Source organism: Dehalococcoidia bacterium, assembly GCA_035310145.1.
In the GTDB taxonomy this organism is placed as follows: domain Bacteria; phylum Chloroflexota; class Dehalococcoidia; order CAUJGQ01; family CAUJGQ01; genus CALFMN01.
Window position 1 is genome coordinate 56,234 of the sequence record DATGEL010000093.1, and the last position, 52,253, is coordinate 108,486.

Here is a 52,253-nt window from a genome sequence, read left to right on the forward strand (position 1 = left end):
CGTCTCGGGCACACGGCCGCTGACGGCGGCGACGAGGTTGCGGCCGGCCAGCTCGGCCATCGCCTGCCGTGTCTCGATCGTGCCGCTCGCCATGTGCGGCGCCACCAGCAGGTTGGGCGCGGTCAGCAGCGGATCGTCCGCGGGCAGCGGCTCGACCTCGAAGACGTCCAATGCCGCGCCGGCGATCTGCCCCTCGTGCAGGGCGGCGGCGAGGTCCGCCTGGTTCACCACCGGCCCGCGCGAGGTGTTGATGAAGAAGGCGCTCGGCTTCATCAGCTCGAACTCGCGGCGGCCGATGTGGCGGCGGGTTGTCTCGTCCAGGAAGACGTGGACCGAAAGGAAGTCCGCCTCGCGCAGCACCTCGTCGCGCTCGGCGTAGCTGGCGAGCCCTTCGTCCTCGGCCTTCGGGTCACGGATCGGGTCGTAGTAGACCACGCGCAGGCCGAAGCCGCTGGCACGCCGCGCCACGGCGTGGCCGATGCGCCCAAAGCCGAGGATGCCGAGCGTCTTGTGCTTCATATCGGTGCCGATCGTCATCGGCTGGCCGCCGGCCCAGCGGCCCTCGCGCACGTGCGCCTGGCCCTCGATCAGGCGCCGCGCCAGGGAGAGCATCAGCAGATAGGTCTCGTCGGCCACCGCGTCGCTGAGCACTCCGGGCGTATTGCAGACCAGCAACCCGTGCGCCGTCGCGAAGGGAATGTCCACGTTGTCGTAGCCAACGCCGAAGTTGCTCACGACCCTGAGCTGCGGGTTGGCGAGGATCAGCTCGTGGTCGAGCTTCACCTGGTTCGACGTGAGCAGACCGACGACGCCGGGCAGCACCCGCGCCAGCTCCTCGCGCGGCACACGCCCTTTGCCCGTCCAGCGCTGCACATTGCAGGCCGCCTCGACCGCCGCGAGAACGTGATCGTGAATCGGCGTGGCGACGTAGACCGCGGGGCGCGCCGCCGGGTCGCCTTGCTGATCTGCACTCATGGCCGCTCCTTCGCACGACTGCATCGCGCTTCTCTTCGGCGCCGAGCATGGCACAGCGCCGCGCAACATGCACCGGGCCGGCGCGGCTGGCGCAAGCGACGGTGCGCCCCTAGCATAACGGTGAAGGCAACGCCGCGGCGCCCGGGCGTCGGGCCTCGCGGCAGATACGGAGTCAGCCCGATGGGACGTGAGCAGCTCGAAGCGCTCGTCACGGTCTTGCAGCAGCAACTAGCCGCCGGCACGCAGACGGTCGCGACCGGCACCTGGGATATCCGTTACGACAAAGACCGCAAGGCCTTCTACTTCGACAAGTGCGAGTTCGGCGGCTACTGCGAGGAACGTCCGGCCGTGATCAGCGTCACGGGTGAGGTGCTTGACCCGGGTGGCCCGTTGCTCGGCTGACCAAGACGACGGTGAATCGTCATAAGACGCGAACGCGAGCATTTACGAGCCAGCGGGCGGACGGACGAGATTTCCTACGGCCCTGGCGGCCGGTATCGCTGAGACGGCGCTGACACACCCCCTGGCACGGCTTGACGTTCTGTTAGGGAATAACAGTACGATGCGGGCGTCATAACACCGTCCCGTCAGCTTCCTGACGCGCGGGTTCATCACGTCGGCTCCGCAGATCGGGCTCGCGGTGAGGCAGGGCCATGCCCGCGTTGATCGTGCTCTTTGCCCTGGCGGGATTCGCACCCTTCAGCATCTTGATCGTGAGCACGGCGCGCGGCGCGATACGACGGCTGCGCGAACCCCGCGGCGCCGGGGGCTCTGCTGCCATCTCGCAGTTGATGCTCGCGCTGCTTTCGGCGATCGACACCGGCTTCGTCGCGCTGGCGCTGCGCTCCGCTGTCCTCCCGCTGCATCCACCGGGCTGATCGGCGGCCACGCTGCGCGGCGTGGCCGGCTCGCGGCGCGCTTCCACGAGACACGCGGGGGTACGAAGGTGAGCTACAGCGTCGTGCGTCGCCAGGGAATCACCGAGACGATCACCTGCCAGCTCGAAGCCGAGTCCGCGGTGCAACTGCTCAAGGACTGGGCGCGGGTCTACCCTCAGCAATTCCTGCTGATCCGCGACGACGCCGGCCTCGCCGTCGCCTTCCGCCGGCCGGGCGCGCAGCCCGCGCTGGCGGGCTGAGGCGTGCGCATCTGCTCATTGCTGCCCTCGGCCACCGAGATTGTCTGCGCACTCGGCCTCGAAGGCTCGCTGGTCGGCGTCACGCACGAGTGCGACTTTCCGGCTGCGGTCCGCTCCTTGCCCCGCGTCACCCGCAGCGCGATCGAGAGCGACGGGCTCAGCAGCAGCCGCATCGACGCGCTCGTCGCCGCGCGCGTGCACGACCATCGCGGACTCTATGCACTCGACCGCGATCTGCTCGAACGGCTGAACCCGGACCTGATCCTCACCCAGGAACTGTGCGACGTCTGCGCCGTCTCCTACGCCGAGGTGCAGGAGGCCGTGCGCGCCCTGTTCGGCGAGCGCAGCGTGCTCTCTTTGGAGCCGACCCGCCTGGACGAAGTCTTCGCGAGCATCGAGCGCGTCGGCACCGTAACGGGACGCGAGCGCGACGCCGCACACCTGACGGGGTGGCTGCGTGCGGAGCGAGATCGGATCGCCGGCTTGCTCACCGGGATCGCAGAGCGGCCGCGCGTCGCCTGCATCGAATGGCTGGACCCGCCCTGGGTCGGCGGCCACTGGGTGCCGGAGATGGTGGCGCTGGCCGGCGGCACCGACGCGCTGGGCGAGGCCGGTTCGCCATCCGTGCGTACGAGCTGGGAGCAGGTCGCCGCCGCGCGGCCCAATGTGATCGTAGTCATGCCCTGCGGCTTCGGCGTAGAGCGGATCCTGCGTGAGATCGCCACGCTTGACCTGCCGCCGACGTGGCACGATCTGCCGGCGGTGCGCGCCGGGCGCGTCTACGCCGTGGACGCCAACAGCTACTTCAGCCGGCCAGGTCCGCGCCTGGTCGATGGCCTGCGCCTGCTAGCTGGCCTGCTGCATGCGGAGCGCCTGCCGCTCTCCGCCGATCCGAATCGCTGGCGGGCCGTTGAGGCCGGCTGAGCGGCGGCGTGGCGCGGTGCGCCCGGTTTAGTCTGGCCCCGCCAGATCCGAGTCCGACGCATCGCCGGCGACGCGCCGCAGTCCGGACCACGAGAGACCGGGCAACGACCAGTAGACGGCGATCGCGATCATGAACACCACGCTCGCCACGGCATTGACGACCGCGACCGCGACCGCTGCGGCGTAGACGGGCGGCCCGACGGCGTTTCGTCGGCTCAAGCGCGCCACGGCGGCCTCGTCCAGGTCCGAGTGCAGCAGGCGGTGACGCCAGGCCGCGTACCGCCAGACGAGATTCCAGAAGAGCGAGATCAGCACAAAGGTGCCGCAGTAGAGCACGGCAGCCAGTCGTTCCTCTCGGTGGCCAATGTATTCGGAGAGCAGCGAGGTCGTGAACGGCACCACGGTCACCGCCATCAGCAGCAGGCCGTTGAAGAAGAGCAGGCCGTGATCGACGCGGGCGATGCGGCGGAACATCTGGTGGTGGTTCACCCACATGATCAGGATGGAGAGAAAGCTGCCGGCATAGCCCAGGTACGCCGGCCACTGATCCAGCAGGGCCGGCCCCAATCGCCTGGCGCCCTCGCCCGCGGGCGGCACCTTCAGATCGAGCACCAGCAGTGTGATCGCGACCGCGAAGACGCCGTCGCTGAACGCCTCCAGCCGCCCCGTCTCGCGTTCGCCCTCGCTTGCCGAACCGCCGCTCGACACGGCTTGCTCGCCCAATCTCAGCGCCCGTGGAACACCGGTTGGCGCTTCTCCATAAAGGCGCGTACCGATTCCCGGTGATCCTCGGTGCGGCCCGCCACGAGCACGGTGCTCGCCACCACTTCGTTCGCGGCTTCCAGGTCCAGCGTCTCCGTCACGCGCCAGCTCATCTTGGCGACCTTGTTGCTGATCGGCGCCGCCGCCGCGATCTCCTCGGCAAGCGCCAGCGTCTTCGCTTCCAGCTCCTCGGCCGGATGGACCGCGTTCAGCCCGCCGGCCCGCAGCAACTCCTGGGCAGAGACGAAGCGAGCGGTGTACAGCATCTCTGCTGTCAGCCGGCGGCCGATCATGCGCGGAATCAACCACATGCCGCCCAGATCGGGGATCAGCGCCCGGCGCATGTAGGCGATCATGAAGCGGGCTTCGCTGGAGGCGAGTGCCAGGTCGGTGGCGCAGACCAGGTCGAAGCCGGCGCCGACGGCCACGCCGTTCACCATGGCGATCGTCGGGATCTCCAGGCGGTAAATGGCGTGCATCATCGCCTGGCCGTGACGGCGCAGGCTCTGGCGGCTCGCTTCGAGGCTTTGGGCGCGCGGCTCGCCGCCGGCCGCATCGCCCTGGCGCGCCGCCATGTTGCCGACGTCCGCGCCCGCGCAGAAGGCGCGTCCGGCGCCGGTGACGATCAGGCAGCGCGCCTCCGTGTCGGCATCGATCGCGCGGCAGGCGTCGAGCACCTCGAGTTGCAGCTCGGGCGTCATGGCGTTGAGCCGCTCCGGGCGGTTCAGGGTGATGCGATGGATGTGACTGCCGATCCGTTCGTGCAGTATCGTGTTGTAGGCCATCTTCCCGCTCCGGCGACCCGCGCAGGCGGCGCGGCAGGCGCCGGGTGGAGTGTAGCACGCAATGCCCGAGCCCTCGCCAGCCAAACGGGCGGAGCCCGCACCCGACCGTTGTGCCGAGTGCGGCGCCGACGTGGCGCTGGCCGCGGCGCTCGTCTATCACGGCCTGGTCTACCACCCAGCCTGCGCCAGCGGCGTGCGCCCACGCGCGGCGGCGCCCGAGCGCTGGCCGTTCGGCGTACCCGAGTTCAACTGCACGGGAGACCTCTGATGCCCGCCACCACCGCGACCACCGAGATCCGCCCGGCCACGCCCGACGAGATGCCGCGCCTCGCCCAGGTCGTCAGCCTCTCGCTCGCCTTGCCGGCGCAGCAGTTCGCCGCGCTGCGCCCCGAGTGGACGCTGTGCGCCTTCGAGAACGATCAACTCGCCACGGCCTACGCCGCCTGGCCGTTCACGATGCGCATGAACGGCAAACCGATGAAGGTCGCCGGCGTCACCACCGTGAGCACGCACCCGACCCATCGCCGGCGCGGCAACCTGCGCGCGATCATGGAGACGGACTTCCGCCGCCGCCATGAGCAGGGCGAGCCGGTCGCGGCACTCTACGCTTCGCTGGCCGCGATCTACCAGCGCTACGGCTACGCGATCGTGACCACGCACCACAGCTACGCGATTGAACCGCGCTACCTGCAGTTCACCCGGCCGAGTGAGATTCCTGGCGAGCTGCGCGAGTCATCGCCTGCCGAGCTGCCCACGCTGATTGACGTGTACCGCCGCTTCCGCGAACAGCGCACGGCCTACCTGCACCGCGGCGCGGCGATGTGGCAGGTCAGCGCCCTCGGCCCGCCCGCCGAGGGAGAAACCGTCTCCGTCGTGCTGTACGAGGAGCGCGGCGTACCGCAAGGCTACGTCGTCTACGCCACGGCACAGGGCCCGGCGGACGGCAACCGGCCGAGCCAGCGCCTGCAACTGCGCGACCTGTGCTGGCTCAACCCGGCCGCCTACCGCGCCTGCTGGGAGCATCTCTCGCGCTTCGACCTGGTGCGCCAGATCAGCTGGCCGAATGTACCCGCCGACGATCCGTTGCCGCACCTGCTGCTGGAGCCGCGCATGCTGCACGCCGCCTCGCGCGACGGCATCCTCGCCCGCATCATCGACATCGACCGCGCCTTTGCGGGCCGCGGCTATCAGCACAGCGGCCGCTTGAGCTTCGCCGCCACCGACTCGCTCTGCCCCTGGAACGAGGGCACCTGGACGCTCGAAGTTGACGGCGCGGACGCGAGCGTGCGCCGCGGCGGCGGGACGGCACTGTTCAGCGCGCCGATCGACACGCTCTCCATGCTGCTCTTCGGCCAGCTCAGCGCGACCGAGGCCTGGCGCATGGGCCGGCTCGACTGCCCGGACCCGGACGCGCTGGCGGGCGCCGATCGCCTGCTCAGCACAGCCTATCGCCCGTTCTGTGCCGATCACTTCTGAGCACGGCCGAGGCACGGCTGCCCGCGGGGAAGGCGAGCCGCTGGTGCTCGCCATCGACCTGGGCACCACCGCGGTGAAGACGGCGCTGGTTACCGCGGATGGTCGCGTGATCTCCGGGACGCGGCGTCTGCTGAAGGGCGCGCAGGCAGCAGGTTGGTGGCGAACTTCGCTTGCGGCCGCACGAAGGACGCTGAACGGCGTGCAGCCGGAGCGTGTGGCCGCGCTTGCGCTTTCCGGCCGCGGCGGCGCCACCGTGCTCTGCGATGCAGCCGGCCGCGCGCTCACACCCATGCTTACCGGTATGCCGCCGGCAGCGTACGCGCCGGCGGCGCCGGCGCGCCTGCGGCCGATAGCCTGGCGCAGCGAGTGTGCGATCGCCGACACCCCGTCACTGCGGCGGCGGGTGCGCTGGACGTTGGCGGCGAAGGACTTCATGCTGCTCAAGCTCAGCGGCACGGCGGCGACCGATCCAGCGTCCGGCCCCGACGCCCTCGCGTGGCCGGCGATCGACGGAGCGTGCGCCTTCATGTCTGACTGGTTGCCGGCGGTACGGCTGCCGTGGGAAACGGCAGGTGTACTGCGCGCAGAGCCGGCGGCCGCATTGGGGTTGCCGGCGGGCCTGCCCGTGGCGATCGGGCTGCACGACGGCGTCGCGGCGCAGGCGGGCGCCGGCGCCCTGCGTCCGGAAGAAGGCGCGTTGACGCTGGGTACGCACCTCGTGTTGCGCGTGGTGCGCGATCACGCGCCGCCGGCGGCCCGGCGCTACCGCTTCTACGACCTGTGGGGTGAGCGGGACGGCCGCGGCGTCTACGGCGGCAACGCCCGCCTGGGCGGGGCCGCCGTGAGCTGGGCCGCGCGCCTGCTTGGCAGCGGCGAACGCTCGCTGCCAGCGCTCGAAGGCGCCGCCGTCGCCGTGCCGCCAGGCAGCGCCGGCCCGCTCTTCCTGCCCTTCCTCGCCGGCATGGCGTATCCTCAGCGCCGGCCGGAGCTGCGCGCCGCCTGGCTGGGCCTGGAGACCACGCACAGCCGCGCCCAGCTCTTCCGCGCGGTGCTCGAAGGCACCGCCTGTGCCGTGCGGCAGATCGCCGAAGCGCTGGCCGAGAGCGGAGTTGCGCCGGTGCGCCTGACGCTGACCGGCGCCGGGGCCGGCAGTGCCCTCTGGCGACAAATCCTGGCGGATGCGCTGGTCCGGCCGCTGCACACGGGCGAGGCGCCCGGTTTTGAGGAGTGCGTAGGCGCCGCACGCTGCGCCTGGGTAGCGCTCGGTCGCTTCGCGTCGTTGGATGAGGCGGTCTCCTCGGCCCTGACGCCGGCCACAGCCACTGAACCGAGCGCCTCGGGCAGCGCGGCGATGAGCGAGGTCTACCGGCGTTACCTTTGGGCAATCCAGCATGGTGGGACAGTCTCGTGACCGGGGGCGGCGCTATGCCCGGTCACCGAGCGTTGGCATCCCCGACTGCGTGCCGGCGTTTGCCGGCAGCCGGATTTTGCGCCCCTCACTTCCGGAGGGTTGAACTGACGCCGCAAGTGCTGGCCAGCGCGCGCGCCGTAGGCCCGTTCACACACCCTGTTCGAGCGCGGGCGCGGCTTCGCTCCGCCTTCCATGGTGAAAAACGGCGGAGACGGTGCGTTCATATCTTTGGACGAGCTGCGGACCGGACGGACGCCGCAGCCACGCGATCCGGCCACGTACAGATGGTTTCAAGACCCGCTGGTAGGTGAACGGCGTGAGTGGGCGCCGTGGGCCGAGCGCGGGTTTTGAAACCATGCCATCCAGCACTTATGTTAAGCATGAATCCTCTGACGCGTTCCGTAACGAAGCGGTGACAGCGCGCGTTGTGTGAAACGCTTTACACTTTCGCTGTGATCTTCGACCTATAAGCTGGGCGGATTGCGCTACACACTGAGGCAAGTACGCAGCAGGGCGACTATGCCGTCGGGTACGTACTCGCCGGCGCACAGGGAGGAACCATTCGATGAGGATCTCGCTGGGGAAACTGGCGATCGTGGCCGCGGCGCTGAGCCTTGCGGTCGCCGGGCTGGGGCTACGCGTCGGCGGCGTGCAGGCGGCACAGACCGTCAACCTGGTGCCCACGCCCGGCACGGACCGCGGGGAGTCCGGCTTTGCGATCCACGATGGCTACGCCGTGCAGATCATGGAGAGCGGCGGCGTGCCCGGCGCTCAGGTCCTGTTCGCCCCCTGCACGAGCACCGGCGCCCACTATACCTGCAGCCCCGGCGCCGGCACCGTCGTTACGCTGGATTCTTCGGGCGCGGCCAACGTGGCCCTCAATTTCAACGCCTACTCGCAGCCACTCGATGCCGTGATCGGCACGAACCAGGCTGATTCCAGCGATCAGGTGATCGCGATCTTCACCACGACCAACATTCCCAGCGCCTACACCGTCCCCGCACCGCTGCCCTACTCGGCGGTGACCACACTGCCGAGCGTCGCGACGACCACCGCGGTGACGCAAAATTGCTTCTTCTTGCCGCTTTCCGGTTTTGCGCCGAGTTGCTTCTTCGGCGCGATTCCCGGCATCGGCACCGGGTTCGTCTCCCCGGTCAATCTTGGCTTCATCCCTGGCTTCAGCTCGGGCTTCCTGCCGGGCTTCGGCTTCTTCTTTGTGCCGTTCGGCACCGTGACGACGGCCGCGCCGGGGGGAGTGATCTTCCTGCAGCCGACGGTGCAGCTCAGCGCCGCGGCGGTGTGCCCCGCCGGTTTCCACGGCCCGCTCACCGTCGTGCTGGGCGGCTTTGGCTTCCCCTTTGGCACCTTCTTTGGCTTCGGTGTGGCGCTGCCGGCCGGCGCCCAAACCGTCACCGTCTTCTGCCCCTAGCTTGCGCTTCGCCGCTCACAATGGCAGCTGCCATTGTGGGCGGCGTGCCTCGTTAGCGAGGCTGCTGTCCCACCTCGTCCGCGCCGAGCTTCGCCGAACGCAGCGCCCCGCGGCCGCCGGCGTCTTCGTCGCCGACGGGGTCCGGGGTCTCGCGCCCCTTCTGAAACATCACGACCACGTGCGGAATCGGCGGGAAGAGGAACGGCAGCCGGAAGCGCAGGCGATCGATATGCCGGAAGCCGACCTCGACCGCGTAGGGCGCCAGCGCGGCGAAGCCGCGCAGGTGCAGGGGCGCGCGGTGTGGCAGCAGCAGTCGCCCGTTCAGGCGATTGAGCTTCTCCGAGCTGGTCGGCGCAAACTCCCAGCCGAGCACGATGCCGCGCGGCTTCAGGACGCGCTGCGCCTCCAGCAGCACCCGGTAGAGCGTGTCGTCCTCCAGGTGCCGGAAGAGGTGCGCGGCCAGCACCAGGTGGAAACTCTCATCGGCAAACGGCAGGCGGCTGGCGCCCGCAGCGACCAACTGCACGCGCCGGCCGCGGCCAAGCTCGCGCGCCGCGAGCCGTACCATCTCGCGCGACACGTCGATGCCGACTGGATCGTGTCGCAGGCCGGCGCGCGCCGCCAGTGTCTGTGCCAGGCCGCCAGCACCGCAGCCCAGGTCCAGCACGCGGTGGCCGGGCCGCAGCGCGACCTCGTGCGGCAGATCGAGCACGGGCGTGTTGAACAGGTAGGTGCTCAGCGGCGCTCTGAGCGCCCGCATCAGCACGCGCCCCGGCGAGCCACCACGCAGCCAGCGGTCGTAGGCGGCGGCCGTGCGCCGCTCTTCGGGTCGGATGCTCATCCGACGCTCACAGGCCGCGTACGGAGCGGCCTAGACGTTGAAGAGGATGTTGAGCACATCACCGTCCTTGACGACGTAGGTTTTGCCTTCCATGCGCACGTGGCCGTGCCGCTTCGCCTCGGCCATGCTGCCGGCAGCCGCCAGATCCTCGAAGCGCACGACTTCGGCGCGGATGAAGCCGCGCTCCAGATCGCTGTGGATCTTGCCCGCGGCCTGCGGCGCCGTGCTGCCGTCGCGCACCGTCCAGGCCCGGCACTCATCTTCGCCCGCGGTCAGGAACGAGATCAGCCCCATCAGGTGATACGAGAGGCGGATCGCGCGCTCGAGGCCGGCCTCTTCGCCCAGGCCGAGCTCGGAGCGGTACTCCTTCGCCTCCTCCGGCTCCATCTCGGCCAGCTCCATTTCCAGCTTGCCGCAGAAGCAGGTGACCTCGATCCCCGGCGCGGCGAGCTTCGCACGGTACTCGGCCTCGATCTCGGCGGCGCGCCCCAGGGCGTCTTCGCCGATGTTGAGCAGCACCAGCATCGGCAGCTGCGTGAGGAAACGGTAGCCGGCGATCAACCGCTCGTCATCGTCGTCGAGTCCCTGCGCCCGGATCGGCTGGTCGCGTTCCAGGCCCGTCCGCAGGCGGCTGAGCAGCGCCTGCTCGCGCTCGCCCGCGGTGCGCTCGCCGGGCTTCATGGAGCGCAGCTCGGTGTGCAGTCGCTCCAGGCGCCGTTCGATCAGCGCCTGGTCGGCGAAAGAAAGCTCGAGCTCGAGCGTGCCGATGTCGCGGATGGCGTCGATACTGCCCTCCGGATGTGGCACTTCGGCGTTTTCGAACAGGCGCACCACATGGATCAACGCGTCGTTCTTGCGCACCTCGGCAAGAAACTGGCCACCCGGCCCTTCGCCGCGTCCGAACGCCGCGCCCGCCGCGGGAAAGTCGGCATAGCGGATATCGGCGGGCGTTACTTTCTTCGGGTGGTACATCTCCGCGAGCACGTCAAGCCGGCGATCGGGCACCTTGACCACGCCGATGTTCGGGCCATGGGCGCCGCCGTAGCCGGTGTGCGCATTGCCGCGCGTCACGGCATTGAACACCGTCGTCTTGCCCGACTGCGCCAGTCCGAGAATGCCGACATCCGGCATGGAAGCCTCCGCCACGCCTCGCGGGCCGGCGCTCGGCGCCCGCGCCTCGCGGGGACACGGCCGAGGCGCCGGTGTAGCTGTACCGACGCCTCGCGCTGCGGCCATTGTATGCCGTTTCACCGCGAACCCGCCGCGCACGGCGGCGGGCCGGTCATTGAACGACTAACGTGCCGGTCATCTCGGTGGGGTGCACATCGCAGTGGAAGTGATAGGTGCCCGCCTTGCTGATCGTGAAGGTCAGCGTGGCAGACTTCCCCGCCTGCACCAGGTCCGTCTTGATGTCCTTGCCGCTGTCGTCCTTTACGTCCAGGACATCGACGTTGTGAACCGCGGTGCCCTGGTTCTGCACGGTCAGCGTCACCTGCTTGCCGGCCGGCACCGTCACCTGCGTATCGGAGAACTTGTTGTCGGTCGTCGTTTCCTTCCAGTCCGTCGTCGGCGCAGACGCGGCGGCTGGCGTCGGGCTGGCGGCACCGGTTTCGCCGTTCGGCCCGACGATATACAGCTGCCCGGTCATCTCCGTGGGGTGCACCTGGCAATGGAACTTGTAGACGCCGGGGGTGGCAATCGTGAAGGTTAGCGTGGTGGACTGCCCGCCGGGAATCGGCTGGAAGGTGATGTCCTTGCCGCTGCTGTCCTTCAGTACCTTGCCGGAGGCGTCGAGCACCTCGAAGTTGTGGATGGCATTGCCCTTGTTGCTGAAGTTGACCGTAATGCTCGAGCCGGCGGTCTGCTCCATGTCGGTGACCGAGAACTTATTGTCGGTCGCATCCTCAGTCCAGGTACCGGCAGGCTTCAAACCGGCAGGCGGGCCGGCGGCCGGCGTGGCCGTGGCCGGCGCGAGCTGACCGCAGACCTTCGCCGTGGCGCCGGTAATCGAGGCCGCCGCCAGCGTCTCGTCGATCGGCGCCAGGGTCGCGGGGACGTTTGTGTTGGGGTTCACGGCCCGTGCGGCCGCCAGGTTCTCTTCCTTGCTGAACTCGGCCGCCTTATCCCAGAAGTTCTTGGGCTGCAGCGTCGTGGCCCCGGGCGGCACGCCGGTGATCAGGCTGACAAGGTCGCGGATCTGCTCGTCGGTCAGCGATCCGCCCTCGCGGATCGCCCACGGCGGCATCACTTTGCCGATACGGCCGCAGGTGATCGTGTCCGTCACCCACTGCTGCGTCTCCACCAACGTGTTGGGGTTGCGCAGCTCGTCGCGGCTGAGCTGGGGACCGATGCGGCCCTCGCCGGCGTTACCGTGGCACTGGCGGCAGTAGCGGGCGAAGATGCGCGCCCCGCGCTCGGCGAGCGTGGACTGCTGCGCCGCCGCCGAAGCGTTCTCGCGTGGCTGGTCGTACACCGTGTACGCGGCGCAGCCGCCCAGCATAAGCAGGACGAGCGCCACCATCAGCGTGATCTGTTTCTGGGTGTTCATGCACCTGCCTCAGCGCCGCGCCCGCCCCGTGCGGAGCGGCGCCCGCGAGATCAAGCGGGGGGAAGCTTGCCCCGCTGCGGGTCGTCGAGGTCGCCGCGCGTGATCTTGCCCGTGTTGATCGAGACGGAGCCGTCGCCGTTGATCGTCAGGTCGAACGTGTCCAGCGAGCGCGGCGCCGGGCCGAAGACGCGGGCGCCGCCCTTGGTATAGGTCGAGCCGTGGCAGGGGCAGCGGAACCAGCCGCGCTCCCCGCCGAACTCGAAGTCGGCACGCCAGGGCACCGTGCAACCCAGGTGTACGCACTTCTGGTAGAGCGCGATCAGGCCGCCGTTCTTGCTGCCGGGGATGCTCTGGAAGCCGCCTTCGCCCGGCTTCAGGTTCACCAGCCAGGTCTTGGCGTCGAAGATTTTGACCGGGTCCTTGCCCTGCTCGGGAATCGTGGACTTCGGCACCTTGACGATGCCGCCGAAGCCGGTGATGTGGCGCGGGTTGAAGAAGTTCACGAAGCTGCCGAGCGAGAGGATGATGAAGCCGAGCAGCGAGGCCATGACGCCGCCGCGCAGCACCTGCCGGCGCTTCATCGTGACCTGCACCTGGCGGTCGGTCTGCTCGACGGCCGTGACCTGGCGCGCGTCGGGCCGCGCCACGGCGACGCTCTGGCCGCCGGCTGCCGGAATACGCCAGACGGCGCCGTTGGCGGCGGTTGCCGCCTCGGCCGGCGCGGCGACGGCCACGGCGGTGCCGGCCGCCGCGGCCTTGGCCGCGTCGCGCTCCGCCTTAAGGCGCAGCGCCTTCTCCTGCGCCGCCTTGATCGCCGCCGCCCGCTCCTCCGGCGTCATGTCCTTCTTGGACTTCGGCGCCGCGGGCGCCGCGGCCGCAGGAGGCGCGGGCTGTTCCGCGGGAGGCGTGGCCGCGGCTTGCGGCTGCTCCGGCTGGTTGTTCTCGCTTACCATCTCGCCACTCGCCTCTTCCAGACTGACTCCAGGTCGTCGTGGCCGCGCTCCCGGGGTGGCGCCCGCGCGCGGACCTCTCTCTTCGGCCCGGGCTAGGCGATGCCCAGCCCCTCAGGCGGATGCAACTGCCACGGCCACAGCAGCTCCTGGCCCTCGCCGCGGAACGCCGTCCCGGAAATGGTGAGCACCACGTACACCGTCATGAAGCCGGTGAACAGGGCATACATCGTGCCGCGCATGCCCAGCGGCCCGTAGCGCCAGCGCAGCAGCAACACCAGCAGGATCGGGAAGCCGATCATGAAGGCCAGCGGGATCGCCTGCTCCACGATCCAGGCGGGGAAATTGAGGTTGAGGAAGTTCGAATCCAGCAGCTTCAACTGGTGGAACGGCACATAGGGGATGTGGGTCGTCCACTTCGGCCAAACGATGCCGGTTTGGATGCCGCGCACATTGCGCAGCCAGGCGGGCAGGTGGTGCGCGTCGCCCGGCGTACCGCCCTCCTTCAGGCAACTCCACAGCTTGTCGGGCTGGCTGACACAGTTATAGAGGATGTCCTGCGTGCCGTTGTCGTAGAGGATCAGCAGCCAGGTGACGATAAACGAGAAGATCGCGGCGAAGATGACGATGTTCACCGCCTTGGGATGGCCGCCCCACCACACCCCTTGACCCTCGTTGCTGCGATCCAGGTAAGGAATGGCCGCAAGCAGGATCAGTGCCACGGTCGGCACGATCACGCCGGCGAGGGCGGGGTGCATATGCAGCAGCAACTCCTGCAGGTTGAGGAAATACCATGGCGCCTTCGACGGGTTGGGCGTGATGTCCGAATTCGCCTGGTCCAGCTTCGGCGGGTTGATCAGCGTGGCCAGCGCCATCATCACGATCGTGAACCACACCGCCGAGATGAATTCGACGAAGACAAGGTCCGGCCAGACGAGAACCTCTTCGTCTCGCTCGCGGCGTGCCCGCGGGTTGGCCATCGGGCGCGTCGGAACCGTTGCCTTGACGACCGGTGCGCTGGCCATCGATAGCGCCTCCTACAGCGGCCGCGCCAGCCCGCCATCACGGCGGATGCGCCAGAAGTGAACGGCCATGAAGATCGCCGCCAGCAGCGGTAAGCCGATGACGTGCAAGGTGTAGAAGCGGATTAATGCGCCCTGCCCAACCTCCGTGCCGCCGATCAGCAGAAACCGGCTCTTCGTGCCGAACACCGGCGCCGAGCCAATCATGTTCGTGCCGACGGTGATCGCCCAGAAGGCGAGCTGATCCCAGGGCAGCAGGTAGCCGGTGAAGCTGAGCAGCAGCGTCAGCACCAGCAGGATCACGCCGACAACCCAGTTGAACTCGCGCGGCGGCTTGTACGCGCCGGTGTAGAAGACGCGCATCATATGCATGAAGACGAGCAAGACCATGCAGTGCGCCATCCAGCGATGCATGTTGCGCATCAGCTCGCCGAAGCGGACGTTGCTTTCCAGCGCCTGAATATCGGTGTAGGCGCGCTCAACCGAGGGAACATAGTAGAACATCAGCAGCGCGCCGGTGACGGTCAGACCCAGGAACATGAAGAAGCTGAGTCCGCCGAGGCAATACGTGTGCGTGATCTTGACGTGGGTGCGGTGTAGACGCGTGGGGTGCAGGTGGAGGAAGACGTTCGTCGCCACGACGAGCGCCTGGTTGCGCGGCGTATTCGGATAGCCCGAGCGGAAGATCGAGCGCCAGATGTAGTTGTGGAACAGCTTGTCGTAAACGGTATCCTGCCAGGTTCGCCCCGGCGGCCGTTCCGAGATCGCCATACGCTCCTCCCTGCTGGGCAGCGAATGCGCGGCGAGATGTGCCGCGACGCCGCCGGCGCCGGCCTAGCCCTGCCAGTAACGGCCGAAGAGATACATGACGACGAGGCCGAGCACCGTGAACAGGAAAACGAACAGCAACTCGAAGGTTTCGCCGGCCGGCTTGCCGATAATCCACGGTGCAAGCAGCATCGATACCCGCCTCGTCGCGACGTTACCGTGCGTCGCTCCATGTCGCGGCTTGCCGTGCCTTGCGGCCGGCAGCGCGACGGACGTCCACCGGCAGGCTGGCCCGGTTCGTAGGCATCACCTGCGTGCTGGTGTGGATACGCGGTGCTCCGGCGCCCGCCGGATGGAAACCGCGCCGGCCGCCGGCGCAGTGCGCCACGCCGCCCGGGGGTGGATGGACGGCAGTTGCGGTCACACGCAGCGGCGGAGGTGGCATGCCTCCAACGCAGCGCAAGGCGACAGTAGCACCGGCCGAAAATCTGTGTCAAGCGAAGGGGCAGCGGCCGCTACTTCCCTCGCTCCGGCCCCTTCGGTACGCTGTGTGGAGCGTGCGTGCGAGCGCGGAGGTGCCCGTGACGACGGTCGATGCGGTGATCCCCGTGTACAACGAGGAGCATGTGCTTGAGCAGAGCGTGCAGGCGTTGCACGCCTTCCTCGGCGAGCACCTGCCCTACGACTGGCGCATCCTGGTCGCCGACAACGCCTCAACCGACGGCACGCTCTCCGTGGCCCGGCGGCTCAGCGCCGAGGTTCCGCGCGTCGCCTGCCTGCACCTCGAGCAAAAGGGCCGCGGCCGTGCCCTGCGGGCGGCGTGGCTGGAGAGTTCCGCCGACGTTGTCAGCTACATGGATGTAGATCTCTCGACCGAGCTTGCCGCCTATCCCACCCTCATCCGCGCGATTGCCGAGGAGGGCTACGACGTGGCCACCGGCAGCCGCCTGGCGCGCGGCAGCCGCACGTCACGCTCCTTCAAGCGCGAGGCGATCAGCCGCGCCTATAACCTCCTGATCAAGGGCGTGCTGTGGACGCGCTTCAGCGACGCACAGTGCGGCTTTAAGGCGCTTTCGCGGCGGGCGGCGGACGTGCTGGTGCCACTGGTGCAGAACAACGAGTGGTTCTTCGACACCGAGCTGCTGGTGTTGGCCGAGAAGAAGGGCTACCGGATCAAGGACCTGCCGGTGCGCTGGGTCGAAGACCCGGACACGCGCGTGCGCCTTGGCCCAACTATCGCCGAGGATCTGCGCGGCCTCTGGCGCCTGCGCACCCGGCCGATCCCCTAGCCCGCAGCGCCAACTATCCCGCGTCCGCACCTCCCTTTCCCTGTTACCGGGGCAAGAGATAAACCGGGGATGCGGCCGGCTGCTTCAGTCCAGTGCGCGGCGGGGGCGGCGCTCCGGGTGCCGGTCCAGGTCCGCCACGCTGTGTGTGCGGTGCCAGCGAGTGATGTGCTCCACAACCGCCTGCGGATCGTCCTCGATCAGGAAGATGTCCAGGTCCTTGCCGCCGATGTAGCCCTCGGCCAGCAGCCGCCGCTTCATCCAATCCAGCAGGCCGGCCCAGTAGTCCGAGCCGAAGAGGATGACCGGAAAGCGGTGGATCTTGCCCGTCTGCAGCAGGTTCAGCGTCTCGAACAGCTCGTCGAGCGTGCCCATGCCGCCGGGCATCAGCACGAAGGCCGTGGCGTACTTCACCAGCATCACTTTGCGTACGAAGAAGTACTTGAAGGTTACGGACTCTGTCGTCCAGCGGTTCGGCGGCTCCATGTTGCGCAGGGTGATCTGCATGCCGATCGAGCGGCCGCCCGCCTCGACCGCGCCGCGGTTGGCCGCTTCCATGACACCCGGTCCGCCGCCGGTGATCACGGTGAAGCCCGCGCGGGCCAGGGCCGCGCCGATGCGCCGCGAGTCCTCGTAGACCGTGGAGCCCTCCTTCACGCGGGCCGAGCCGTAGACCGTGACCGCCGGCGTCGCCTCGTGCATGGCGCGGAAGCCCGCGACGAACTCGGCCTGCACCCGCTCCAGCCAGGCCTCATCGCGGTCGGACAGCTCCTCAATCGCGATTTCGCGCTGGCCGGGGGCGCTGCCGGAGCCGGCGCCGTTGCTGTCGGCGAGCACGTGTCCATTCGGCGCCATCGCTGCGTGATTCGTCGCCTCATGCGGCGCTTGTTCTTGCGCGCCGGCGACCCCGTCCGGCGCCGGCCTCCCTGCGCTCTCTGAATCCGTCATCTCTATGCTCCGCCGGGCCGATACGGCCCTGGTGTGTTGCTTTACGTCTCGAAGCTCCGGCGGGCGACCTGCAGCGACGAACCGTAGCGGTTGCAACGCCCGGCGCCGGAGGTGATTACTCTCGGCTGCCGCGGCCGGCGCGTCAAGCGCGCCGGCGGTGAAGAGGGGCTACAAGCGGTGGTATTGCTCTATCTGTTGTACGAACAGCACGGCGCCGCCGATCTGCACGCCGCCGGTCTCGCGGGCGTGGCAGCGCTCGCGCACGATCTCCAGCATGGCGGGCAGGTCGGCGTCCTCGGCGCCGATCAGCATTGTCACGTTGCCGCGGTGCAGGAAGCCGCCGGTGGAGGCGATCTTCGTGGCGTGAAAGCCGGAGGCCATCAACGCCTCCAACAGGCCGGCGCTGTCCTCCTCCTGCACGACGACGGTCACCATCTTCACCGCTGGCCGCCGCCGCTCTGCACGGCCATCAGCGGGATAATCTCCGCATCCGGCAGCGTCTGCCGCCGCCGTAGATTGCCCATCACCTGCCGCTCGGCGTGGTATGAGCTGCGCACCAGCGGTCCGGATTCGACGTGGCTGAAGCCCAGGGCCAGCGCCTCCGCTCGCAGCTCGTCGAACTCTTCCGGCGGATAGTAGCGCGCCAGCGGCAGGTGCTTCTCCGATGGCCGCAGGTATTGGCCGATCGTCAGCACCTCGCAGCCGACGCCGCGCAGGTCCTGCATCACCGCGCTGATCTCCGGCCACGTCTCGCCCAGGCCAACCATCATCCCCGTCTTGCTGATCGTGCCGGGGTCCAGATCCTTCGCCCGGCGCAGCAGCTCCAGGCAGCGCGGATATGAACCCTTCGAGCGGGCGCGGCGGTAGAGCCTCGGCACCGTTTCGACGTTGTGGTTGAGGATCTCCGGCTGCGCCGCCATCACCGTGGCGAGCGCCTCCCAGTTGCCGCCGAAGTCTGGGATCAGCACTTCGACCGTGGTTTGCGGCGCCAGCCGGCGAATCCAGCGAATCGTCTCCGCGAACAGACCCGCGCCGCCGTCCGCCTGGTCGTCGCGGTCGACCGACGTGATTACGGCATGGGTCAAACCCATCTGCCGCACCGCCTGGGCGACGCGGAACGGCTCCTCCAGGTCGAGCGGCCCGGGCCGGCCGCTGGTCACCGCGCAGTAGCCGCAGGCGCGGGTGCAGACGTCGCCCAGGATCATGAAGGTCGCCGTGCCCGCCTCCCAGCACTCGCCCACATTGGGGCAGTGCGCCTCCTCGCAGACGGTGTGCAGCCGCTGCGCCTGCATGAGCTGTTTGAGCCGCAGGTAGTTCGGGCCGCCGGGAAAGCGCACCTTCAACCAGGGCGGCTTCGGCTCCCGCCGCGAATTCGCCGCTGCCGTCGCGGCGGGTGTGCCGCCGCCAACCGTTTCCATCGTCATCGCCCGCGCCTCCGCGCATCTCCTTGCATTGTAGAGCGAGCGAGCGGCGCCGTGCCGCCGTGGCGGGCGATGCGCACGCAACCGGCGGGGTGATACCGTGCGGGCGAGCCGCGGCGGAGGAGGAAACGGTGAGCGCTGAGCTTGAGATCTTGACTCGCTACCGCACGATCGTCGTCGTCGGCGCATCCTCGCTGCCCGAGAAGCCGTCGCACTACGTCAGCGCCTACATGCAGGCGCAGGGCTACCGCATCATCCCGGTCAACCCGGAGGAGCACGAGGTGCTGGGTGAACGCTGCTATCCGGACCTCGCCTCGGTGCCGGAGCAGGTGGCGTTCGTCAACGTCTTTCGCCGGCCGCAGTACTGCGCCGAGGTCGCCCGCGCCGCGGTGGCGGCCGGCGCGCAGGCGATCTGGCTGCAGCAAGGCATCGTCTCGAGCGAGGCCCGTCGCATCGCCGAAGCCGCCGGCCTCAGTTATATCGAGGACGAGTGCGTGATGGCGGTCCACCGGCGCGCCGGCAGCGACCGCCTGGCCCGAACGCGTCCGACGAGCGCACCGAGGCCGGGTTAGGAGCGTGGCAGACCACCGGCAATACGCGCGGGAGCCAGCACGTACGGTATGGCGGGGCTATGCCGCGTGCCCGCGGGCATGAGACACTGAGGCGGTGAGTTCGAACACGCTGGCACGGCCCCGTGCCGCTGCACTCTCTCGGCCCTGGTACTTCGACGCGCTCTGGCAGCTCGTGGTCGCGGCCGGCGGCTACATCGTCTATTCGCTCAGCGTAGGTGCGGTGCAGTGGGCCGGCGCCGAGCAGGCGCGCCATGCGCTGGCGCTGGCCAACGCCCGCCACGTAATCGACTTCGAGCAGGCGCTGGGCATCTTCCGCGAGCGCCAGTTGCAGTCGCTGATCATCGACAACGACGCGCTGATGCAGATCTTCAACGCGATCTACATGTGGGCGCATCTGCCACTGATCATCCTGCTGGCCGTCTGGCTGTACTGGCGGCACCGCCCGCACTTCCGCGTTACGCGCAACGCGGTGCTGATCTCCGGGGCGATCGCGCTGATCGTCTTTCAGATCGTGCCGCTGGCGCCGCCGCGGCTGGTGCCCGGCTACGGCTTCGTGGATACCGCCGCGAAAGCCTCCGGCGTCTACGACACGGTCGAGCCGAAAGTCTTCTTCAACCCCTACGCGGCGATTCCCAGCATGCACGTGGGCTGGGTGCTGCTGATGGGGCTGACCGTCTGGCAGTTCGCCGGCGCGCGCCGCCTCGCCTGGCTCGGCCTGGCGCTGCCCGTGCTGATGACCTTCGCGGTGGTGATCACGGGCAACCATTACTTCAGCGACGCGGTCGCCGGCGTTGGCACCGCCCTGATTGGACGCTGGCTGGCAGGCTGGGCCGAGTGTCATCTTTACCGCGACGGCCGCACAGCCGCGGCGAGAACCCCGGCTACGTCTGTAATCACCCCGCACGCCCCGCGGCTCACCGCTGCCGCGGAGACGGTGGAGGCCGCCCATGTACCGGCGCATCCTCCTGCCACTCGACGGCACGGAGCTGGCAGAACGTATCCTCCCCCACACGATCGAACTCGCACGCCGCTTTGAGGCGACGGTCGTGCTTTTGCACGCGGTCACCTCGCGCGTCAAGGTGCTCTCGCAAACGGCTGCCGCCGACCCGGTCGCCGCCTCCCCGGTAACGGCCGAGGTGGCGGAGGAGGTGGTCGAGGCCGAAGAAGATTCAACGACGCGCTACTTCGCCGGCATGGCCGAGCGCCTGCAGCGCGAGGGGCTCAAGGTCGAGCAGGTGATCATGGAAGGCGAAGCGGTTGACACGCTGGCGCGCGTGATCGCAGGGCAGCAGATCGACCTGGTGACGATGACGACGCAGGGCCGCTCCACGTTGGGGCGGCTCTTCCTCGGCAGCGTGCCTGAGAGCCTGCTGGAAGAGGCCACCATCCCGGTGCTGCTGCTGCGGGCGGACAAGTAGGCCGCGCCTATCCCTGCCTCGCTCGGAGTCGGCTGTCCCTTTTCTTCATGTGACATATGACATGACGAAGGGTTGTCTGAAAGCTACCGAGCGTTCTCGTCCGCATCCGCCCCGTGCCGGGCCAGGCCGCAGCGCAACCGTCGGAGACTTTCCATGCAGACGCGGCTTGCTTCAGATCGCCGCGGCGCGGCGATATCGACGCAAAGAGGGGTTAGGCGGCAAGGGCTTCGCCCCCGCGTGCCCTATTTAACCTGGTAGGCGGGCTGGTCGAGCATCTCGGGCAGGGTCACGAAGCGGTAGCCCTCGGCTCGCAGCGTCTCGATAATCACCGGCAGCGCCGCCACGGTCTGGCTGCGATCGGCGCCGTGGTGCGTCTCATCACCGTCGTGCAGCAGGACGATCGAGCCGGGCCGCACGCTCGACAGCACCTTCTGTTCGATACGCTCAGGCGAGTTCGGCTTCACCCAGTCGAAGCCCTCGGCGTCCCAGTTCACCGTGATCATGCCCGAGCTGTTCACCTTCTTGAGCTGCCACGGCGTGTGAATGCCCGCCGGCGGGCGGAAGAACCGCGGCGTCACGCCGGTGACGCTCTGAATCTCGTCCTGCGCCTGCTGCAGCTGCGAATAGCGGAAATCCACCGCCGTGGCGAGGCGCGAGTGATCCCAGGAGTGGTTGGCGATCACGTTGCCGTCGCTCACGATCCGCCGTGCCGCATCGGGATAGGTCGCAACGTTGACGCCTACCGCGAAGAAGGTCGCCTTCACGCCCTCGCGGTCGAGGACGGCCAGGATCTCCGAGGTAAACGGCTCGTTGGGGCCGTCGTCGAAGGTCAGTGCCACGGTCTTCTCGGAGTCAGGGCCGTGCACCACGATCTTGCCGTAGACCTGTGAGCTGGGGCTGATCGCCATATAGGCGCCGCAGCCCGCCAGCGCCAGCACCGGCACGGCCGGCAGCAGCGCCAGCGCCGCGCGACGCCGGCGCCGCAGCTCCACCGCCCAGCCGTCGGGCATGCGGATGTCCGGAGCCGACATAAACCTCTCCCTGCCGAGTGCCGCGATCAGTTGCTGCCTCGCGTAGAAGGTCAGCGCGCGCAGCGTGCCCTGGCCGTGAAAGCGCCGGCCGGATGTCCTCATCTTCACGCCGAGCCGGCGTGCTCGGCCATACGGCTTGAGGATGGCCAGCACGCGGCTGTCGCCCGTTACCGGCAGATTCACGGCAAAGCCGCCGGCCTGTACGAGCAGCACGGCGCGCACGGCGAAGTTGCAGCCATTGAGCACCGCCAGCCGCCGGGTCAGCAGCCACCACAACCAGACGAAGAAGTTCTGCAGCGGCGCCACGACCTGCATCGCCAGCGGCGCCTTCGGGAAGCACATCGGCCCGGAGACGACCGCCGTTTCGGGCCTGCAGCGGAACTCCCGGGCGATGCGCTCGATCCAGTCGGACGGCGCCACGGAGTCGGCGTCGGTGTGCGCGACAATCTCACCCAGTGCTGCCTCTTCGCCGGCCTGGCGGGCGAAGGTGAGTCCTTGCCGCGGCTCGAACACGTAGCGCACGCCCAGCCGGCGCGCCAGTTCGGCGGTGCCGTCTGAGGAATTATTGTCAACGACGATGATCTCGAAGGGAACTTCGGTTTGCTGCCGCTGCAGGGCGGAAACGCACCGCTCTAGCCAGAGTTCTTCATTGTACGCGGGGATCACGACGGAGACGTACGGACGCTGCCCGGCCGTGCTGCTCTGCTCGTGCTCCTGCGCGTGCGGGACTGCTTCGCTGCACATATCTGAGTCTTAACACTCTACCACCGCGGCGGGCCGCGATCAGCCGGCCGGGCCGCTATCGGTACTTTTGATACAGCCGGCTCGGAAGTGCGGGTTTTGCGTCAATTGCGCGAAATTTTGCTGCGAAAAGGTTTCAGAGCGACCGCCAGCTCGTGCCCTGCGCCGAATCCTCCAGCGCCACGCCCAGCCCAGCCAGGCGATCGCGAATCTGGTCGGCCAGCGCCCACTGCTTCGCGCTGCGCAGCTCGCGCCGCACCTCCACCAACAAATCAATAAACGGCGCCGCCTCGCGCTTTGTCCCTTCGCCTGGGACGAAGGTCAGGCCGAGCACGCCACCCAGCTCGCGCAGCGTGGCCTGCGCCGCGGCGATGTCCGCGCCCTCGTCGCGGCCGCGGTTGATCTCGCGCGCCAGCTCGTATAGCGCGGCCAACGCCTGCGGTGTGTTCAAGTCGTCGTTCATACCCTCGATGAAGCGGGCGCGGAACGGCGCCGCGTCCACGGCGCGTTCGCCGCCGCCGCTGCCGACGGCGTGCGCCGCGCCCGCCAACCGCTCCGCCCCGCGCTTCGCCGCGTCCAGCGCTTCGTCGCTGGCGTTGAGCGGGCTGCGGTAGTGGGAGGTGAGCACGAACACGCGCATCGCGTCCGCGCCCCAGCGATCGAGCGCGTCGCGGATGCTGAGAATATTGCCCAGCGACTTGCTCATCTTCTCGTCGTCGAGCCGCAGATGGGCGTTGTGCACCCAGAAGCGCACGAACGGCTCCTCGCCGGTGAAGGCCTCGGTCTGCGCGATCTCGTTGGTGTGGTGGGGAAAGATCAGGTCCTCGCCGCCGCCGTGAATGTCGATCTTGGGCCCGAGATAGCGCAGCGACATCGCCGAGCATTCGATGTGCCAGCCGGGCCGGCCCGGCCCCCATGGACTCTCCCAGGCGGGCTCGCCCGGCTTGGCGCCCTTCCACAGCGCGAAGTCGCCGGCGAACTCCTTCGTTTCGTCGATCTCGATGCGGGCGCCGGCAACCAGCTCGTCGATACTCTGGTGTTTTAGCGCGCCGTAGCCCGCCTTCTTGCGCACGCGGTAGAAGACATCGCCGCCCGACCGGTAGGCGAAGCCCTTATCGATCAGCCCCTGCACCATCTCGATAATCTGCGGCACCTCTTCAGTGGCGCGCGGATAGACGGTGGCGCGGGCCACGTTGAGCGCATCCATTTCGCGGAAGTAGTCGGCGATGTGGCGCTCCGCCAGCTCCTTTACACTCGCGCCGGAGACCGCCGCGCGCTGGATCAGCTTGTCGTCGATGTCGGTGAAGTTCTGCACGTGGCGCACGCGGTAGCCGCTGAACTCCAAGCAGCGGCGCAACACGTCGAAGACGATGTAGCTCATCGCGTGGCCGATGTGGCTTGGGGCGTAGGGTGTGACGCCGCAGACGTACATCAGCACCTCGTCGCCCATCGGCGCGAACACTTGCTTGCGGCCGGACAGCGTATCGGTGAGACGCATGGACTATCCTCACAGTCGGCGCCGCGATGCGCAGGGCGATCGGGGCCGCTTTCGTTCATGAACGAGAGGGGGAACGGAATCGGGGCGGCGCGATCAGGCGCTGCAGCTCGCGCTCACCGCCGCCCGCCGCTCGGCCTCAACGGCCTTGAGGCGCGTCTCGAGCGCCGCGATTCGCTGTTCGAGCTGGCTGATGCGGTCCCATTCCGGGTCCGGCAAACGCTCGATCGTGTCGTTGCCGGGATTGTGGAAGGCGACGATGTGGCCGGGCACGCCGACCACGGTGGCATTCGCGGGCACGTTGGTGACGACGACGGAGCCGGCGCCGATGCGCACGTTGTCGCCGATCGTCACCGCGCCGATCACCGAGGCGTTGGCGCCAACGGTCACGCGGTTGCCGAGCGTGGGATGCCGCTTGGTGCGGTGCGTGCTTGTGCCGCCGAGCGTCACGCCCTGGTAGAGGTGGCAGTCGTCGCCGATCTCGGCCGTCTCGCCGATCACGACGCCCATGCCGTGGTCGATGAACAGCCCGTTGCCGATGCGGGCGCCGGGGTGAATTTCGATGCCGGTGAGCATGCGCGAGGCATGCGAGATCACGCGCGGCAGCACGGGAACGCCGCGGCACTGCAGTGTGTGCGCCACGCGGTGCAGCTGCCGGGCGTGGAAGCCGGGATAGGCGAGCGCAACTTCGAGTGGATGGCGGGCCGCGGGATCGCGCTCGAGCGCGACGCGAAGATCGCGGCGCACCGTCTTGAGGAACGACATGGCAGGCTCCTGCGACGGCAGTGGGGCAATGGGCGGTGGGGCAGTGAGATGAAGGCCGGCTTCGGGACGGCGCGCTACACTGCGGGCCGCCCCGCGCAACAGATGCAGGAGCCAACGAACTGTTTCACCGCGACGGCGCGTCCTTGCAATTCCATCTTCACTCGGCCTCAGGCTCGCTCGATCAGCGCGACGGCCTGGGCGCTGATCACCAGGCCTTCGCCCACCGGGCCCAGCCCTTCGTTCGTCTTCGCCTTGACGCTCACCCGCCCGAGCGGCACGCCCAGCGTGCGAGCGATGCGTTCGCGCATTGCCGCGATCTGCGGCGCCAGCCGCGGGCGCTCGGCGAGCACGTTCGCATCGATATTCGCCACGCTCCAACCCGCCTGCGCCAGCTCATCGGCGACGAAGCGCAGCAACTCGGCGCTGTCGGCGTCCTGCCAGCGCGGATCGCCGGGCGGAAAGTGCCCGCCGATGTCGCCCAGCCCGGCTGCCCCGAGCAGCGCGTCGATCAACGCGTGCAGCAGCACGTCGGCGTCTGAATGGCCCTCCAGCCCGCGCTCCGCCTCCAGCTCCACACCGCCGAGCACCAGCCGGCGGCCGGCCACGAGCCGGTGCGTGTCGTAGCCGATGCCGACGCGCATCACCCGTCTATCGTATGCCGGCCGCCCATGCGGGCGCCAGCGTGCCGAGTCCGCGCTGGGCTTCAATCTGTCTGCCGCGCCAGCAGCGCCGCGGCGAGTGCCAGGTCATCCGGAGTGGTCACCTTGACGTTGCGCACCGATCCGGGAAAGATGCGCACCGGCTGGCCGAGCGCTTCGAGCAGCATCGCGTCGTCCGTTACATCGCCTTCGCTCCCGCGGTGCGCCGCCAGCAGCAACTCGTAGCGAAAGACCTGCGGCGTCTGCACCGCCCAGAGGCCCTCGCGCGACACGGTCGCTTCCACCGAGCCATCTGGCGCGGCACGCTTAAGCGTATCCACTACCGGCACAGCGGCGATCGCCGCGCCCGTGGCCGCCACGGCCGCGAAACCCGCGCCGAACAGCGCCGGCGTGACCAGCGGCCGCGCGGCGTCGTGAATCGCGACGTACTCGACGCCGGCCAGCGCGGCGAGCCCGGCCATGACCGAATCCTGGCGCCGCGCACCGCCCGGCACGATCGCGCGCAGCTTGCCCATCGGCTGCGCTGCGAGCAGGCAGCGCGTCTCTTCAAGCCGCTGCGTCGCGACCACGAGCACGATCTGCTGGACCATCTCGCACCGCTGCGCGGCGTCCAACGAGTGGAGCAGCAACGGCTGCCCGGCCAGCAACGCGAAGAGCTTGTCGGCGCCGCCCATGCGCGCGCTGCTGCCTGCGCCGACAATCACGACGCCGTTTGCCGACACGCGCACACCCCCGCAAACCGGCGCCGGCAGCGGCGCCGAGTCTTGCGCTCAGTGTGCACGCCTGCACGGGCGCCGGGCTAGCGATCGGGCCGGGGCCGCGCCACCGAACCCGGCGGCACGTCCTTCACGCCGGTGCGGGCGCGGCTCGAGCCGGCAGGACCGGGCAGACTGCGCTGCGCCGCCTGCGGCTCGCCGGGGGCCAGCGGGCGGCCGACCGTCTGCGCCTGCGAGCCAAACGGGTCACCGTCCGGCCGTTTGTTGCGCGTCAGGTCCAGGTCGCTGACGTTACGCTCCTGGCCCTCGCCGGGTGTGCCCATCTTGCCGAACTGCGTGCGCAGCGGCTCCAGGCTGCGTGGATCCTTCACGCCGGGCTGATGCGTCGGCCCGCCCACCCGGTCGAACTGGGCGCTGCTGCTCAGCACACGGTAGCCCGAGCGCTCCTCGAACGACGACTCGGCGCGGATCTCCGCATTGACAAGCGTAGGCCGTTGGCTCGATCCCCGCCCGCCGGCCGCCCGCTCCATGTGTGTCGCGGCAGGCGGCCGCGGGGCAGCGGCGTCGGCGCCCTCGGCACTCGAGATGCTTCTGCCGTCGAGCGTCGGCTCCACGCGAACCGCCCCGCCGCGCAGGTCACGTCGAGACTGCGCCAGCTGAACCGCCGCATCGGCCGCGGTGAGTCGCCCGCTGGCGAAGCTGTCGTTCGGCGTTGGCGCGACGGCGGCGGCGCGATCGGTGCGGGCGAATGCCTTGGAGCGCGCCCGCTCCGGTGGGCGGCGCAACGGCGCCCCTCGTTGCGCCGCGCCCCCGGCGAGCGGATCGACTTCGGGCACGACACCGGTTTCCATGCGCAACGGCTCGTGCGGCATGCCGCTGACCCGCTCGTGCTCCTCGGGGAACCCGGCAGGCGGCGCATCGAGCTTCATGTCCATGAGCAGCTGCGCCGGCTGATTCAGGATCACGCGGCGCTCGCCGATCGTCTCGATGTACTCCCGAGGCACGAACAGCCTGCGCTCCTGCTCGCGGCCGTAGGGCACGACCAGGTAGTCGCGACCCTTGCCCTGTACCGGGCCCAACTCTTCGCCGTCGGCGCTGGCCACCGACCAGCCCGGCTCGATGCGGGCGAAATCGACGCGACGCGCGTCTTCCACGGTCCAGGCCGGCTCAGCGCCGGGACGGGCGCCGGCCCGCGCACCGGCGGTGTTCTCATCATTCACGCGCTTCCTCCTCCGCACTCGGCGGGATCCAGCGGGCGGCCCACGGGTCAGCATGCAAACAACGGGGCTGCTCTTCACGCTAAGCAGCACCACGAACGAGCGCGTCCGGCGAAGGGGGTAGAGGACTTCTACTCCGTTGCCGGTCAACCGCCGCCGAGCGCACGGCGTGGAACATCGATGGTAGGCTGCGCGGTGATGCGACCACGTGGAGCAAGTGAGCGCATGAGCGTGCTGCAATTCGGTGACATCAGGGTGAGCACCGCATCCGACGGCCATTTACTGCTTGGTCTGAACGGCTTCTTCCCAGACGCGCCGCCCGACGCGTTCCGCGACTACGCCGCGGGCGTTGTAGGCGACAAGCTGCGCTGCGAGCTGACGACCTACGTGATCGAGTCCGCCGGGCGAACGCTGCTGGTCGACACCGGCCTGGGCAGCTTCCTGGGCCGTTTCGAGGGCGCCTGCGGCGTCTTGCCCGCTCAGCTCGACGCCGCCGGCATCGAGCCCGAGCGCGTCGACGCGGTCGTGTTCACCCACCTGCACCCCGACCATGTCGGCTGGAACTGCACGGAGCGCCACGGCGCCTTCGTACCCACCTTTCCCAACGCCCGCTACATCGTGCACCGCCCCGAATGGGAGCGCTGGAAGGATGTTGAGGCGGGCTACATCCGCCGGCATGTGCTGCCGCTCGCGGCATCCAGCCAGCTCGACCTGGTGGACGACGGCCACGAGCCCGCCCCGGGCGTACGCCTGCTGAGCACCCCGGGCCACACCGCCGGCCACGTCAGCGTGCTGGTCCACGGCGGCGGCGAGGGGGGCGTCATCACCGGCGACGCGGCACACCACCCGCTGGAGATCGAGCACCCCGACTGGAGTCCATCGGCGGATGACGACCGGGTCTTGTCGGCGCGCTCGCGCACGGCGCTGGTGGAGCGCATCGAAGCTGAGGGGCTGCTGGTGCTCGGCGGCCATTTCCCCGCGCCGCATGCCGGACGCGTCGTGCGCGTCGAGCAACGGCGGGTGTACCGCCCGCTGGCGAGCTGAGTGGCTCGGCGCCCGCGGCCACGACGCCGGGCCAGGCCGCGAGCGCCCGACCTGCCGGGTGCTCGGCGCCTATGCAGCCCGGCCGAAGGAGGGGCGATGAAAATCAGCGCCGTGGAGACACACCTGGTCTGGGGCGGCGGCCGCAACTTCTGCTTCGTCACCATGGACACGGATGAAGGCATCTCGGGCATCGGCGAGGCGGGGCTAACCGGGCGCGAGCTGGCGATCGAGGGCGCCATGCGCCACCTGGCGCCGCTGCTGCTCGGACAGGACCCGTTCCGCGGCGAGCATCTCTGGCAACTGATCGCCCGCGGCGGCTTCTTCCCTGCGCTGGGCGTCATCAGTGCCGCCCTTTCCGCGATCGACATCGCCTTGTGGGACATTCGCGGCAAGGCGCTCGGCGTGCCGGTCTACCAGTTGCTTGGCGGGCTGTACCGCGAGCGCGTTGTCTGCTATCCGCACTGCAACGAGGACGACGTGCAGAAGCTGGTTGAGCGCGCCCGCGCCACCGTGGCCGAAGGCTGGCGTTTCGTGCGCTGGCACCTGCCGGCCGAGGACGGTCGGCTCGAGTCGCGCACGGCGATCCGCGCCGCTGTGCGCGGCTTCGAGGCGCTGCGCGCCGCGTTGGGCGATGAGATCGAGCTGTGCCTGGACGTGCATACGCGCCTCGACCAGGCCGACGCGGTCACGCTGCTGCGCGCCGTCGAACCGTACCGGCCGTACTTCATGGAAGACCCTGTGCGGGCCGAAGATCTGACCGCCCTGCGCCGCGTGCGCCAGCAGACCGCGGTGCCGATCGCGGCCGGCGAGCAATTGCACTCCAAGTGGCAGTTCCGCGCCCCGATCGAGGAGGAGCTGATCGACTACGCGCGCGTCGATCTCTGCCTTGCAGGCGGCATTACCGAAGCGAAAAAGATCGCGGCGATGGCGGAGGCGCACCACGTCAAGCTCGCCACGCACAACCCGCTCAGCCCCGTCTCTACCGCCGCCTGCCTGCAGCTCAACCTCGCCTGTCCCAACGTCGGCGTGCAGGAGCAGCCCTGGCGGCCCGGAACGACGCTCACGGACGTCTTCCCCGTCCAGGTTGAATGGCAGGACGGCTACCTGCTGGCGCCATCGCGGCCCGGCCTCGGCATCGAATTCGACCGCGCGGCAGCGCGCGCCTATCCCTTCCGCCTCACGGAGCCGCCCCATCTGCGCGCCCACGACGGCTCCTTCACCAACTGGTAGGCGTTGTGGCTGCCCCCGTGCGCGCCGCCGAAATCGATTCTTCGAAGCGCGAAAGCAGACGTGGACAGCGCGGCGGCCCATCCCTTGCCCGGCCGCGCGCGGCGCCCGTACGATCGCGGTGGTAATTCTCCGGTGGATCACTTCGGAGTGAGCATGGCCTCCCCTCCCGGCAGCCGCGATCTTCCCGGCCCGCCAACCGGCGGCAGTGCGCCGCCCGGCGCCGAACGGCCGCCCGTGCCCTGGCACTTCAAGCTGTTCGGGGCGCTGTTCGCCGTCTACCTGGCGCTGCGCATCGTGCAAATGCTCGGCTGGATCGGAGTGAGCGTGAAGGATCTGCACAACGCGCTGGCGATCGCGATCGTCGTCGGCAACGGTGTGGCGGCGGTCTGGGGCTTGCTTGCCTGGTGGCGCGGCTGGGCGTTACCGCGCGGCTATCTCGTGCTCGCGCTGTTTGGCTGGATCTTGTTCGTGCCGCAGCTGGCGCTGGGCATCGGTCTCTACGCCGGCGGCCATCGCGCCCCCGCGGGCTGGCACGGCTGGCAGCACTACATTTACGGGGTCGGCGCCGTGCTCGGCATCGGCGTCGGCTCCTACTACCGGCGCCGCATGCCCGAGCGACCGGCGATGGTGCTCGGCCTGATCTGTTTCTTCCTCGCGTTGGTCGCGGCGCGGGCCTACGTCACCGGCCACGGTTGAGCCACGGCCGGCGAGGCGGCGGGTCCGTTGTCGGACCGCTGGGCCGACCCTACAATCCGAGACGAGAGCCCGACGCCCCGCGTCCGGAGGGCCTGGAGAGGATAGGAAGCGCGTGAAGCCCGATCTGATGGAGATCCTGGTCTGCCCCGTGTGCAAGGGAGAGCTGCAGCTCACCGTGGATGAGGAGCGCGAGGGTGAGATCGTCAGCGGCTCGCTCTTCTGCGTGCGCTGCAACGAGCGCTATCCCATCGAAGACACAATCCCCAACATGCTGCCGCCCGACATGCGCTCCCAGCCGGCCTGAAGGCTCGCGGACGCGCCCTCACTCAGCAGTCGGAGGCGTACAGATGGACCGTCCTCAACTCACCGGCGTGGCGATCGTGGCCGCGGCGGTCGTGCAGCTTCTGTTCTTCGCCGTCGGCATCGTGCGCAGGAGCTATTGGGCGCTGGCGCTGCCGATCGCCTTCGCCGTCGCCGGCATCTCGGCCCTGGCTATCTGGGTCGGCTGGACCATGATGACGACCGAAGCCGACGTGCCCGAGCCTGAGGACGAGGCGCCGGCCTCGTAGGTCAACGCCGTGGGCGCGGGGCGCACGCAGCGGCCCGAATCCTATCCCGAGCGGCGCCGTGGGCCGCTGAGCAGGATGATCCGATGTGGTCGACGCCCGCCCACCTGCACGACCTGGACGATGAAGAGCACTTCACCGCCCAACACATGCTGGAATACGTGCTCGAATCCACGGGCTGGGCCCCCGCCGACGTGCAGGTCAGCGACGTGGTGGTCGGCACCTTCCTGGGCCGCACCTGGAGGCGACTGGCGCAGGAGGCGCACGCGGAGCGTGTTGAGCGCTGGATTCTGCCCGCGGAGACGACAACGCTCTTCAAGGGCACCGCGGGAGACCGGCCGGTCACGGTCGTCAAGTTTCCCGTCGGCGCCCCCGCCACCGCGATGGTGATGGAGGTGCTGATCGCCTGCGGCGCGAGGCGCTTCCTCATCCTCGGCGCGGCCGGCAGCCTGCAGGAGCGGGCGCCGATCGGCTCGCTGGTGCTGCCGCAGGCGGTGCTGCGCGAAGACGGCGCTTCCTTCCACTACCTCCCGCCCGAAGCCGTACCCGCGCCCGACCCCAGTCTCACCGCGAAGGTGCAGGCCGCCTGCGAGCGGCGGGGCATCACGCCGCTTCTGGGTACGAACTGGTCAACGGACGCGATCTTCCGCGAGTTCAAGAAGAAGGTGGAGCACCTGCGGCAAAGCGGTGTGCTCTGCGTCGAGATGGAAGCGGCGACGATCTTCTCGGTGGCGGCCGTGCGCGGAGTCGAGGCATCGCTGCTGCTCGCCATCTCCGACGAGCTGTTCCGCCCCTGGGCGCCTGCCTTCCTGCACGATCTGTACCGCCAGCGCGTGCGTGACGCTCAGCAGATCCTGCTCGAGGTGGCGGCGGAGTTGCCCGTGCCTGGTCCAGCCTCAGCCAACGGCCCACTCGGGACCGGCGATCCGGCGCACACCCTCCCGCTCGGCGACGGGCAGGGCTGAGCAGAGCGCCTGCACGGTCTTTCCCGTGCCGGGCACCACGACCTTCGCCGCGATCTCGGCCAGCGGCGCCAGCACGAAGCCGCGCTCGGCCAGGCGCGGGTGCGGCACGGTCAGCGACGGCGACGCACACGTCTCCTCGCCGGCGAGCAGGATGTCGATGTCGCAGGGGCGCGGCCCCCATACGCGCGAGGGCCGGCGGCCCAGTTCCCATTCGATTTGCTTGGCCAGCACGAGCAGCTCCGGCAGGCTGAGCGGCGTGGCAAGCGCGCAGGCCGCGTTGTAGAACGCAGGCTGCTCAGTGACGCCGGAGGGCGCCGTCTCGAACAGGCCGCTGACCGCGATCAGGCTGCCACGCGTCGCGAGCCGGCCCAGGGCGCCGCGCAGATTCAGCAGGCGGTCGCCCAGATTACTGCCGAGCGCGAGCTGGACGGTGCGCGGCGCCCCCGCGGCGGCGCTCACGGCTCGCCAACTGCTTCCGGCGGCGCGCCGCGCACGACGGCGTCTGCCGTGCGCGCCACGATCCGCATCTGCGCCACGTCATGAACACGCACGATCTCGGCGCCGCCGGCAACGGCCAGCGTGGTCAGGGCCGCGTTGGCTTCGAGCGAGCGGCCGGTGCCTGGCCCGAGCACACGGGCGATCGTGGACTTGCGCGAAAGTCCGGCGACGATCGGCAGGCCGTAGCCGCGCAGCTCGCGCAGCCGCCCGAGCAGCTCCAGGTTCATGCGCCAGGTCTTGCCGAAGCCGAAGCCCGGGTCGATCAGCAGGCGCGAGCGCGGGATGCCGTGCGCCTCGGCCACTGCGAGGCTCTCGTCCAGGTCGCCGCGCACGCGATCCAGTACATCTTCCTGGCGGCCGGCGCCCCGCGCCATCAGCAGCGCCGGCACACCCGCCTCGCACACCACGCCGGCCATCGCCGCATCGCCCATCAACCCGCTGACGTCGTTGACCAGCGCCGCGCCGCGGGCGACCGCCTCGCGCGCGATGGCGGCCTTGCGCGTGTCGATGCTGATCGGCAGATCCACGGCGGCGACGATCGCGCAGAGCGCCGGCAGCACGCGTCGCAGCTCCTCGTCCACATCGACGGGCGTGTGACCGGGCCGCGTCGACTCGCCGCCCAGGTCGATGATGTCGGCGCCGGCGCTGGCCAGCGCGATCGCGCGCGCCCGCGCGGCGGCCACGTCCAGGCCGACGCCGTCGCCGGAGAAGCTGTCGGGCGTCACGTTGACGATGCCCATCAGGTACGTGCGGCTGCCCCAGACAAACTCCCGGCTGCCGATGCGCATGGACGGGGAGAGACGGCAGACGGGCGTCATGGTTGGTTCGTTGCCTCAGCAGCCGCCCGGCGCGCGAGCACGGCATAGAGCGGGTCGCTGTACCCGTCCTCTCTCGGCGAGCAGTCGCGCGCTTCCAGACCGGTCCAGCCGCCGCTCAGCTCGAAGTAGGCGCCAACGAGCTTCGCGTGGTCGCGGTCGCCCAGCGCCCGCCAGACCGCGACCGCCTTCGTCGGGAAGCAGCGGTTGGAGAACGTCACGATGAACGACGCGCCCGGCCGCAGCACGCGGCGCACCTCGCGGAACACCTCGACCGGCCGGGTCAGGTACTGAACCGACACCGTCACGATGCAGCCGCCGAACTCCTCGTCGGCGAAGGGCAGCACCGGCTCGCGGTTCAGGTTGTGGACGACGAAGCTGCTCAAGCGCGGATTCGCCGCCAGCTCCTCCGCGTTCATGCCGAGGCCGACGAGCCGGCGCACGCGGAAGTCGTCGGGCAGGTGCGACACCCAGCTGCTCATCAGGTCGAGCACGTCGTCGTCGGGCGGCAGCAGCTCCGCGTAGAGGCGTCCCGCCGCCGCGATGGCGCCGTCGTCGATGTGCGTTACCAGGCGCGGCGCCTCGTAGAATGCCTCGTCCGCGCTCTCGTCGATGCGCTCAAAGTGCTCGGCGCTGAACGGTGACTCGCTCGCTTCCATCCCGGCCGGCTCCCGTGACGCCGCGGCACTCCGCCTGCCGCGTGGCCCGAAGACATTGTAACGGGCCTGGCGGCACGATTTCGTGACTGGCCCATTGCAACGGTCAGGGCAGGCCGCTGGTGGCGACGGTGTAGATCAGCGCCAGATCTGCGACGACGAGCAGCGCGACGGCGGCCCAGCCGGTGCCGCGCGTCCAGGCGCCGTTCACGAAGTCGCCCATCACGGTGCGGCTGGAGGTCAGCAGGAGGATCAGCACGATCAGCAGCGGCGCCACCAGTCCATCGAGCACCTGCGAGTAGAACAGCGTCTTGATCGGATCGACGCCGGAGATCGCGAGTTGCACACCCACCAGGATGGCGATGCCAAGCACCAGGTAGAACTCCGGCGCGTTGTTCACCCGCCGCGTCAGGCTGCGCCGCCAGCCAAACAGCCCACCAACCGAGTAGGCCGTCGAGGCGGCCAGCACGGGTATCGCCAGCAGGCCGGCGCCGAGGATGCCGACGGAGAACAGGTATTTCGCCGACGACCCGACCAGCGGCTCGAGCGCCCGCGCCGCGTCGGCGGCGGTCTTGATCTGTGTGCCATGTGTGTAGAGGACGGCGGCGCAGACAACGACGATGAAGAACGCCGTAATGTTCGACCAGATCATCCCCGCAGCGATGTCCAGGTTCGAGCGCCTGATGCCCTGCACGCCGCGCCGCTCTTCGATCTCGCCGCTGGTCTGCCAGAAGAAGAGGTACGGCGTGATCGTCGTGCCCAACAGGCCGACAGCGCCGAGAAAGTAGGTCGCGTTGGGGTGAATGTGCGGCAGCACGGTTTGCGCCAGCACCTGCGGCCAGTCGGGATGCGCGAGCACGGCGGCAACGATGTAGGCCGCGAACACTGCAACCAGCCAGAGCAGGTAGCGTGAGAACGTCCTGTAGTCGAGAAAGATCGTCACGCAGGCCATCAGCGCGGCGAGCGGCACGACGAAGTACACGTACTTCGCGCCGGTGATGAGCGCCAGCACCGACGCCATCATCACCAGATCGGCGCCGATCGTCGCAATATTGGCGATCGCTGCGAGCAGCACGGCGCCGGTGGCGATCTTGCGGCCGTAGTGGATGCGGATGGCGGAGGCGAGATCCGTCTTCGTCACGCTGCCAATGCGGGCGCACATTTGCTGAATCACGATCAGCAGCGGAATCGCGATCAGCAGCAGCCAGTTCTGCGCGTAGCCGTTCTGCGCGCCGACGACCGAATAGGTCGTGACACCGGCCGGGTCGTTATCGGCGCCGCCGGTAATGATGCCTGGTCCGACGACTTTGAGGATCTCTCGCGGCGAGACGCGCTGCGCTCGCGCGACGCGCGCCTGGGCGCCGGCGCCCGGTGGATCGGCAGAGCCATGCGTCTCCCGCCCTGCCGCCGCGGGCGGCTGCTCAACGCTCATGGCGGCGTTCCTCCGCACCGACCGCCTCGGCCCCCTGGCCGGATCGGCCCGCTGCGTACCTTCGCTTCACCGTACCGGCTCCTCGCGTGCTGGGAGGGTGCGGATCATGGACGAGCGCTCTGCGGGCTCGGGAGGAAGCACGATCGTCTCCAGGCTGCGCGTCTCTTCGTCGAGAAGCTCACGCGCCTGGAAGGCCTGGGTTTCGTCGACGGTGACGATGAGCAGACTGCGCCCGGCTGCAAGCGCCCGCTCCGCGTGCCCCAGATATGCCTCGGGCAAGACAGCGGCCAGTGCAGCGCGCTGGTCGTCCGCTGCCTCGGCCGCCAGCACGAGCATGCGCCGCGGATCAACGTGCGCGTGGCCCTGCAGATATCCCTCGGCGAAGCCCGCCTGCTCGGCGGTTTCAAAGGCGCCGAGCAGCGTCTGCACGAGCAAGTCGGGCCTTTCATCGCCTCGCGGCTCGACCTTCAGCTCGTCGCGCACCTCGTTGACGTCATTACCGCGCAGATGCTCGACCTCGGCTTCGATCTCCTGGCGATCCGCCTCGGCCGGCACGCTGCCGCTGATCACCAGCGTGTTGCCGTCCAAGCGCGCCTTGACGTTGCTGCCCTGGATCGGGTGATCGTGGTCGACCTGTCCGGCGAGCACCTGCGTCCACCAGGCGCGCACGCGCTCACGCAAGACTTCACGCGACTCCTGCTCGCCCGCCGTCCCGGAGTCCACCGCGCCTCGGCTGCCCTCGCGCGCCGCGTCGTCGTCCATCGCCCTCAGCCTACGCGCCGAAGGCCGCGGTCGAATCACACGCGCGGCGCGCCGAGACCGCCTACCAGGATAAGGGGCAAGCGCGGTGCACACCGGAAGGAGTAGCGGGCAGCGAATTCGGGCCGCGATCGGCTGATCAGCCAGAGAGCGAGGCCAGGTAGCGGTGCATCGCCGCGGCGGCGCGGCGGCCGTCGGCCAGCGCCGTCACCACCAGGTCGGCGCCGTTGACGTTGTCGCCGCCCGCGAAGACCTCGGGCCGGCTGGTCTGGCCGGTTTCGGGATCGACCTCGACCAGGTGCCAGCGGTTCGCCCTCACGCCCGGCGTCGATGCCGGGATCAGCGGGTCGGCGTTGTAGCCGATCGCGATCGCCACGCTGTCCGCTGCGAGCACGAACTCGGAGCCGGGGATCGGCACCGGCCGCCTGCGGCCGGACTCGTCGGGCTCGCCCAGCTCCATACGCTGGCATTCGACGCCGGTGACGCGGCCGTTCTCGCCGTAAAATCGCAGGGGAATCGTCAAAAAGTCGAAGCGCACACCCTCTTCGCGCGCATGTTTGCGCTCCTCCGCGCGACCCAGCATCTCGGCCTCGGTGCGGCGGTAGACGCAGGTGACCTCTTCGCAGCCGAGCCGCACGGCGGTGCGCACGCAGTCCATCGACGTGTCGCCGCCGCCGATCACGACTACGCGCCGTCCGGGGTGCAGCGGCTCACGCTGCGATTCGGGCAACTGATCGGGCTGAAGGTTGCCGCGCACGAGGAAGTCCGTCGCGGCGTAGATGCCGCTGAACTCATCCTCGCCGGGAATCTTGAGCGCGTTGCCAACGCCGGCGCCCGTGCCGAGGAAGACGGCATCGAAGCCGTCCGCCAGCAGTTGATCGAGGCCGATGTCGCGGCCGATCCAGGTGTTCAGCACGAACTCGACGCCGATGCGCTTGAGGAAGGCGATCTTGGCGTCGACGATCTCCTTCTTCATCTTGAAATTGGGGATGCCGTAGACGAGCACGCCGCCCGGCTCAGGCCAGGCATCGTACACGGTGCAGGCGTGGCCGAGCTTGACCAGCTCTTCGGCGACTGCAAGCCCTGCCGGCCCCGAGCCGATGATCGCGACGCGGCGGCCGCTGGGCGGCGGCAGCACGGGCAGCGGCTGCAGGCCGCCGTGCATCTCGCGCTGGTGGTCGGCGATGAACGCTTCGAGCTTGCCGATCGTTACGGGCGGTTCCTGCACCCCTCCCGGCCGGATGGCGAAGCCGACCACGCAGTTGCCCTCGCAAAGCTTCTCCTGCGGGCAGAGGCGGCCGCACATATCCGGCAGATTCGAGGTCTCGCGGAACTTGTTGGCGGCGCCGTCGATATCGCCGCGCTCCAGCAGGCGCAAGGCCGCGGGAATGTCGTTGTGCACCGGGCAGGCTTCCATACAGGGCGCGGTGGGGCAGTCGATGCAGCGGTTTGCCTCGACGATCGCGCCTTCCAGGTCGAAGCCGAAGTAGACCTCGTTCCAGTTCTTGACGCGGTCTGCCGCGGCCTGCTTGGCGATCGGCTGCACGGGAATGTTGAGGCGGCCATGGACTTCGTTGGTGTTCGCACTGGTGTCACCAGTGCCAATGATGCGCGTGTTGACCATGGCGCCTCCGCCAGTTGCACGGCCGCAGCTGCCGACGCGGGCCGCCTGCTTGTTCGGGGTAGACAGAGCCCGCCGAAAGCGGCTCCGGCTCGCCCAAGCTACGGGAACGAGGCGAGCCGGGCAAGGGCCGGCACGGTGGCGCGGGCCGCGGTTCGATAAGCGTTTCCTATGCAGTCGAACTTTCTAGCCGGCTACCAGCAGCCGTTGCTCCGCGATCGCGCCGTCGCGGATCGTATAGGCCCGCACGTCCGGCGGCTCCTGCTCCAGCGAGACGAGCACGTAGTAAGGCTGATCCCAGCCGGAAAGCATGACCTGGCGGCGGTCGGTCGGGCTGGGGTAGGCCGGCGTATGCGTGTGCGAGTGGTAGACGGCCAGCATCTCCCAATCGTTCTCCTGCAGCTCCCGCATGATCTGCAGGAGCTCTTTGCCTTCGATGCTGTAGCGGTAGGGGCTGTGCTCGGCGTTCGTCGCCTGCCAGAGCTTGACCGCGGCGCCGTCCTTGCCCGCGACGATGCCGCAGCACTCGTTCGGCGCCTCGCGGCGGGCGTGGGCGACGATCTGCTCGACGTACTCGTGCGGCAGCGTCAGCGTCACGGCGGCCCTACCACCAGACCTTGCTGTCGATGTCCGCGGGCAGATCGCCGTATTCGGTCGTCCAGAGCGCAGTAGAGAGGTACTTCCAGCCGCCGTCGGCCAGCAGCACAACGATCTTGCCGCTCTCCATGCGCCCGGCGATGCGCTGCGCCGTCTTCACCGCCGCGCCGCAGGAGATGCCGGCGAAAATGCCTTCCTTCTGCGTCAGCTCTTTGGTCGCGGCGAAGGCGGTGCGGCTGTCGACCACCACGCGGCCGTCGAGCACGGACTCGTCCAGCACGGGCGGAATGAAGCCCTCTTCCAGGCTGCGCAGCCCCTGCACCAGGTCGCCGGGGTGCGGCACGGTGGCGATGATCTTGATCTTCGGGTTGTATTCCTTCAGATAGCGCCCGGTGCCGGTGAGCGTGCCGCCCGTGCCCAGGCCGGCGACGAAGACATCGACGTCGGGCAGGTCGCGGGCGATCTCCGGGCCGGTGGTTTCGTAGTGGGCACGGGGGTTGGCCTCGTTGCCGTACTGGTAGGGCATGAAGAAGCGCTGTGGCGCCTCGGCCACCATCTGCTGGGCCACGGCGATGGAGCCGTTGGTGCCCTTCAGCCCCTCGGAGTAGACGATCTCGGCGCCGTAGGCGCGCAAGAGCTGGCTGCGCTCCTCGCTCACGCTCTCCGGGATCACCACCATCACCTGGTAGCCCTTGACACGGCCGATCATCGCCAGGGCGATGCCGGTGTTGCCGCTGGTCGGCTCCAAGATGATCTTGTCGTCGGAGAGCAGGCCAGCGCGCTCGGCCGCGTCGATCATGTACTTGGCGCAGCGGTCCTTGACGCTGCCCGAGGGGTTCTGGCCCTCGAGCTTGGCGTAGATCTTGACGTTCGGGTTGGGGCTGGTGTGCGGCAGCTCGACCAGCGGCGTGTTGCCGATCGCTTCGAGGATGTTCGCGTAAAGCATGGAGCCTCCCGGAAAGGGGCCGAAGCGCTCAACCACCGATTACGATGCAAGGCCCGGCGATCGCGGGCTTCCGGAGCACCTAACCCTGACACCTTCGGCGACTGTCCCTTCCCGAAACGGGAAGGGACGGGGAGGAGGGCGGACGGTATAGAGCTGGAGAAACCATCCGCGTGTCCCGCAACGGCACCCCAGATTCGTCGCCCTCGCTCGACGTCAGGAACGCTTCAGGAGTCTCTTCCCGCCTCGGGAAGGGACAGGCTTCGCAAGCGAAACCAGGGTTAGGCGCCGCGCGCGGGCAGGGATGGCCGGCGGTGAAACCGCCGACGCCCCGGCGCGCAGGCCGAAGCTCTCGGGCAGACCCCAGCGGCGCCGGTTCACGCGCCGCCCGCCAGCGCAGGGAGAATGGAGACGACATCGCCGTCCTTGAGCGGCGTTTCCAGCCTGTCGAGATAGCGGATGTCCTCGTCGTTCAGGTAGATGTTGACGAAGCGGTGCAGCCGGCCATCCTCGCCCTGCACCTGGTGGAGGAAACCGGGGTAGTTGCTGTCGAGGTTCTTGAGCAGCTGGTCCACCGTGCCGCCCTCGGCGGGCACGCTCTTCTTGCCTCCGGTGATCTTCTGCAGCACGGCGGTGACACGGACTTCGACGGCCATTGGGCAAAACTCCTGGGCGGGGCGCGAACTGCCCCGTCGCATGGTACCTGGTTCTGGGGTTTAGCCGGCGGCGACCGGCGCGTTGGCCACGTGCGGCGGACCGCCGCAGAAGGCATCGTAGTCGATCAGCTCAGTCACGGTCGGGTGATCGCCGCACAGCGGGCACTTCGGGTCGCGCCGCGTCTTCACGGTGCGCATCTCCATGGAGAGCGCGTCGTAGAGCAGCAGCCGGCCGACGAGCGGCTCGCCCACGCCGAGGATCAGCTTCAGCACCTCCGTCGCCTGGATCGAGCCGATCGTGCCGCAGAGGGCGCCGAGCACGCCCGCTTCGGCGCACGACGGCACCATGCCGGGCGGCGGCGGCTCCGGGAAGAGGCAGCGGTAGCAACCCTTGCCGGGGATGTAGGTCGAAGCCTGGCCGTCGAACAGCAGGATGCTGCCGTCCACCAGCGGCTTGCCGGAGAGGTAGCAGGCGTCGTTCACCAGATAGCGCGTGGCGAAGTTGTCCGCGCCGTTCACGACGATGTCGTACTGCGGGATGATCTCCAGCGCGTTCTCCGAGGTGAGCGGCACCTCGTGCGTGACGACCTTCACGTCCGGGTTGTACGAGTTCAGCGTCTCACGCGCCGAGACGACCTTCGGCCGGCCGATATCGTCGTTCTGGTGCAGGATCTGGCGCTGCAGGTTCGAGAGATCGACCACGTCGAAATCCACGAGGCCCAGCGTGCCGACGCCGGCCAGCGCCAGGTACAGCGCCACCGGCGAGCCGAGCCCGCCCGCGCCCACGACCAGCACTTTGGCCGCCATCAGCTTGCGCTGCCCCACCGGCCCCACCTGCGGCATGATGATGTGCCGCGAGTAGCGCGTTACCTGGTCGGGCCGCAGCGCCGTGCCCGATCCGCCCGCGATCGCGGGAATGACGGCAACTTCGTCTCCGTCTGCCACTGGTGTTTCCTCCCCCTGAAGGCTGTGAATCTCCCGGTTGTTCAGGTAGATGTTGATGTGCGCCGGGATCGCCTGTGATTCGTCGTAAAGCAGTTCGTTAAATCCGGGATAGTGCTCGTTCAGCCGCCGCAAGACCTCGCCCACGGTCTGGCCCTCGGCTTCGACGCGCGTGCGATTGCCGGTGAGACGGCGAAACGGCGTCGGGATGTAGACCTGGACGGTCATGCCTGGATTCTCCCTCATGGCCCGGCTGGAGCGGTAGTTCCGGCCACGCAAAAATCGATAGTCTTGAGTCGCGGCATACGCCGATCCGTTACACTGCGGCGCTCAGATAGCGTTCGCCCGTGTCGCAGAGCATCGTCACCACCGCTTTGCCGGCGCCGAGCCGCCGCGCGACCTTGAGCGCCGCGAAGACATTGGCGCCGGATGAGATGCCGACCAACAGTCCTTCTTCGCGCGCCAGCCGCTGCGAGGTCTCGATTGCGTCGTCGTCGCCCACGGCGATCAGTTCCTGGTAGACCTGGCGGTTGAGCACCCCCGGCACGAAGCTGGCGCCGATGCCCTGGATCGCGTGCATGCCGGCGCGGCCGCCACGCAGCACCTGCGAGCGGGCCGGCTCGACCGCGACGATCAGCACGTCGGGATTGTACTGTCGCAGCACCTCGCCCACGCCGGTGATCGTGCCGCCGGTGCCCACGCCGGCGACGAAGGCATCGACCTTGCCGCCCGTGGCGTGCAGGATCTCGGGGCCGGTCGTCAGGCGGTGGATCTCGGGGTTGGCCGGGTTCTGAAACTGCTGCGGCATGAAGTAGCCAGGGTGCTCACGCACCAGTGCTTCCGCGGCAAAGACGGCGCCGGTCATCCCTTCGATCGCCGGTGTGAGCCGCAGCTCGGCGCCGAAGCGGGTGAACAGCTTGCGCCGCTCTATGCTCATGTCCTCGGGCATGGTGAGGATCAGCCGATAGCCCTTCACCGCGGCGACCATCGCCAGGCCGATGCCGGTGTTGCCGCTCGTCGGCTCGACGATCGTGGCGCCCGGCTGCAGGCGGCCGTCGCGTTCCGCCGCCGCAACCATCGCCACGGCGATGCGGTCCTTGACACTGCCGGCCGGATTGAGCGATTCGAGCTTGCCGAGCACGGCGGCACTGCGCGGCCCCGGCAACCGGTTCAGCCGCACCAGCGGCGTGTTGCCGACGAGATCGAGCACCGAGTCGGCAACACACGTCGTCCGCACCGCCGCCGCGCCGCCCGTCTCATTCACATCAACCGTCCGCTTCATGCGCCAACAACCCCGCCGGCCATCATCCCGCTATTTCCTGTTCCCTGTTCCCTGTTCCCTGTTCCCTGTTCCCTGTTCCCTAAATGTAGTATCGCCCGCCCACCGGCTGGCGCTCGCGTGCGGCCAGGTCCGCGACCGTGGTGCGGTGCAGGATCTCGCGCGTCGCGTCGTAGACCTCCTGCCACATCTCGCGCTGGGCACAGCCGCCCTGCCTGGCGCAGGGGCTGCCCTCATCCAGGCACGAGCTGGGAATCAGCGACCCCTCGAGTGCCTCGATCACTTCGTCGATCGGCACCTGCGCCGGCTCACGCACCAGCTCGTGGCCGCCCTGCGGCCCGCGGATGCTGCGGATGAAACCCGCGCGACGCAGCGTCGTCAACAGATGGTCGAGGTATGGTTCGGGAATGCGTTGGCGGGCGGCGATCTCGGCGCTCTGCAGCGGCCCCTGGCCGTAGTGCAGCGCCAGCTCGATCAGCGCCCGCACGCCGTAGTCGCCCTTCGTCGAAACCTTCACGCCGCGTGCCTCTCCCCGCCGCCGCTAAAGTGGACTAATTTTATCAACATTATAGGGCACGTGCCGGAGCAGCACAAGCGCCGTGCGATTCTATCGACCTGAACGCGGCAGCGCGCCAGGCGGTGCTGCCGGCTGATTCGCTAGACTGCCCCAGAAGGCTCCGCGCTCCGGGCGCGAGCACACTGGAGGATGCCGGTGACCGCACCCGCGCCACAGCCGTACGCCTTCCATATCGGCATGGTCGTGCACGACCTCGACGCCAGCGCCCGCCGCTTCGATCAGCTGCTTGGCGCCATGCGCTGGCATACCTGGGAGCTGCCGTTGCAGGCGCTGCCGACGAACCCTCGCACGACCGACGCCCGCTTGCGCATCGCCTACGGCCGCATGCCCGGTCAGACGATCGAACTGATCGAGGTTCTTGAGGGCACGCCGGTGCACCGCCTCTTCCTGGAAGCGCGCGGCGAGGGCGTGCAACACCTCGGCGTCTGGGTGCCCGACGTGGCAGAAGCGACGGCGGCCGCTATAGCGCGCGGCGGGCAGGTGATGCTGGCCCTGCTCCGTCCGGACGGCACCGCCGCGGTGCAGCTCTCGCCGGGCAGCAGCGATGCGGACCTGGCCGCGGCCGTTGAACCGGGCGGCATAGCCTATGTGGAGGCGGGCACCGCCGGCATTGCCATCGAGTTCGTCGGCGCGGCGCGCCTGCCCGGCCTGCGCCGGCGCTTCGGCGACGACTTCGAGCGGATCATCGGCACGCCGGACTGGCTTGAGGAAGCCAGACGTTGAAGTCCGCTGTCGCGGCTGCGACGGCCCGCGATTGCCGGCGTGCCTGCTCGCTCGCTATGCTCGATGCGCAGGCGGACCAGCGAGGCAGGAGGCAAGCGCCGTGGAGATTCGCGTCGAGCAAGGCGACATCCTCGGTTTCGGCGTCAAGGCGATCGTCGTCAACCTGCTGGAAGGTGTCGGCCGCCCCGGCGGAGCCACCGGCGCCGTAGACCGCGCCCTCGACGGCGCCATTTCGCGGCTGATCGCCGACGGCGAGCTGCGCGGCAAGCGCGGCGAGATCGGCGTCGTGCACACGCTGGGCAAGCTGCCCGCCGGCCGCGTGGTCATCGCCGGACTGGGCAAGCCCGCGGAGCTGAACGCCGACCGCGTGCGCGACACGGCCGCCAACGTCGCCCGTTTCTTGCGCAAGAACGGCTTCAGCCCTGCTGCTACGGTGGCGCACGGCGCGGGCGCCGGCGGGCTGGACGCGGAGTCGGCCGCTCGCGCGGTTGCCGAGGGCACGTTGCTCGGACTCTACCGCTTCACCCGCCACCAGAAGCCGGCCGAAGACCGCCGCGAGCTGGAGACGCTGACGATCATCGAACAGGAGGGCTCGTCGATAGCTGCCCTGAACCGCGGCGTTGCTACGGGCGCGATCCTGGCCGAGGCCACGAACTTCGCCCGCGATCTGGCCAACGAGCCGAGCAACTACATGACGCCGGCCGAGCTGGCCGCCCGCGCCCGCGCCGCCGCGGACCAAACGGATCTGCGCTGCGAAGTGCTGGACACGGAGCAGATGGTCGAGTTGGGTATGGGCGCCCTGCTGGGCGTGGCCAAGGGCAGCGCCCAGCCGCCGGCCTTCATCGTGCTGCACTACCGCGGCGACGCGAGCAGCGAGCGCGGCGTCGGCCTGATCGGCAAGGGCATCACCTTCGACACGGGCGGCATCTCGATCAAGCCCGCCGCCAACATGCACGAGATGAAGGGCGACATGTCCGGCGGCGCGGCGGTGATCGCGGCGCTTTCGGCCATCGCCAGGCTGAAGCCGGCGATCAACGTCACCGGCATCGTGCCCGCCACGGAGAACATGCCCGGGGGCAACGCGATCAAGCCGGGCGACGTGCTGCGGGCGATGAACGGCACGACGATCGAAGTGCTGAACACCGACGCCGAAGGCCGCCTGATCCTGGCCGATGGCCTCTCCTACGCGCGCCGCCTGGACCTCTCGCCGCTGATCGACGTGGCTACGCTGACCGGCGCGATCACGACCGCACTGGGCGACGTGGCGATGGGTATCATGGGCAACGACCAGGCGCTGATCGACCGTATAATCGCCGCGGGCAAGGAGGCCGGCGAGAAGGTTTGGCAACTGCCGATGTTCGAGGAGTACCGCGCCCAGATCAACAGCGACGTGGCCGACATCAAGAACACGGGCGGGCGCAAGGCCGGCTCGATCACGGCGGCGATGTTCCTGCGCGAATTCGTGGACAAGACCCCCTGGGCGCACATCGATATGGCGGGCGTCGATATCTACGAGCACGACAAGGGCTGGATCACCAGGGGCGCGAGCGGCATGCCGGTGCGCACGCTCGTGCAGACCGTGCTCAGCATCGCCGCCGAGCAGCAGGGGGCGGCACGGCGCAACGGCGGCACGAAGCGCCGCATCGCAGCTCGGGCGTAGCGCGGCGATGCCGCTCAGGAAACCAGCAAGCCGGAAGCCGCGGCGCGCGGCGGCCTTCGCACGGTGAGGGCGCCGCGGCGTGTCTCCGTCCGCCTGCCTGCCGCTCGCCGCGGGCCGCTGTGCGCAGGGCTGGCGCTGACGGCGCTGGCCTACCCGGCGATAGCGCTCTACGGCGCCCACCGCGCCACGCACCTGCGCCACCGGCCGGTCGGGATCGCACCGGAATCGATCGCGGGCGAGTGGGAGGCCGTCTGCTTCCCTGCCCGCGGCGACGGGCTGGCGCTGCGCGGCTGGTGGTTTGCCAACGGCGGGTCGCGGCGGGCGCTGATCCTCGTGCACGGCCGCGGCCACAACCGCTACGACCGCAACTGGCAGAGCGACGCCATCGCCCGTGCCCTGCTGCAACGTGGCTACGCGGTGCTGAGCTTCGACCTGCGCGGCCATGGCGAATCGGCCCGATCGCGGCTGAGCTACGGTGCGCGCGAGGCGGCGGATGTGCTCGGCGCCCTCGAATTCCTGCGCCGGCGCGGCTTCGGCGAAGAGGCCGTGGCGATGCTGGGCAGCTCTTACGGTGCAGCCGCGACGCTGATGGCCGCGCCGGCGATGCCGGGCATCGCCGGCATCGTTGCGGACAGCAGCTACGCCGAGCTGTGGCCCGTGGTTGCGGCCGAGATCCCGCGGCAGAGCCGCTGGCTGGCTCGCCTGCGGCCGGGACTCGGCATTCGCATCGCCGCGCGGCTGCTCTTCCGCGTCGACCTCAAGGCAGCGCGCCCACTCCGCGCCGTGGAAGCAGCGGGCGCCACCCCCATCCTGTTCATTCACGGGGAAACGGATACGTACATTCCTCTTACGCATAGTGAGCGGCTGCGGGCGGCGGCGCGGCATCCTGGCAGCGATCTCTGGCTGGTGCCCGGAGCCGAGCACGCGCTGACCTACGCCGAGGCGCCGGAGAAATGGCTGCAGCGGGTCACGGACTTTCTCGACCGCAGCTTCACCGACGCGGCCCAGAGATCCTGACCGCATTTCGGCACGCCGTCCTCGGGCTTCCTCCAGACCACGCCGCTCAGCGCCCGCCGTGCCGGTAGACCGGCTTGCCGCCTTCCAGCTCGGCCAGCGCCTCTTCGAGCTGGCGACGCTGGCGCTCAGCTTCGCTAAGCTCAGCCGCGGATTCGGCCGCGCCCGGGCCGCCTTCAATTGCCGACAGCGCCTCCAGGCGTGCGGCGCGCAGATCGTCCGGCACGAAGACGTAGTAGACCGCCATCCACAGGCTCTTGGCGTGCCAGTAGAAGACGACCGGCAGCAGCAGCGCGGCGGCGATCGCCACGATGATCGCCGTCGGCGCGCTCCACACGCCGGCGGCCACGAGCACGATCGCCGGCAGGATGCCGAAGACGAAGGCGAAGAGGTAGTTCACGATCAGCGCGCCGAGGAAGAAGCCCTCGTCGTGCTCGAAGGCGAGGCCGCAGACGCGACAGCGCTGATGCACGCGCAACACGCCGCGCACCAGCGTGGCCCTGCCGCAACTCGGGCAGCGCAGCAACAGACCTCGCCGAACCAGTTTGAAAACGCGCCGCATCGTGCCGCCTCAGCCTCTGAACCTATTGAACCGCGGCGAAGCCGCCTGGGCTACACCCGCGGCCACGGCGCTTCCCACCGGAGGTCGAGTCGCACCGGAGAGGCTTCGGGAGCGGGTGCAGCGTCCTCCGTCCAGCGCGTCAAAATGCGGGGTCCAGCCAGCCTCCGCCGGCCGTACATCGGCACCATGTCGCCGCTGTACTGGTACAGGCGCCGATCGAAGCGACGCGCCACATTCGCGTTTTGGGCCGTTACAACGACCAGGGCGAACTAGCGGGCCGGTTGACCAACCTGCGCCTGCTGAGCGCGATCTCAGCGCGTCGCTCGGACCGACGCCTCGATCGTCGCGGTCGCGCCGGCGGCGCTCAGCCGCTACCCTTTCCTGGATGGGAATCGCGGTGACGCGGGGCGGGGCGCGGTGGTCGAAGAGCCTGCAGGCCATCCTGCTGCTTGCCGTGACCGGCGCGGCGTGCGGCGGGGCAAAACACCAGACGGCCAATGCACCGGCAGCCGCGGCTCGGGGCGGCTCGCCTGTGGCAGCGGGCACGCCGGCGGTGGCGGCCCTGATCCCCGCCGGCCAGTTCGGCGGGGGTTGGGCGCGGGCCGCGGCTCCTGCGAGCCTGGGCGATCTCCGCTGCGCCGGCCAGCCGCTCGTACGCGAGGCCGGCGCCGGCGCTGAAGCCACCTACAGCAAGGGCGAGGCCGGGCCGTGGGCAGCCGAGCGCATCGTCCGCGCCGCCGATGGCGGCCCGGCTGCCTTCGCACGGCTGGCCACGCTGTTGCAGAACTGCCACCGCCTGCAGGCACCGGCGCCGGCGGACGGTGCGATCGAGTGGTCTCTGGCGCCGCTGCCGTTTCCACGCCTCGCCGACGACTCACTCGCCCTGCGGCTCATCTCCATGGACAAGGCGAGGCCGCTCGCGGCGGACCTCGTGCTCTTCCGCCATGGCGACACGGTTGCGTTGGTGGCACAGTTCGCAACGCCGCCGGGACCGGTGAGCGGCACCACACTTGCCCTGGTCCAGCAGGCGGAAGCGCGCTTGCTGCGCTTCCTGCCATGAATTGTTACAGTTCGCCTTCCATCAGGGCCTGCGAGACATCGTCACCTCGTTCGGCCTCTTCCAAATAGGCGCGGCCCCGACAGTGCTTGCAGCGCAGCGCGTTGCCGACGCGGCAGGCCATGATCGGCTCGCCCTTCGCCGGCGGCAACATCCCCTGGCGGTCCCCGAGCACCACCCAGCGCCCCAGCAGGCGGGCACAGGCCATGCAGCGCACGTCGCGCACCAGCATGCTGCGCACCTTCGGAACTCAGCCGGCGCCCGCCGCGGCCGCCGGTACGGTCGTCTGGGCGCCAGGTGTGCAGGTATTTTACGCACGCGGGTCAAGCGCGGATCTGTAGGTGATGCCCCATGCAACCGGAATGTGCCAGGTACAGGCGATTCGCGTTCAACCGCCGCCACGCGCACCGGACGCCGCGCGCCCGGTGCGGCCGACGCCTCTGGCAACCGTCCGTGCCGGCAGAGAGAGGCGGCAGCAAAAGGAGGCGCGGCGTACGCCGCGCCTCCCGCCGGCCCTCATCGTTCCTGTCCGTGATCGCCTGCGGCGTTCGGGCCGGTGTCTAGCGACTCTTCGCCTGCTTGCCCATCGTCTCGATCAGGTCCTTGATGCTCTGCTGCAGCGAGGCGAAGTTCTGCGTCATGCACTCCATCAGCGCCTTCGCGTCCGCGCTCACCGTGCCCGTGCCGGTGCTGCCACCGTCCGCCGAGGTGACCGATGCGTAGGCCTCTTGCAGCACCTTGCCGGAATCGCGCTCTTCGTGGACGTACCAGCGCAGCGTGTCGCGGGTGAGCGCGTCCACGCACTCGTCGTTGATCCGCTCGTCGAGCGAGGCGAAGAACTTCTCAATCGCCCCTTCTTCCCGGCCATAGCGGCCGTAACGGATCTTTTCCGCGTCTGAGACGGTCGGATCGCCATAGATACGCTGCTGCTCGGCGAACTTCGGATCCTCGTTTTCCTTCAGGCTGAAGCCCAGCCGCTGGATGAGCTGGCAGAAAACCACGCCATGGCTGGACTCGCGACCTGCCACAAACGACAGGGCGTCACGCAGCGAGGCGTTCGGGGTAACGTCCGCCCAGGCCTTGAGATACACCCCCGCGCGGCTCTCCGCCAGGCTGATCTGGTTGAGCAGGCCCAGGTAATCCGGCTTGGTCGCGGTCGCTGTGCTCGTGGTCACGACGTCTCCTCCTGTCGCATCTGCACCGACGCTACGCGCTGCGCTATGGCAAGCGGAATAGTAGCACGTTGCGCCGGAGCGTGGTGCGCGTGAGCGCCGGGGCCTTCCTGCTTGGCTACGGTCACGGCAATCGCTTCGGCCGCCACACCCCGGCATTCCTGCCTGATGATCGCCTGCACCGCGGGGGCCCGACCAAAACGCGCCAAGCGAGTGATCACGTTAGTAGTACTATCGGAGGGAGGTGGCGAGTGGGCAGACAGCGCACAAGCAAAGCGTCGACCGCCGCGGGTTTGCTCACGCTCGCCGCGCTCCCGTTGCGCGTCCTGGGCTGGTGGCTCCGTTCCCTCGCCGCGGTTCGACACGGCCGCTTCAGCCCCCGTGTGACCGCGGCCGTCGCCGTTCTCCTCACGGTGGAAGCCGTCGCCCTGGGGATGGTCTTGCGGAATACCGATCGAACCATCGCCGCTGCCGCCATCATCGTTTGCCTCGCGAGTACGCTGGCCGCGGTCACCTGGCTCGTCCGCTGGTGCGGTGGGCGCCGACGGCTCCGCATCGAGCGATTCGAGTCGCTGCTCGCGCTCACCCCCTCGCAGTTCGAGGGCGCGGTCGCCGACCTGTTGCACGACCTCGGCTACCGCGCTGTGCGCCGCGTCGGCGGCGCCGGCGATCTGGGCGCCGACGTCCTCTGCCGGGACGGTAAGGGGCGCAAGGTAGCCGTGCAGTGCAAGCGGCATGCGCCGGGCATCAAGGTCGGCTCCGGCGACGTGCAGTCGTTCATCGGCATGGTCACAGTGCACCACGCGGCGGCACGCGGCATCTTCGTCACGACCTCGACCTTCACCGCGCCGGCGCTGGCGCTCGCCCGCCGGCACGAGATCCGCACCATCGACGGTCCGGAGCTTTCCAGGCTAATCGCCGGGTCGCGCGAGAGAACCCCTGCCGAGCCTGCCTCGCTGCGCGAGCCGTAGCTCTCCGCCAGGCTGACACGGCATCGCTGCCGCCGGTATGAGACCCGCGAGGGTCCGGACGTGGGCACGGAGATTGCTCTGCGCCGCGCCCGGCTTCGTGCCTATACTGGGCACGGCCGGCAGCCGCGCGGAGCGGCGCCGCACCGGCGAGGAGGAAATCGTGAGTTACAGCGACATTCTCTACGAGACCAGGGGCCGCCTGGCGATCGTCACGCTCAACCGGCCGGAGAAGATGAACGCGCTCTCGCACCGGCTGCGCTCCGAGGTCTTCGACGCGCTCAAGAACGCCGAGGCCGACGCCGGCGTGCGCGTGATCATCATCCGCGGCTCCGGCCGCGCCTTTTCCGCCGGCTACGACCTGGGCGGCGCCAACCAGACCGATGACGTCAGCCAGTACCAGGAAACGCGCTCCGGCCTGCCCGCCGTCGGCCCGATCTTCCCCGGCCAGGGTCAATGGCCGCAGCACCTGCTCTCCGGCTACTGGCAGATCTGGGAGCTGGCCAAGCCGGTGATCGCCCAGGTGCACGGCTACTGCCTCGCGGGCGGCACCGAGCTGGCCACCTTCTGCGACCTGATGTTCGTCGCCGACGACGCGGTCCTCGGCTACCCGCCCGTGCGCGCGATGACGACCGTGGACATGGTCTACCACCCCTGGCACATGCCAATGCGCAAAGCCCGCGAGCTGCTCTACACGGGCGACTCGATCAGCGGCGAGGAGGCGGTGCGCATCGGTTGGGCGAACCGCGCCTACCCGGCCGACCAGCTGGCGGAAGAGACCGAGCGCTTCGCCGAGCGCATCGCCAACATCGAGAGCGACATGCTGCAGATGTCCAAGCGCGGCTGCAACCGCGCCTACGAGGTGATGGGCATCCGCACGGCGCTGGCGGTGGGCGCCGACATCCAGGCGCTGAGCACCTACCGGCCGAGCGGCAAGATGTTCGGCACGATCCTGCGCGAGAAGGGCCTCAAGGCCGCGCTCGACTGGCGCGACGGCCCCTTCCGCGACTACCGCACCGCGCCGAGCAAGCCGCGGGCGTAGGGAGCTGATGGATGGAGGAGGGTATCGGGTGAAGGGTCAGCGTGGCCCCGCGACGTTCCCGACAGTGCGGGCCGAGGTCCTGGCTGGGCCTCGCGCGCGGCTCGATCGAAGCTGCGTCCTTCGCCCGCTGCCCTCGTACCTCCGGCCCGGCCTCGACCTGGTGCTCTGCGGCTGCAATCCGGGGCTGTTCTCAGCCGCGGTGGGGCACTACTTCGCCCGACCGGGCAACGCCTTCTGGCCGCTGCTGGCCGAGGCCGGCATCACCCCGCGCCTGTTCCGGCCCGATGAGGACGCGGCGCTGCTCGAGCTGGGCGTCGGGCTCACCGACATCGTGGCACGGCCCTCGGCCGGCACCGGCGACGTGAGCGCGGCCGAATGGCGGGCGGGCGGCGCCGCGGTCGCCGGCCGGCTGCGGGAGTTCCGGCCAGCCGCCGTCTGCTTCGTCGGCGACACCGCCTACCGCGCCTTCGCGGGGCGGCCCCGCGACCGCTGGGGCCGCCAGGCCGGAGACTGGGAGGGGACCGCCGTCTTCGTGGCGCCTTCAACCAGCGGCCGCGTGGTGCGGCTGGCCGCTGAGCGCCGCGCGGCGTTCCTGGAAGTCGGCGCCTGGCTGCGGGCGCGGCGCGAATCTGCTGTAATGCCGCTGAGCGGCGATTCGCCGTAACAACCGCGCGCCCGCGCGCCGGGGCGACACGGGGCCATTCCACCGCGCCTGCCCGTCCGCCGGCCACGGCCCGCGCCGGAGTTGCACGATGCCTGACTTCGAAAACCTGACCTACGAGAAGGTCGGCGCCGGTGGGCGCGTGGCACGCATCACGCTCAACCGGCCGGAAAAGATGAACTCGCTCAGCTTCGAGCTGCTGCAGGAGTTCCGCCATGCCCTGGAAGAGGCGGAGGACGACCCTGGCGTCAGCGTGATCGTCGTGCGCGGCGCCGGGCGCACCTTCTCCGCCGGCTACGACCTCACGCCCGGCCCGCGCCGCCAATATCCGGCGATGCAGCAAAGCCAGCGCCGCTCGGTGAGCACGATCCGCACCAACATGGTGCGCGTCTCCGATTTCCAGCTCTACCTCTTCAACATTGCCAAGCCGACGATCGCGCAGGTGCACGGCTACGCCATCGCCGGCGGCCTCGAGTTCGCGATGATGCACGACATCGTGATTGCGGCCGAGGACGCCCGCTTCGGCCATCCCGGCGTGCGCGGCCTCGGCACATCGCGCACCTGCGCGATCCTGCCGCTCGTTGTCGGCATGAGGAAGACCTACGAGCTGATGTACACGGGCGACTCGATCGACGCGCGCGAGGCGGCACGCATCGGCCTGATCAACGCCGCCGTGCCGGCCGACGAGCTCGAAGCGACGACGCTGCGCTGGGCGGAGCGCATCGGCATCCAGACAGGCGACTCGCTGGCGGTGATCAAGCGCTCGATCAACTGCTTCTACGAGGCGATGGGCATCGCCAACGCCGTGCACACGGCCACC

59 protein-coding genes and 1 pseudogene (1 of these 60 cut by a window edge) are annotated in these 52,253 nt (G+C 69.3%); 26 read left to right on the plus strand and 34 right to left on the minus strand.

Features of this window, described 5'->3' with window-relative positions; all coding sequences use genetic code 11:
* A protein-coding gene (locus VKV26_17245; protein HLZ71651.1) for a D-glycerate dehydrogenase crosses the window boundary here: on the minus strand, nt 1-975 show its 5' portion. The gene continues 45 nt to the left of window position 1, outside the view; only the first 975 of its 1,020 coding nucleotides appear in the window; the start codon lies at nt 973-975; the stop codon falls past the left edge of the window.
* 180 nt (nt 976-1,155) lie between these two features.
* Between VKV26_17245 and VKV26_17250 the strand changes: the two genes are divergently transcribed.
* The 4 genes from VKV26_17250 (at nt 1,156) to VKV26_17265 (ending at nt 3,037) form a co-directional block, all read left to right on the plus strand.
* A complete protein-coding gene (locus tag VKV26_17250) occupies nt 1,156-1,377 on the plus strand; it encodes a hypothetical protein (GenBank protein ID HLZ71652.1) in 222 nt (73 codons plus the stop codon).
* A gap of 251 nt (nt 1,378-1,628) precedes the next feature.
* The gene (locus VKV26_17255; GenBank protein ID HLZ71653.1) at nt 1,629-1,853 is read left to right on the plus strand and encodes a hypothetical protein; all 225 of its coding nucleotides are present in this window, start codon (nt 1,629-1,631) and stop codon (nt 1,851-1,853) included.
* A gap of 68 nt (nt 1,854-1,921) precedes the next feature.
* Nucleotides 1,922-2,113 carry a hypothetical protein gene (locus VKV26_17260; protein ID HLZ71654.1) on the plus strand — a complete coding sequence of 64 codons (192 nt, stop codon included), beginning with the start codon at nt 1,922-1,924 and terminating at the stop codon, nt 2,111-2,113.
* Nucleotides 2,114-2,116: 3 nt separating this feature from the next.
* The gene (locus VKV26_17265) at nt 2,117-3,037 is read left to right on the plus strand and encodes a cobalamin-binding protein (GenBank protein HLZ71655.1); all 921 of its coding nucleotides are present in this window, start codon (nt 2,117-2,119) and stop codon (nt 3,035-3,037) included.
* Between the two features lie 27 nt (nt 3,038-3,064).
* Here the strand turns inward: VKV26_17265 and VKV26_17270 are convergent, their stop codons facing one another.
* Nucleotides 3,065-3,745: a TMEM175 family protein gene (locus VKV26_17270; GenBank protein ID HLZ71656.1), complete on the minus strand. Its 681-nt coding sequence runs from the start codon at nt 3,743-3,745 to the stop codon at nt 3,065-3,067.
* A gap of 17 nt (nt 3,746-3,762) precedes the next feature.
* On the minus strand, nt 3,763-4,584 hold the full coding sequence (locus VKV26_17275) for an enoyl-CoA hydratase-related protein (protein HLZ71657.1): 822 nt from the start codon (nt 4,582-4,584) through the stop codon (nt 3,763-3,765).
* A gap of 61 nt (nt 4,585-4,645) precedes the next feature.
* Here VKV26_17275 and VKV26_17280 point away from each other — a divergent pair, with 61 nt between their 5' ends.
* The 4 genes from VKV26_17280 to VKV26_17295 all read left to right on the plus strand — a co-directional run bounded on the left by VKV26_17280 (nt 4,646) and on the right by VKV26_17295 (nt 8,900).
* Nucleotides 4,646-4,852: a hypothetical protein gene (locus VKV26_17280; protein ID HLZ71658.1), complete on the plus strand. Its 207-nt coding sequence runs from the start codon at nt 4,646-4,648 to the stop codon at nt 4,850-4,852.
* Entirely contained in the window at nt 4,852-6,060 is a 1,209-nt protein-coding gene (locus VKV26_17285; GenBank protein HLZ71659.1) for a GNAT family N-acetyltransferase, read from the plus strand. Before VKV26_17280 ends, VKV26_17285 begins: the two co-directional genes overlap by 1 nt.
* Nucleotides 6,061-6,103: 43 nt before the next feature.
* Complete coding sequence (locus tag VKV26_17290) at nt 6,104-7,471, plus strand: FGGY-family carbohydrate kinase (protein ID HLZ71660.1); 1,368 nt, start codon at nt 6,104-6,106, stop codon at nt 7,469-7,471.
* A gap of 565 nt (nt 7,472-8,036) precedes the next feature.
* The gene (locus VKV26_17295) at nt 8,037-8,900 is read left to right on the plus strand and encodes a hypothetical protein (GenBank protein ID HLZ71661.1); all 864 of its coding nucleotides are present in this window, start codon (nt 8,037-8,039) and stop codon (nt 8,898-8,900) included.
* A gap of 52 nt (nt 8,901-8,952) precedes the next feature.
* Here the strand turns inward: VKV26_17295 and VKV26_17300 are convergent, their stop codons facing one another.
* From VKV26_17300 to VKV26_17330, 7 genes are all read right to left on the minus strand, one after another.
* The gene (locus VKV26_17300) at nt 8,953-9,741 is read right to left on the minus strand and encodes a class I SAM-dependent methyltransferase (protein HLZ71662.1); all 789 of its coding nucleotides are present in this window, start codon (nt 9,739-9,741) and stop codon (nt 8,953-8,955) included.
* Between the two features lie 30 nt (nt 9,742-9,771).
* On the minus strand, nt 9,772-10,872 hold the full coding sequence (gene ychF, locus VKV26_17305) for a redox-regulated ATPase YchF (GenBank protein ID HLZ71663.1): 1,101 nt from the start codon (nt 10,870-10,872) through the stop codon (nt 9,772-9,774).
* A gap of 151 nt (nt 10,873-11,023) precedes the next feature.
* On the minus strand, nt 11,024-12,289 hold the full coding sequence (locus VKV26_17310; GenBank protein HLZ71664.1) for a cupredoxin domain-containing protein: 1,266 nt from the start codon (nt 12,287-12,289) through the stop codon (nt 11,024-11,026).
* A 50-nt stretch (nt 12,290-12,339) separates the two neighbouring features.
* On the minus strand, nt 12,340-13,242 hold the full coding sequence (locus tag VKV26_17315; protein ID HLZ71665.1) for a ubiquinol-cytochrome c reductase iron-sulfur subunit: 903 nt from the start codon (nt 13,240-13,242) through the stop codon (nt 12,340-12,342).
* A 92-nt stretch (nt 13,243-13,334) separates the two neighbouring features.
* Complete coding sequence (locus VKV26_17320) at nt 13,335-14,264, minus strand: hypothetical protein (GenBank protein ID HLZ71666.1); 930 nt, start codon at nt 14,262-14,264, stop codon at nt 13,335-13,337.
* A gap of 12 nt (nt 14,265-14,276) precedes the next feature.
* Nucleotides 14,277-15,032, minus strand: a complete 756-nt coding sequence (gene extP / locus VKV26_17325; protein ID HLZ71667.1) for a selenite/tellurite reduction operon b-type cytochrome ExtP — start codon at nt 15,030-15,032, stop codon at nt 14,277-14,279.
* A 63-nt stretch (nt 15,033-15,095) separates the two neighbouring features.
* Nucleotides 15,096-15,221: a hypothetical protein gene (locus tag VKV26_17330; protein HLZ71668.1), complete on the minus strand. Its 126-nt coding sequence runs from the start codon at nt 15,219-15,221 to the stop codon at nt 15,096-15,098.
* Nucleotides 15,222-15,577: 356 nt separating this feature from the next.
* Between VKV26_17330 and VKV26_17335 the strand changes: the two are divergent.
* Nucleotides 15,578-16,297: pseudogene (locus VKV26_17335) on the plus strand (dolichyl-phosphate beta-glucosyltransferase).
* 105 nt (nt 16,298-16,402) lie between these two features.
* Here VKV26_17335 and VKV26_17340 read toward each other — a convergent pair.
* The 3 genes from VKV26_17340 to lipA all read right to left on the minus strand — a co-directional run bounded on the left by VKV26_17340 (nt 16,403) and on the right by lipA (nt 18,681).
* A complete protein-coding gene (locus VKV26_17340; GenBank protein HLZ71669.1) occupies nt 16,403-17,170 on the minus strand; it encodes a TIGR00730 family Rossman fold protein in 768 nt (255 codons plus the stop codon).
* Between the two features lie 261 nt (nt 17,171-17,431).
* On the minus strand, nt 17,432-17,698 hold the full coding sequence (locus VKV26_17345) for a cyclic-di-AMP receptor (GenBank protein ID HLZ71670.1): 267 nt from the start codon (nt 17,696-17,698) through the stop codon (nt 17,432-17,434).
* A 2-nt stretch (nt 17,699-17,700) separates the two neighbouring features.
* On the minus strand, nt 17,701-18,681 hold the full coding sequence (gene lipA, locus VKV26_17350; protein ID HLZ71671.1) for a lipoyl synthase: 981 nt from the start codon (nt 18,679-18,681) through the stop codon (nt 17,701-17,703).
* Nucleotides 18,682-18,815: 134 nt separating this feature from the next.
* On the opposite strand from lipA, the gene VKV26_17355 reads away from it, so the two are divergent.
* The 3 genes from VKV26_17355 to VKV26_17365 all read left to right on the plus strand — a co-directional run bounded on the left by VKV26_17355 (nt 18,816) and on the right by VKV26_17365 (nt 20,674).
* On the plus strand, nt 18,816-19,256 hold the full coding sequence (locus tag VKV26_17355) for a CoA-binding protein (GenBank protein HLZ71672.1): 441 nt from the start codon (nt 18,816-18,818) through the stop codon (nt 19,254-19,256).
* A gap of 94 nt (nt 19,257-19,350) precedes the next feature.
* A complete protein-coding gene (locus VKV26_17360; protein HLZ71673.1) occupies nt 19,351-20,292 on the plus strand; it encodes a phosphatase PAP2 family protein in 942 nt (313 codons plus the stop codon).
* Complete coding sequence (locus VKV26_17365) at nt 20,204-20,674, plus strand: universal stress protein (protein ID HLZ71674.1); 471 nt, start codon at nt 20,204-20,206, stop codon at nt 20,672-20,674. Before VKV26_17360 ends, VKV26_17365 begins: the two co-directional genes overlap by 89 nt.
* Nucleotides 20,675-20,916: 242 nt before the next feature.
* Here the strand turns inward: VKV26_17365 and VKV26_17370 are convergent, their stop codons facing one another.
* The 6 genes from VKV26_17370 to VKV26_17395 all read right to left on the minus strand — a co-directional run bounded on the left by VKV26_17370 (nt 20,917) and on the right by VKV26_17395 (nt 27,301).
* Nucleotides 20,917-22,449, minus strand: a complete 1,533-nt coding sequence (locus tag VKV26_17370; protein HLZ71675.1) for a polysaccharide deacetylase family protein — start codon at nt 22,447-22,449, stop codon at nt 20,917-20,919.
* A gap of 133 nt (nt 22,450-22,582) precedes the next feature.
* Complete coding sequence (gene cysS, locus VKV26_17375) at nt 22,583-23,944, minus strand: cysteine--tRNA ligase (protein HLZ71676.1); 1,362 nt, start codon at nt 23,942-23,944, stop codon at nt 22,583-22,585.
* Between the two features lie 93 nt (nt 23,945-24,037).
* Nucleotides 24,038-24,706, minus strand: coding sequence for a serine O-acetyltransferase (gene cysE / locus VKV26_17380; protein ID HLZ71677.1), 669 nt, complete (start codon nt 24,704-24,706; stop codon nt 24,038-24,040).
* 167 nt (nt 24,707-24,873) lie between these two features.
* On the minus strand, nt 24,874-25,347 hold the full coding sequence (gene ispF / locus VKV26_17385; protein HLZ71678.1) for a 2-C-methyl-D-erythritol 2,4-cyclodiphosphate synthase: 474 nt from the start codon (nt 25,345-25,347) through the stop codon (nt 24,874-24,876).
* A 62-nt stretch (nt 25,348-25,409) separates the two neighbouring features.
* Nucleotides 25,410-26,087, minus strand: a complete 678-nt coding sequence (gene ispD / locus VKV26_17390) for a 2-C-methyl-D-erythritol 4-phosphate cytidylyltransferase (GenBank protein HLZ71679.1) — start codon at nt 26,085-26,087, stop codon at nt 25,410-25,412.
* 77 nt (nt 26,088-26,164) lie between these two features.
* Nucleotides 26,165-27,301, minus strand: a complete 1,137-nt coding sequence (locus VKV26_17395; protein ID HLZ71680.1) for a hypothetical protein — start codon at nt 27,299-27,301, stop codon at nt 26,165-26,167.
* Between the two features lie 222 nt (nt 27,302-27,523).
* Here VKV26_17395 and VKV26_17400 point away from each other — a divergent pair, with 222 nt between their 5' ends.
* The 6 genes from VKV26_17400 to VKV26_17425 all read left to right on the plus strand — a co-directional run bounded on the left by VKV26_17400 (nt 27,524) and on the right by VKV26_17425 (nt 31,799).
* On the plus strand, nt 27,524-28,342 hold the full coding sequence (locus VKV26_17400) for an MBL fold metallo-hydrolase (GenBank protein ID HLZ71681.1): 819 nt from the start codon (nt 27,524-27,526) through the stop codon (nt 28,340-28,342).
* Nucleotides 28,343-28,438: 96 nt separating this feature from the next.
* Nucleotides 28,439-29,572, plus strand: coding sequence for a galactonate dehydratase (gene dgoD, locus VKV26_17405; GenBank protein HLZ71682.1), 1,134 nt, complete (start codon nt 28,439-28,441; stop codon nt 29,570-29,572).
* Nucleotides 29,573-29,725: 153 nt separating this feature from the next.
* The gene (locus VKV26_17410) at nt 29,726-30,268 is read left to right on the plus strand and encodes a hypothetical protein (protein HLZ71683.1); all 543 of its coding nucleotides are present in this window, start codon (nt 29,726-29,728) and stop codon (nt 30,266-30,268) included.
* A 112-nt stretch (nt 30,269-30,380) separates the two neighbouring features.
* Complete coding sequence (locus VKV26_17415) at nt 30,381-30,572, plus strand: methytransferase partner Trm112 (GenBank protein HLZ71684.1); 192 nt, start codon at nt 30,381-30,383, stop codon at nt 30,570-30,572.
* 43 nt (nt 30,573-30,615) lie between these two features.
* Complete coding sequence (locus VKV26_17420; GenBank protein ID HLZ71685.1) at nt 30,616-30,837, plus strand: hypothetical protein; 222 nt, start codon at nt 30,616-30,618, stop codon at nt 30,835-30,837.
* A gap of 83 nt (nt 30,838-30,920) precedes the next feature.
* Nucleotides 30,921-31,799, plus strand: a complete 879-nt coding sequence (locus VKV26_17425) for a nucleoside phosphorylase (protein ID HLZ71686.1) — start codon at nt 30,921-30,923, stop codon at nt 31,797-31,799.
* Here the strand turns inward: VKV26_17425 and folK are convergent.
* The 12 genes from folK to VKV26_17485 all read right to left on the minus strand — a co-directional run bounded on the left by folK (nt 31,731) and on the right by VKV26_17485 (nt 42,514).
* Nucleotides 31,731-32,258, minus strand: coding sequence for a 2-amino-4-hydroxy-6-hydroxymethyldihydropteridine diphosphokinase (gene folK / locus VKV26_17430; protein HLZ71687.1), 528 nt, complete (start codon nt 32,256-32,258; stop codon nt 31,731-31,733). The two genes, VKV26_17425 and folK, sit on opposite strands and share 69 nt — an antisense overlap.
* Nucleotides 32,255-33,115, minus strand: coding sequence for a dihydropteroate synthase (gene folP, locus VKV26_17435; GenBank protein HLZ71688.1), 861 nt, complete (start codon nt 33,113-33,115; stop codon nt 32,255-32,257). The genes folK and folP overlap by 4 nt, the downstream gene beginning before the upstream one ends.
* Complete coding sequence (locus tag VKV26_17440; protein ID HLZ71689.1) at nt 33,112-33,771, minus strand: methyltransferase domain-containing protein; 660 nt, start codon at nt 33,769-33,771, stop codon at nt 33,112-33,114. The genes folP and VKV26_17440 overlap by 4 nt, the downstream gene beginning before the upstream one ends.
* 103 nt (nt 33,772-33,874) lie before the next feature.
* On the minus strand, nt 33,875-35,200 hold the full coding sequence (locus VKV26_17445) for a divalent metal cation transporter (protein ID HLZ71690.1): 1,326 nt from the start codon (nt 35,198-35,200) through the stop codon (nt 33,875-33,877).
* Nucleotides 35,201-35,266: 66 nt separating this feature from the next.
* Entirely contained in the window at nt 35,267-35,962 is a 696-nt protein-coding gene (locus VKV26_17450; GenBank protein ID HLZ71691.1) for a hypothetical protein, read from the minus strand.
* A gap of 136 nt (nt 35,963-36,098) precedes the next feature.
* Nucleotides 36,099-37,583, minus strand: coding sequence for an NADPH-dependent glutamate synthase (gene gltA / locus VKV26_17455; GenBank protein HLZ71692.1), 1,485 nt, complete (start codon nt 37,581-37,583; stop codon nt 36,099-36,101).
* A gap of 183 nt (nt 37,584-37,766) precedes the next feature.
* Entirely contained in the window at nt 37,767-38,177 is a 411-nt protein-coding gene (locus tag VKV26_17460; protein HLZ71693.1) for a M67 family metallopeptidase, read from the minus strand.
* A 7-nt stretch (nt 38,178-38,184) separates the two neighbouring features.
* Nucleotides 38,185-39,123 (minus strand): PLP-dependent cysteine synthase family protein, encoded by a 939-nt coding sequence (locus tag VKV26_17465; GenBank protein ID HLZ71694.1) that lies wholly within the window; start codon nt 39,121-39,123, stop codon nt 38,185-38,187.
* A gap of 374 nt (nt 39,124-39,497) precedes the next feature.
* The gene (locus VKV26_17470; protein ID HLZ71695.1) at nt 39,498-39,776 is read right to left on the minus strand and encodes a MoaD family protein; all 279 of its coding nucleotides are present in this window, start codon (nt 39,774-39,776) and stop codon (nt 39,498-39,500) included.
* Nucleotides 39,777-39,836: 60 nt separating this feature from the next.
* A complete protein-coding gene (gene moeB, locus VKV26_17475; protein ID HLZ71696.1) occupies nt 39,837-40,946 on the minus strand; it encodes a molybdopterin-synthase adenylyltransferase MoeB in 1,110 nt (369 codons plus the stop codon).
* 88 nt (nt 40,947-41,034) lie between these two features.
* Complete coding sequence (gene cysK / locus VKV26_17480; protein ID HLZ71697.1) at nt 41,035-42,000, minus strand: cysteine synthase A; 966 nt, start codon at nt 41,998-42,000, stop codon at nt 41,035-41,037.
* A 79-nt stretch (nt 42,001-42,079) separates the two neighbouring features.
* Nucleotides 42,080-42,514 carry an Rrf2 family transcriptional regulator gene (locus VKV26_17485; protein ID HLZ71698.1) on the minus strand — a complete coding sequence of 145 codons (435 nt, stop codon included), beginning with the start codon at nt 42,512-42,514 and terminating at the stop codon, nt 42,080-42,082.
* A 195-nt stretch (nt 42,515-42,709) separates the two neighbouring features.
* Here VKV26_17485 and VKV26_17490 point away from each other — a divergent pair, with 195 nt between their 5' ends.
* The 3 genes from VKV26_17490 (at nt 42,710) to VKV26_17500 (ending at nt 45,974) form a co-directional block, all read left to right on the plus strand.
* The gene (locus VKV26_17490; protein HLZ71699.1) at nt 42,710-43,297 is read left to right on the plus strand and encodes a VOC family protein; all 588 of its coding nucleotides are present in this window, start codon (nt 42,710-42,712) and stop codon (nt 43,295-43,297) included.
* Between the two features lie 100 nt (nt 43,298-43,397).
* On the plus strand, nt 43,398-44,957 hold the full coding sequence (locus VKV26_17495) for a leucyl aminopeptidase (protein ID HLZ71700.1): 1,560 nt from the start codon (nt 43,398-43,400) through the stop codon (nt 44,955-44,957).
* 63 nt (nt 44,958-45,020) lie between these two features.
* On the plus strand, nt 45,021-45,974 hold the full coding sequence (locus VKV26_17500) for an alpha/beta fold hydrolase (GenBank protein ID HLZ71701.1): 954 nt from the start codon (nt 45,021-45,023) through the stop codon (nt 45,972-45,974).
* A 46-nt stretch (nt 45,975-46,020) separates the two neighbouring features.
* On the opposite strand, the gene VKV26_17505 is transcribed toward VKV26_17500, so the two are convergent.
* On the minus strand, nt 46,021-46,533 hold the full coding sequence (locus VKV26_17505) for a DUF983 domain-containing protein (protein ID HLZ71702.1): 513 nt from the start codon (nt 46,531-46,533) through the stop codon (nt 46,021-46,023).
* Nucleotides 46,534-47,065: 532 nt separating this feature from the next.
* Between VKV26_17505 and VKV26_17510 the strand changes: the two genes are divergently transcribed.
* A complete protein-coding gene (locus VKV26_17510) occupies nt 47,066-47,593 on the plus strand; it encodes a hypothetical protein (protein HLZ71703.1) in 528 nt (175 codons plus the stop codon).
* 4 nt (nt 47,594-47,597) lie between these two features.
* On the opposite strand, the gene VKV26_17515 is transcribed toward VKV26_17510, so the two are convergent.
* Together VKV26_17515 and VKV26_17520 are read right to left on the minus strand one after the other, a co-directional pair.
* Nucleotides 47,598-47,822 carry a hypothetical protein gene (locus tag VKV26_17515; protein HLZ71704.1) on the minus strand — a complete coding sequence of 75 codons (225 nt, stop codon included), beginning with the start codon at nt 47,820-47,822 and terminating at the stop codon, nt 47,598-47,600.
* Nucleotides 47,823-48,150: 328 nt separating this feature from the next.
* Complete coding sequence (locus VKV26_17520; protein HLZ71705.1) at nt 48,151-48,765, minus strand: hypothetical protein; 615 nt, start codon at nt 48,763-48,765, stop codon at nt 48,151-48,153.
* 89 nt (nt 48,766-48,854) lie between these two features.
* Here VKV26_17520 and VKV26_17525 point away from each other — a divergent pair, with 89 nt between their 5' ends.
* The 4 genes from VKV26_17525 to VKV26_17540 all read left to right on the plus strand — a co-directional run.
* Nucleotides 48,855-49,733 (plus strand): restriction endonuclease, encoded by an 879-nt coding sequence (locus VKV26_17525; GenBank protein ID HLZ71706.1) that lies wholly within the window; start codon nt 48,855-48,857, stop codon nt 49,731-49,733.
* A 160-nt stretch (nt 49,734-49,893) separates the two neighbouring features.
* Nucleotides 49,894-50,772, plus strand: a complete 879-nt coding sequence (locus VKV26_17530; GenBank protein ID HLZ71707.1) for an enoyl-CoA hydratase-related protein — start codon at nt 49,894-49,896, stop codon at nt 50,770-50,772.
* A 28-nt stretch (nt 50,773-50,800) separates the two neighbouring features.
* Nucleotides 50,801-51,436 carry a mismatch-specific DNA-glycosylase gene (locus VKV26_17535; GenBank protein HLZ71708.1) on the plus strand — a complete coding sequence of 212 codons (636 nt, stop codon included), beginning with the start codon at nt 50,801-50,803 and terminating at the stop codon, nt 51,434-51,436.
* Between the two features lie 88 nt (nt 51,437-51,524).
* Nucleotides 51,525-52,253 (plus strand): enoyl-CoA hydratase-related protein (locus tag VKV26_17540; protein ID HLZ71709.1); only part of this gene is annotated, 729 nt, incomplete at its 3' end.

Excerpts from the sequence above, each read along its gene's own strand:
- moeB (HLZ71696.1), bottom strand. The coding sequence starts at position 40,946 with ATGACCGTCCAGGTCTACATCCCGACGCCGTTTCGCCGTCTCACCGGC.
- cysK (HLZ71697.1), bottom strand. The coding sequence starts at position 42,000 with ATGAAGCGGACGGTTGATGTGAATGAGACGGGCGGCGCGGCGGCGGTG.
- VKV26_17330 (HLZ71668.1), bottom strand. The coding sequence starts at position 15,221 with ATGCTGCTTGCACCGTGGATTATCGGCAAGCCGGCCGGCGAAACCTTC.
- VKV26_17340 (HLZ71669.1), bottom strand. The coding sequence starts at position 17,170 with ATGGCGCCGAATGGACACGTGCTCGCCGACAGCAACGGCGCCGGCTCC.
- VKV26_17425 (HLZ71686.1), top strand. The coding sequence starts at position 30,921 with ATGTGGTCGACGCCCGCCCACCTGCACGACCTGGACGATGAAGAGCAC.
- extP (HLZ71667.1), bottom strand. The coding sequence starts at position 15,032 with ATGGCGATCTCGGAACGGCCGCCGGGGCGAACCTGGCAGGATACCGTT.
- VKV26_17345 (HLZ71670.1), bottom strand. The coding sequence starts at position 17,698 with ATGGTGACCGTCGTCGTGCAGGAGGAGGACAGCGCCGGCCTGTTGGAG.
- VKV26_17280 (HLZ71658.1), top strand. The coding sequence starts at position 4,646 with ATGCCCGAGCCCTCGCCAGCCAAACGGGCGGAGCCCGCACCCGACCGT.
- VKV26_17440 (HLZ71689.1), bottom strand. The coding sequence starts at position 33,771 with ATGGAAGCGAGCGAGTCACCGTTCAGCGCCGAGCACTTTGAGCGCATC.
- ychF (HLZ71663.1), bottom strand. The coding sequence starts at position 10,872 with ATGCCGGATGTCGGCATTCTCGGACTGGCGCAGTCGGGCAAGACGACG.
- VKV26_17310 (HLZ71664.1), bottom strand. The coding sequence starts at position 12,289 with ATGAACACCCAGAAACAGATCACGCTGATGGTGGCGCTCGTCCTGCTT.
- VKV26_17400 (HLZ71681.1), top strand. The coding sequence starts at position 27,524 with ATGAGCGTGCTGCAATTCGGTGACATCAGGGTGAGCACCGCATCCGAC.
- VKV26_17470 (HLZ71695.1), bottom strand. The coding sequence starts at position 39,776 with ATGGCCGTCGAAGTCCGTGTCACCGCCGTGCTGCAGAAGATCACCGGA.
- VKV26_17315 (HLZ71665.1), bottom strand. The coding sequence starts at position 13,242 with ATGGTAAGCGAGAACAACCAGCCGGAGCAGCCGCAAGCCGCGGCCACG.
- VKV26_17365 (HLZ71674.1), top strand. The coding sequence starts at position 20,204 with ATGTACCGGCGCATCCTCCTGCCACTCGACGGCACGGAGCTGGCAGAA.
- VKV26_17505 (HLZ71702.1), bottom strand. The coding sequence starts at position 46,533 with ATGCGGCGCGTTTTCAAACTGGTTCGGCGAGGTCTGTTGCTGCGCTGC.
- VKV26_17295 (HLZ71661.1), top strand. The coding sequence starts at position 8,037 with ATGAGGATCTCGCTGGGGAAACTGGCGATCGTGGCCGCGGCGCTGAGC.
- gltA (HLZ71692.1), bottom strand. The coding sequence starts at position 37,583 with ATGGTCAACACGCGCATCATTGGCACTGGTGACACCAGTGCGAACACC.
- VKV26_17515 (HLZ71704.1), bottom strand. The coding sequence starts at position 47,822 with ATGCTGGTGCGCGACGTGCGCTGCATGGCCTGTGCCCGCCTGCTGGGG.
- ispF (HLZ71678.1), bottom strand. The coding sequence starts at position 25,347 with ATGCGCGTCGGCATCGGCTACGACACGCACCGGCTCGTGGCCGGCCGC.
- VKV26_17250 (HLZ71652.1), top strand. The coding sequence starts at position 1,156 with ATGGGACGTGAGCAGCTCGAAGCGCTCGTCACGGTCTTGCAGCAGCAA.
- lipA (HLZ71671.1), bottom strand. The coding sequence starts at position 18,681 with ATGGAAACGGTTGGCGGCGGCACACCCGCCGCGACGGCAGCGGCGAAT.
- VKV26_17445 (HLZ71690.1), bottom strand. The coding sequence starts at position 35,200 with ATGAGCGTTGAGCAGCCGCCCGCGGCGGCAGGGCGGGAGACGCATGGC.
- cysE (HLZ71677.1), bottom strand. The coding sequence starts at position 24,706 with ATGTCGTTCCTCAAGACGGTGCGCCGCGATCTTCGCGTCGCGCTCGAG.
- folP (HLZ71688.1), bottom strand. The coding sequence starts at position 33,115 with ATGACGCCCGTCTGCCGTCTCTCCCCGTCCATGCGCATCGGCAGCCGG.
- VKV26_17410 (HLZ71683.1), top strand. The coding sequence starts at position 29,726 with ATGGCCTCCCCTCCCGGCAGCCGCGATCTTCCCGGCCCGCCAACCGGC.
- cysS (HLZ71676.1), bottom strand. The coding sequence starts at position 23,944 with ATGCGTCTCACCGATACGCTGTCCGGCCGCAAGCAAGTGTTCGCGCCG.
- VKV26_17320 (HLZ71666.1), bottom strand. The coding sequence starts at position 14,264 with ATGGCCAGCGCACCGGTCGTCAAGGCAACGGTTCCGACGCGCCCGATG.
- VKV26_17465 (HLZ71694.1), bottom strand. The coding sequence starts at position 39,123 with ATGCTTTACGCGAACATCCTCGAAGCGATCGGCAACACGCCGCTGGTC.
- VKV26_17370 (HLZ71675.1), bottom strand. The coding sequence starts at position 22,449 with ATGTGCAGCGAAGCAGTCCCGCACGCGCAGGAGCACGAGCAGAGCAGC.
- VKV26_17285 (HLZ71659.1), top strand. The coding sequence starts at position 4,852 with ATGCCCGCCACCACCGCGACCACCGAGATCCGCCCGGCCACGCCCGAC.
- VKV26_17275 (HLZ71657.1), bottom strand. The coding sequence starts at position 4,584 with ATGGCCTACAACACGATACTGCACGAACGGATCGGCAGTCACATCCAT.
- VKV26_17450 (HLZ71691.1), bottom strand. The coding sequence starts at position 35,962 with ATGGACGACGACGCGGCGCGCGAGGGCAGCCGAGGCGCGGTGGACTCC.
- VKV26_17300 (HLZ71662.1), bottom strand. The coding sequence starts at position 9,741 with ATGAGCATCCGACCCGAAGAGCGGCGCACGGCCGCCGCCTACGACCGC.
- VKV26_17420 (HLZ71685.1), top strand. The coding sequence starts at position 30,616 with ATGGACCGTCCTCAACTCACCGGCGTGGCGATCGTGGCCGCGGCGGTC.
- VKV26_17255 (HLZ71653.1), top strand. The coding sequence starts at position 1,629 with ATGCCCGCGTTGATCGTGCTCTTTGCCCTGGCGGGATTCGCACCCTTC.
- dgoD (HLZ71682.1), top strand. The coding sequence starts at position 28,439 with ATGAAAATCAGCGCCGTGGAGACACACCTGGTCTGGGGCGGCGGCCGC.